Genomic DNA, 57671 nt, shown 5'->3' with positions numbered 1-57671 from the left:
GCAGCTCTTCCTCGAACGCGGCCGCGCGCGCCGCCATCCGGCCATCGGCCTGCACGGCGAACGAGCAGCCGTCGAACACCACCTCGTCCTGCCCGCCCACCAAATGGGAATAGATCAGGGGCACCCCGGCTTCCCTGGCGCGCTGCGCCAGCACCGTCTCGCGCTCGGCCTGTTTTCCGCTATGGAACGGCGAGGCGTTGATGACGGCCAGCAGCTGCGCGCCCGCGGCCGCCGCGGCCAGGGCCGGGCCCGGATGCCAGGCGTCCTCGCAGATCAGCAGACCCAGCTTGATGCCTTCAATCTCGATCACACAGGAGCCGTTGCCCGCTGCAAAATAGCGCTGCTCGTCGAACACCCCGAAATTGGGCAGCAGCTGCTTGGCGTAGCCCGCTGTCAGCCGGCCGTCCTTGAGCACGCTGGCCATGTTCAGCAGCAGACCGGTCGCCGCATCGCGCTGCGGGTGGCCTATCACCAGCGCCAGACCCGGCCATTGGACGCAGGCCTCCTGCAGCTGCTGCAGCGCCGCCTCGCAGGCCTCGAGAAAAGCGGGACGCAGATACAGGTCTTCGGCCGCATAACCACACAGCGACAGCTCGGGCGTGAGCAGCAGGCGGGCTCCGTTGGCATAAGCTTCGGCAGCGGCGGCAATGATTTTCTGGACATTGCCAGAGAGGTCACCCACGACAAAATTGCGTTGGGCACAGCAGATGGAAAGCGTCATGAAAAGCAAGCAAGGCGGTGAGGCCACCGGCCCCCGCATCGATCAGGGCATGGCCGAAAACACGATTATCACTCGCGTGCTCACCAGCGTGCAGCAGCTGGATGCACAAACCTGGAATGCGCTGCTGGCCTCGCAAACCACGCCCACACCCTTCATGCGCCACGAGTACCTGGCCGCCATGGAGCGCAGCGGCAGCGCCACGCCCGAAACCGGCTGGAACGCTCGCATCATCACCCTCTGGGATGGAAACGAGCTGCTGGCCGCCTGTGCGCTGTATCTCAAGACCCATTCATATGGCGAATATGTGTTCGATTGGGCCTGGGCCCGCGCCTATGAGCAGCATGGCCTGCCCTATTACCCCAAGGCCGTGCTGGCCGTGCCCTTCACCCCCGTGCCCGGCTCGCGCCTGCTGGCCCGCAGCCCCGCGCTGCGGGTGGCGCTGGTGCGGGCGGTGCAGGAATGGGCGGCCGTCATGCAGCTGTCGTCGCTGCATCTGCTGTTCGGCGACGCCGATGATCTGGCGGCCTGCGAGCAGGCAGGCTGGATGCAGCGCAGCGGCCTGCAGTTTCACTGGTCGAACCGCGCAGGCCCGGTCTGGCAGGACTTCGAGGGGTTTCTGGCCTCGCTGAACCAGGAAAAGCGCAAGAAGATACGCCAGGAGCGACGCAAGGTCCGTGAAGCCGGCGTGAGTTTCAGAACCCTGGCAGGCCCGGAGATCGGCGCGGCGGACTGGGCTTTCTTCTACCGCTGCTACGAGCGCACCTATCTGGAGCATGGCAATCCGCCCTATCTGGCGCCCGAGTTCTTCGCGGCCATGGCCCAAACCATGCCCGAGAACTGGGTCATGTTCATCGCCGAGCGCGACGGGCAGCCGATCGCCTGCAGTTTGATAGCAGTTAGCGCGGACCCAGCCAGGGTTTCAGCCCAAAACCTAGATGAAACCGTCACTGATCAAGCGCTGCCAGCTATCAAGAACATGGCTGCCTATGGCCGCTACTGGGGCGCACTGGAGCGCGTGGACTGCCTGCACTTCGAGGCCTGCTACTACCAGCCCATAGAGTGGTGCATTGCCCACGGCTTTGCCAGCTTCGAAGGTGGAGCCCAGGGCGAGCACAAGATGGCGCGTGCCCTGCTGCCCGTGGCCACGCCCAGCGCCCACTGGGTGGCCCATCCGGCGTTTGCCGATGCGATTGCGCGCTTCCTGGACCGGGAGGGAGCGGGCATGGCCGGCTATGTGCAGGAGCTGCAGGCGCACAGCCCGCTGCGGCGCGGCGCCCCACCCGCAGCATGAAGAAAGGCCGCTTCGCCGCGGCCTTTTCCAAAGCAGGGGAGGCTCAGAAACTCTCCCACTCCTCCTCGTTCACCGGCGCCTTGGCCGCACCATGGCCGGCCAAGGCCCGGGGCGCCGCGCTCTGGACCATGCTCCTGGGAGCGGCCTGAGCCGCCGGCGGGCGCCGCACGGTGGCCGCGCTCACGACCCTGGCCGCCGCCACTGGACGCTGCTCGTACAAGGCATTGGCGGGCAGCTGGAACGCCGCCACCGCAGCCACCAGATCCTGCGCCTGTTTGCGCAGCGCGCCGGCAGCGGCCGCACTTTCCTCGACCAGGGCCGCATTCTGCTGCGTGGTCTGGTCCATCTGGGTCACGGCCTCGCCCACCTGGGCCACGCCCTGGCTCTGCTCGTGGCTGGCGGCACTGATTTCGGCCATGATGTCCGTCACGCGGCGTATGGCGGCCACGATGTCGGCCATGGTCGCACCGGCCCGGTCCACCAGTTGCGTGCCCTGCTCCACGCGTTCCACGCTGGTGTTGATCAAGGCCTTGATCTCCTTGGCGGCCTCGGCGCTGCGCTGGGCCAGGGTCCGCACCTCGCCCGCCACCACGGCAAAGCCGCGGCCCTGCTCGCCGGCACGCGCGGCTTCCACGGCCGCGTTGAGCGCCAGGATATTGGTCTGGAAAGCGATGGAGTCGATGACGCCGATGATGTCGGCAATCTGGTGGCTGCTGTCGTTAATGCCCTTCATGGTCTCGACCACTTCGGCCACCACGGCGCCGCCCTGCTTGGCGACCTGCGAGGCCTTGGCCGCCATCTGGTCGGCGGCGCGGGCGTTGTCGGCATTCTGGCGCACGGTGGAGCCCAGTTGCTCCATGGAGGCCGCGGTCTCTTCGAGAGCGCTGGCCTGCTCCTCGGTCCGGCTCGAAAGGTCGGCATTGCCCGAGGCGATCTGGGCGCTGGCCGAAGCCACGCCCTCCGCATTCAGGCGCACCACGCGCACGGTCTGCACCAGGCTAGTCTGCATGCGCTCCAGCGCATTGAGCAGCTGACCCGTCTCGTCATGGCGCTCCACATGGATGAGGCCGCTGAGGTCACCGCCGGCCACGCGATCCGCAGCCTTGACCGCCTGCTCCAGCGGCGCGCGTATGGAGCGCACCAGCCAGATGCCCGCGACCACCGCCAGCAGCACGGCCGCCACCGCCGCGATCAGCAGCAGCGCGACCGAGCGCCCGTACACGGCCTCGGCCAGCCGGGCCTCATTCCTGGCCATGTCGCCGTTGTATTGGGTGAGCTTCTTCAGCGTGGCCGATGATTCGTTGTAGACCTTCAGGGACTCGGCGCCCAGCAGATCCCGGGCCTGCTCCTGATTGCCGTTGCGGGAGAGCGCGAACAGCTGCTGGTTCAAACCCACATAACGCTCACGCTCGGCGAGAAACTGGGTATACAGATCCCTCTCCTCTTTGGCGAAGATCAGGGGCTCATAGATTTTCTTGTCTTGCGCCAGACGATTTTGCAGGTCGGCAAACTGCTTTTCCACCTCAGCCATATAGGCCGGATCGCTGCTGTTGACATGGCGCAGTTCCAGCAGCCGTGCCCGCACCAGTTCGGTGTTCATCGCATTGATGATTTCCACGCTGGGCAGCGCATTATCGGTAATGGTCTCGGTACTGCCACGCATGGAGCGCAGCTGCGTCAGCGCCACCAGCACCACGGCCAGCAGCAGGAATACGAGAACGCCAAAAACACCCAGGATACGGGTGGATATTTTGATGCTTTTCATGGAAGCACCTCCCTCTTCTCTTATTGAATTTATTATGAGCGCCGGCAAAATTTAAAAGCGCTGCATAAAACCGATAGTTTTTTGAGAATACCCATTAACAAACGACATCTGGCGGCGTCAGAAAATAATCCTTCCAGTCGCCCATTATCATTTTCTTAGCACGCAATACTTACAGCATTCTTTTAACCACCTCGCGGCTCAATAGCGTCATGAAATTCAATATCAAATATCAAATATCAAATATCAAATTCATTAGACTTGGATTAAATCACTCCACAGAGCCCCGAAGTTACACAACCTTCTTGATGCAGGTCAAGAAAAATTGCATAGACAAATGAAAACAGGCTGCAATTGCAGCCTGGAGATGGGGAATCCCGAGAGGGTGGCGCCGCGCCGAGGGCTGCGCCCGATCCGGCTCTAGCTCAGAGCAAGACCTGGTCGCTGGCCTCGATCCGGGCCAAGCGGCCCGCGCCGGCCGGCCTAGCGGCCATGGCGGAGGCGGCAAAACCCTGATCCTGACCGGCCAGCTTGAACACAGCCACGGAATCCACGAGCGCCTGGGCCTGGCGCTGCAGTGAATCGGCGGCAGCCGCACTCTGCTCGACCAGGGCCGCGTTCTGCTGAGTGCTCTGCTCCATCTGAGCCACGGCCTCGCCCACCTGGGCCACGCCCTGGCTCTGCTCGTGGCTGGCGGCACTGATGCCGCCCATGAGGTCGGTGACGCGACCGATGGCGCCGACAATCTCGGCCATGGTCGCGCCGGCCTTGTCCACGAGTTGCGAGCCCTGCTCGACGCGCTCCACGCTGGCGGTAATCAGCTGCTTGATTTCCTTGGCAGCCTCGGCGCTGCGCTGAGCCAGGGTGCGCACCTCTCCCGCCACCACGGCAAAGCCGCGGCCCTGCTCGCCGGCACGCGCGGCTTCCACGGCCGCGTTGAGCGCCAGGATATTGGTCTGGAAAGCGATGGAGTCGATGACGCCGATGATGTCGGCAATCTGGCGGCTGCTGTCGTTGATGCCCTTCATGGTATCCACCACCTGAGCGACCACAGCGCCGCCGCGTCCCGCCACATCCGAGGCATTCCTCGCCATCTGATTGGCGGCCTGGGCGTTGTCGGCGTTCTGGCGCACGGTGGAGCCCAGCTGCTCCATGGAGGCCGCGGTCTCTTCAAGAGCGCTGGCCTGGCTTTCGGTGCGTACCGAAAGATCGGCGTTGCCCTGGGCAATCTCGCGCGAGGCCAGGGCCACGCCGTTGGCATTGCCGCGTACTTCCTGCACCACGGACGCGAGTTGGCGCCGCATATCCTCGAGCGCATTGAGCAGCAAACCCATTTCGTCGCGCCGCTGGTTGCTGATGACGGTGCCGAGTTGCCCCGCCGCCACACCCTGGGCAAACTGAACGGCCGTGGCGACCGGACCGGTGATGGCGCGCGTCATCGCGAAGCCGACCCCGGCCGCGATCACGATGACCAGGGCCAGCGTCGCCAGCAACCAGTAGCGGGCCAGCGCGAAACTGGCTTTTTCCGCTTCCTGCGCGCGGGCCGCCGCCTCAAGCTGCAGCGTCATGAACTTGCCCGTGCTCTCGGCCAGCTGGCTGAACGCGGCTTCCGACTCCCCCGCGAAGAACAGACCCAGCTCATCGGCCATGGCGGCCTGGTCGTCCACGGTGTTGTAGTTGCCGTCTCGGGCACGGGCCAGCAGCTGCTCATGCAGCTTGACGAACTGAGCCTTGAGGCTCTGATAGCTCGCATAGGACTGGCGCAGCGCATCGCCTTCGATCAGGCCTTCCAGCACCTTCTCCTGAGCCGCAATGGTCTTGAAACGCTGCTGGCTCTGCGTCTCGTAGCCTTCTATCTCCACCAGGGTGCGCGCGGTGGCAATCCCGGCTTCATGGCGGCGCAGGCGGTTGTACTCGGAGCGCATGGAGGCCGCGTTGTAGACACTGGGCAGGGCCACTTCGGACATCGTCATGCCCGCGGCATGAATCTGGGTCAGTTGCAGCCAGGCCACCAGGCCCAGCAAGGCAGAGAAAAACACCAGGGCCAGAAAGCCGATGCCCAGCTTGGTCCCGATGCGCCAGTCCGAAATCTTCCAACTCATGCGACTCTCCCCCATTTTTCTTGACGGCAAGTGCCTGTACAGGCCACAAAAAACGCACCGGGCATCGCTGCCGGGTGCGTTTTAAATTGTATCCATCCCGATGGCGCAGACTTGCCGCGCCCCAAGGTTAGAGTCTCGTGACTGCCGTGGCTCAGCCCTTGTAGTTGGCGATGCCGTCGGTGATTTCCTTGTGCGCCACGTCCAGGCCCTTCCAGCCCAGAACCTTGACCCACTTGCCCTTTTCCAGGTCCTTGTAGTGCTCGAAGAAGTGGGCGATCTGCTGCAGCGTCAGCTCATGGATGTCGCTGAGGTGGTTGATCTTGTCGTAGGAAGGCAGCAGCTTCTGGGTGGGCACGGCCAGCACCTTGCCGTCCACGCCGGATTCGTCTTCCATCTGCAGAATGCCGATGGCGCGGCAGGGCACAACCACGCCGCTGGGCAGGGGGAAGGGAGTCATCACCAGCACGTCCACGGGGTCGCCGTCGCCGGAAAGAGTCTGAGGCACATAGCCGTAGTTCACGGGGTAGTGCATGGCCGTACCCAGAAAGCGGTCCACGAACAGGCAGCCGGTTTCCTTGTCCACTTCGTACTTCACGGGAGCGGAGTTGGCCGAGATTTCGATGATGACGTTGAAGACTTCGGGCGCCTTGGAGCCGGGGGTCACGTTGTTCAGAGACATGATGGTCAAAGAGGTAAAACAAAAAAAGCCCCGCTAGGGGTCACCCCGCAATTCTAGGCGCATGACCCTAACGCTGGAATTACATGCTTGAAAGATGCGGCGCCCCGCCCCTCCTCAAAAGCCGGATCGGCCTCCAACCCTTTACCGGACTGCGCCTGCCGCTACCTTCTTCATAGTCCCTCAGGCCTTGAGCATTTCCCGCCGGCGCACGGGGCCGCTGCGCTGCTCCACGGCGGCCTGCACGTCCTTGCGCAGCCCCAGTGCAAAGCCCAGTTCGGCCGCCACGAACAGCGGGCCTATCAGCAGGCCCATCACATCGTCGAAGAACGCGGGTTTGCGCCCTTCGTAATAGTGGCCTATGAACTGGATCACCCAGCCTATGCCGAACAGACCCAGGCCCCAGGCCAGCCATAAACCCAGGGACTGCGCCGCCAGCGGTGCGGCCAGGACCAGCATGGCGGCCAGCAGCGCCGTCATGAACAGGCCGTAGCGCCCGTCCAGCCGCCAGTAATAGACGGCCGCGGCCAGGGCCGCCAGCAGTGCCAACGAAACCGGAAAGCCCGCGATCCGGCCCAGCTCCAGCCGCGCCAGCAGTATGACCACGGCCAACATGATCATGGGCACGCCGATGTAGTGGGTGAGGATGTTGCGCGGGTCGCGGTGGTAGTCGGCATAGTTCGACAACTGGTCGACTAGGGTTTTCATCGCTGTGTCTCCTTGTGGCTTGTCCGAGCATGTTGGCGCAGCCTCAACCTTGCCGTCTGTCATGCAACCGACACAAGAGTTTCCCGTTTTGCCGACCGCACCGGCCTCTGCGCGCAAGCGCAGCAATCTGTTCAAGGTGTCGACCGCCGAGCTCTGGGCCATAGTCCAGGCCGGACGCTGGTTTCGCGCACTGCCGCCCGCGCTGGCCGGGCAGCTGCAGGCGCTGGCCCGTCCGCGCTTTCTGGCCCCGGGCGAATGGCTGTTCCGCCGCGGCGATGCCCCCTGCGGCCTGTATGCGGTGGCGCGCGGCTCGCTCAGCATCTCCGGCACGGCCACGCTGCAGGAACATACGCGCACGGCCTTGCTGACGCTGGTGGAAGCCCCGATGTGGCTGGGCGAGATCGCGCTGTTCGACGGCCAGGCGCGCACCCATGATGCCTATGCCAACTCCGCCTGCGCGCTGCTGCAAATGCCCATCGCACCCCTGCACGACTGGCTGGAGGCCCATCCGCTGTACTGGAGGCATATGGCGCTGCTGCTGACGGACAAGCTGCGCGCCAGCCTGATCGCGCTCGAGGAGCAGACCGTGCTGCCCGCGCCGCAGCGTCTGATGCACCGGCTGGTGCAGATGGCCCTGGGCCATGAACAATGGGCCGACCGCCTGCGCACCCACCGGGAGCTGGCCGTGTCGCAGGAGCAGCTGGCGCGCATGCTGGGCCTGTCGCGCCAGACCACCAACCAGATACTGCAGGAGCTGCAGCAGGCCGGCTGGCTGCAGCTGCGGCGCGGCAAGCTGGAGGTGCTGGACCTGGCCGCACTCAGAAGCGCGGCGGCCACGGGCCAGATACGCGCGGCTGGCCAAAGCGCGGCGGGTTGATGCGCGGCGGCCAGAAACCACCTGTCCCGCTGGCGCTGGACAGGCCGGCGTCCTCTTTGATAATCAGCGGTTGCCGGGCTGTGCCCGGTCCGCACCAGAATCATGGCGGACATGGACCCCGCGCCCATCGCCCGCCGCACCACGGATACCTCATGCCCCTGCCTTCCAGCGCCAAACGCCAGCCGGTTCCCATTCATATGCGCGACGTCAAATACCGGGGCTATGCCCGCGACGACGGCATGTGGGATGTGGAAGCCGAGCTCATAGACCAGAAGACCTACGACATCGAGCTGCACGGCCAGCGCCAGGTTCCCGCGGGCAAGCCCATCCACCATATGTGGATCCGGCTGACGATAGACGCGGACATGGTGGTGCATGCGATAGACGCGGCCATGGACGACCACCCACTGGGCCATTGCCCCGAGGCCACGCGATCGATGCAGCAGATGGTCGGCAGCTGCATCGCGCGCGGCTGGCGCCGTGCCATCCAGGACAAGCTGGGCGGCGTCGTGGGCTGCACCCATCTGCGCGAGCTGCTGTTCAACATGGCCACGCCGGCCTTTCACACCGTGCTCAACCAGTTCCGCACCGATGGCTCGGGCCAGCCGCCGCGCCATCTGGGGCAATGCCTGGGCTGGGATTTCAACGGCCCCGGCGTGGCCGCGTTCTATCCCGAGTTCGCGGGCTGGCAACCTATCCAGCCGCAGGCCGCCAAGCCGGCCATCGACCCGGCCTGAAGCCCGACCGCCAAAGCGCCTGCAGCTATCAAAACCAGGATTCGAAACAAGCCCGTTCGCCGGCTGGACTTCGGGCTTGCGGCACAATCGAGGCCATGGCAGAACGTGTGATCCCCCTGGTCGATGAGCGTGCGGCATCTCGCCCCGCAATCGTCCCCAACACCTTGCAGACTCCCACCGGAAGACTGCAGGATCGATGGGGACGGCCTTTGCACGATTTGCGCATCAGCGTCACCGACCGCTGCAACTTCCGCTGCAATTACTGCATGCCCAAGGAAGTTTTCGACAAGAACTACCAGTACCTGCCCCATGGCTCGCTGCTGAGCTTCGAGGAAATCACGCGCCTGGCGCGGCTGTTCGTGGCCCATGGCGTGCGCAAGCTGCGCCTGACGGGCGGCGAGCCGCTGCTGCGCAAAAACCTCGAGACCCTGATCGCCCAGCTGGCCGAGCTGCACACGCCCGACGGCCAGCCGCTGGACCTGACGCTGACCACCAATGCCTCGCTGCTGGCGCGCAAGGCCCGCGCGCTCAAGGATGCGGGCCTGAACCGCGTCACCGTGAGCCTTGACGGCCTGGACGACACCGTGTTCCGCCGCATGAATGACGTGGACTTTCCCGTGGCCGACGTGCTGGCCGGCATAGAGGCCGCACAGGCCGTGGGCCTGTCGCACATCAAGGTGAACATGGTGGTCAAGCGCGGCACCAATGACGACCAGATCCTGCCCATGGCCCGCCACTTCCGCGGCACGGGCGTGACGCTGCGCTTCATCGAATACATGGATGTGGGCGCGACCAATGGCTGGCGCATGGACGAGGTCCTGCCCTCGGACGAGGTCATCGCGCGCCTGCGCGCCGAGCTGCCTCTGGTGCCCCTGGAAGCCAGCGTACGCGGCGAGACCGCCGTGCGCTGGGGTTATGCCGATGCGGCCGGCAGGCACGATCCGCAGCTCGGCGAGATCGGCGTCATCAGCAGCGTCACCCATGCTTTCTGCGGCGACTGCAACCGCGCGCGCCTGTCCACCGAAGGCCAGCTCTATCTGTGCCTGTTTGCCAGCCAGGGCTGGGACCTGCGCGGCCTGCTGCGCGGCGGCGCCAGCGATGCGGAGATTGCCGCCGCCATCGCTCCCATCTGGCAGCAGCGCGACGACCGCTACTCCCAGCTGCGCAGCGAGCTGCCGCCCGACGTGGCCCAGGCCACCGGCTCGCGCCGCATCGAGATGAGCTATATCGGCGGCTGAGCGCCCCATGCCTGTCCCGATCTCACCCCAGGACATCACCGGCTGCGTGCTGGCCGGCGGGCGCGGTGCGCGCATGGGCGGCGTGGACAAGGGCCTGCAGAACTTTCTTGGCCGGCCGCTGGCTCTGCATGCCCTGCAGAGGCTGGCGCCCCAGGTGGGACCGCTGCTGCTCAATGCCAACCGCAATGCCGAAGCCTATGCGGCATTGGGCCGGCCGCTGGACGCCCGGGTCTGCGCCGATGCCCTGCCCGACTACCCGGGCCCGCTGGCCGGCTTCATGGCGGGCCTCGCGCACTGCACCACTCCATGGCTGCTGTGCGTGCCCTGCGACACGCCGCTGTTCCCCGCCGACCTGGCCGAGCGCATGCTTGAGGCGCGCGGCGAGGCCGACATCGTCGTCGCCCATGGCTGGGATCTGGAGCATGGTGCGGGCGAGCTGCGCGCCCAGCCCGTGTTCTGCCTGCTCCGCGCCACGCTCAGGGACAGCCTGGAGCGCTTCATCATCGGCGGCGGCCGCAAGATCGACGCCTGGACCGGCCAGCACCGCTGCGCCCAGGCGGTGTTCCAGCTCCCGGGCGAGCGGCATGTATTTGCCAACGCCAACACCCTGGCCCAGCTGCATGATCTGGAGCAACTGGCTCCAGGCGCAAAGTCCTGAGAACTCGCTCCGGGACGCCGGCACGGCAGGCCAAAACGCGTAAAGTATTGTCACAACCCTATGGGCGCGCCATGCGGTTTTCTTTTTTGCTGTTATGACCGCGATTTTTCAACCTGCCGCCTCCGCCAATGCCCAGACCCTGACCACCACCCAGGTGCTGCAGCAGCTCGCTGCCTTGCTGCAGCCCATGGGCGCCGTGGCCGAGCTGGAGACCCTGGCCCTGCCCGAAGCGCTGGACCGCGTGCTGGCCGAGGACCTGATCTGCCCCGTCAACGTGCCGCCCCATGACAACAGCGCCATGGACGGCTATGCGTTCGCGGGCGCCGAACTCGCGCTGGCCCGGCCGGGCCAGCCGCTTTCGCTGCGCGTCAAGGGCACGGCTCTGGCCGGCGCGCCCTGGCCAGGCCGATTGGCTGCGGGGGAATGCCTGAAGATCATGACGGGAGCCGTCATGCCCGCCGGGCTGGATACGGTCGTGCCCCATGAGCAGGTCACGTCGGACGCCGACTCCATACAGCTGGATGCGGGCGCCCTGAGCCCGGGCGCCAACCGCCGCCTGCGCGGCGAGGACCTGCGCCAGGGCTCGGTCGCGCTGCAGGCCGGCCAGCGCCTCACGCCCGCGGCCCTGGGCCTGCTCGCCAGCCTGGGCCTGGGCCAGGTCACGGTGCGCCGCCGCCTGCGCGTGGCCTATTTCTCCACGGGCGACGAGCTGCTCAGCCCCGGCGCCGCGCCGCGCGAAGGTGCGATCTACGACAGCAACCGCTTCAGCCTCCAGGGCCTGCTGCGCCGCCTCGGCGCCCAGGTGCTGGATCTGGGCGCCGTGCCCGACGAGCCCCGGGTGCTGGAAGAGTGTTTGCGCGAAGCCGCCACGCTGGCCGATGTGGTGCTGACCAGCGGCGGCATCAGCGCTGGCGAGGCCGACCATACCCGCGCCATGCTGCAGCGCCTGGGCACGGTGCAGTTCTGGCGCGTGGCCATGCGCCCCGGCCGTCCGCTGGCCGTGGGCCTGCTGGCACCGGCCGCCATGGCGCTCCATCCCGTCGCCGAGAAATTTACCGAGAAGTCGGCCTCTAGCCCTGTCGTTGACAGCGACAGCGGCGCCCAGAACCAGAGCATTCAGCTGTCGACCCGACGGCCCGCAGTGCTGCTGGGCCTGCCCGGCAACCCCGTGGCGGCCATGGTCAGCTTTCTGATGTTTGTGCGCCCGGCACTGGCCCTGCTGGCCGGCGAGCGCGACACCCGGCCGCCCATGCTGCAGGCCGCCAGCAGCGAGCGCCTGCGCAAGCGCCCGGGCCGCACCGAATATCTGCGCGGCGTGCTCGAGCTCGACGCGCAGGGCCGGACCACGGTGCGTACCACGGGCCCGCAAGGCTCGGGCGTGCTCAGCTCCATGGTGGCGGCCAACTGCATCATCGTGCTCGACGACGAGCGCGGCGAGGTTCTGCCCGGCGACAGCGTAGGCGTGCTGCTGCTGCAAGGCCTGGGCTGAAGCCGGCAGCGCGGCCTTGCCCGCAAGTTCCAAGAATTTCCGAGGAAACACCATGACTTACCAAGCCACCCACTGGGCCACAGAACCCACACGGCAAGCCATTGACGCGCTCCAGGGCGCCAGCCTGCTCGAATTCGGCGCACCCTGGTGCGGCCACTGCCAGCGCGCCCAGCCGTTGATCCAGTCCGCGCTGGCCGCGTTTCCGGGCCTCTCGCATATCAAGGTCGAGGACGGCCCGGGCCGTCCCCTGGGCCGCAGCTACCGGGTCAAGCTCTGGCCCACGCTGATCTTTCTGCGCGACGGCCAGGAGGTCGCCCGCCTGGTGCGCCCCGAAAATGCGCAGCTGATCAGCGACGCCCTGGCCCGCATCACGCCCTGAAGCGCCGGGCTTCAGCCCCGGCCCAGGGCCAGCTCCACGCCCTTGTTGGCCAGCGCATCGGCGCGCTCGTTGCCGGGGTCGCCGGCATGGCCCTTGACCCAGCGCCAGTCTATGCGGTGGCCGCTGCCCTGGACCAGGGCATCCAGGCGCCGCCACAGCTCGGCATTCTTCACCGGCTCCTTGGAGGCCGTCACCCAGCCCTTGGCCTTCCAGCCGTGAATCCACTCGGTAATGCCTTTGCGCACATACTGGCTGTCCAGATACAGCACCACGTCGCAGGGACGCTTGAGGGCGGAGAGCGCCTCGATCACGGCCATCAGCTCCATGCGGTTGTTGGTGGTGCCGAGTTCGCCGCCGAACAGTTCTTTTTCTGCCGCCCCGGCCTGCAACACTGCGCCCCAGCCGCCAGGGCCGGGATTGCCCTTGCAGGCACCGTCGGTATAGATCACTACTTGATTCAATTCTTTTCCTTGTTGCGCCAGACCCGGTCCGGCGGCTGCCGGTTCGCCACCGGCACCTGCATGCCCGCTGGCGCGGCACGGCCGCGCCAGCTCGGGCCTATCAGCCGCATGCCCTGCACGCGCTTGACGGCCACCACACAGTAAGCCCCGCCCAGCACCGGCCAGCAGCGGTGGCCCAGGCTTTCCATGAACTTCCAGCGGTTCAGCCACTGCGCGCTTTGCGTGGCAGGACGATAACAGCCAAATTGCACGGCTTCGACCTCGAAGCTCAGCAAACGCAGCCAATCGCGCAAACGCCAGTAGTCCATGCCCAGATTCAGATCGGGCAGATAGCCGGCACTGCGCTCCAGGCGCCGCTGCATCCCCAGCAGGCTCATGGGATTGAGCCCGCAGACCACCAGCCGCCCCTCGGGCATCAGCACGCGCGCGGCTTCGCGCAGGGCCGCATGCGGGTCGCACGAGGCCTCCAGCGTATGCGGCATCAGCAGCAGGTCCAGGCTGGCCTCGGCAAACGGCAGAGCTGTGGCATCCGCCACCAGCGCCGCCGGCACCGGGGAGGCCGCGGACACCCCCAAGCCCCCGGCTTGCGCTACAGTGCCTGCTTTTGCATTCTGAACCGGTTCGTTGCCATCCAGCGCCAGCCAGCGATGAGGCATGCGATTGTTGCGCAGCCCCTGGAGCTCGGGCAGACCCAGCTGCAGCGCGTGATAGCCGAAAATATCGGCCACCGCCTCGTCACAGCGCTGCTGCTCCCATTCCAGGAGATAGTGCCCAAGGGCCGAATCCGTCCAGTGATGCATCTCTATAATTTTGCAGCCCATGAACCTGTTGCCCATACCCGCCTTTTCCGACAACTACATCTGGATGATCCACGATGCAGAGCAGGCCGTGGTCGTCGATCCGGGACAGGCCGAACCGGTGCTGGCGGTGCTGGCCCAGCAGGGCTTGAAACTCCAGGGCATTTTAGTCACCCATCACCATGCCGACCATGTAGGTGGTCTTGCGGCCCTGCGCCAGACCACGGGGGCGCCGGTCTACGGCCCCGCCTATGAGCCGCTGCCCGAGCCCGTCATTCGCGTCCGGGGCGGTGACACCGTGGAGCTGCTGGGCGGCCCCTGGCAGGTGATGGACGTGCCCGGCCACACCAGCGGCCATATCGCTTTTTTCAGCGTCCAGGCCCGGCCCCTGCTGTTCTGTGGCGATACGCTGTTTTCCGGCGGCTGCGGCCGCCTGTTCGAGGGCACGCCCGCGCAGATGCAGGCCTCGCTGGACGCCCTGGCCGCCCTGCCCGGCGAGACGCTGGTCTGCTGCGCCCATGAGTACACAATTTCCAACCTGCGCTTTGCGCAGGCCGTGGAACCAAACAATCCGGATCTGGCTCAGTATCTGGAACGCTGCCTCAGGCTGCGGGCCCAGGGGCTGCCCACGCTGCCCTCCACCCTGCAGACCGAACTGGCCATCAACCCCTTCATGCGCAGCCGCGCCGCCGACGTGATCGCGGCCGCCGTGCGGCATGATCCTCAGACCAGGCCCCAGGAGCCCGCCAGCGTGCTGGCCGCCCTGCGCCAATGGAAAAACGTTTTTTGATGAAACTGCTCTACACCCTGCTGCTGCCCTGCGTGCTGGTCCTGACCGGCTGCGCCACCACCGCCAGCATCGATCCCATGTATCCCGACGGCCCGCTCAAACCACTGGGCCGCGGCAAGGTGGGCAGCTCCGAAGTCGCTTCGCTCGAAACCACGGGCGACCTCTGGGTGCGCATACGCCAGGGCTTTGCCATGCCCGATCTGGACCAGGATCTGGTGCGCGACCGCGAGCAATGGTATGCGGCGCGCCCCGACTACCTGCAGCGCATGACGGAGCGCTCCAACAAATACCTGTTCCATGTCGTCGAGGAGCTGGAGCGCCGCGGCATGCCCACCGAGCTGGCCCTGCTGCCCTTCATCGAAAGCGCCTTCAACCCGCAGGCCGTCTCCAGCGCCAAGGCTGCCGGCATGTGGCAGTTCATGCCGGCCACGGGCACTTATTTCGACCTCAAGCAAAATGCCTTCCGCGACGACCGCCGCGACGTGCTGGCCTCCACGCGCGCGGCGCTGGACTATCTGCAAAAGCTCTACGACATGTTCGGCGACTGGCATCTGGCGCTGGCCGCCTATAACTGGGGCGAAGGCAGCGTGGGCCGTGCCATCAAACGCAATGAAAAGCTGGGCCTGCCCGCCGGCTATACCGATCTGCAGATGCCGGCCGAGACCCGCATGTACGTGCCCAAGCTGCAGGCCATCAAGAACATCGTCGCCAATCCGGAGAAGTTCAACGCCGAACTGCCCGTGATCGAGAACCACCCCTATTTCCAGGCCGTCACCCTGGCCCACGATATCGACGTGGAGCTGGTGGCCAAGCTTGCCGACGTCAGCGTCAAGGACTTCAAGGCCCTCAACCCCAGCTACCACAAGCCCGTGATCTTTGCCAAGGCCACGCCGCAGATTCTGCTGCCCTGGGACAATGCCAAGGTCTTCCGCCGCAACCTCCAGGCCTCCGCCGACGGCCAGTTCGCGAGCTGGACGGTGTGGACCGCGCCCACCACCATCACCGTGGCCGAGGCCGCGCAGCGCGTGGGCCTGGGCGAGGCCGATCTGCGCGCCGTCAACAATATTCCGCCGCGCATGCTGATCAAGGCCGGCTCGGCCCTGATCGTGCCGCGCGATCCCAGCATCAAGACCGATGTGCCCGGCCATGTGGCCGACAACGGCCAGATTTCCTTCGCCCCCGAAATCGTGACCGTGCGCACCACCATCCGCGCCCGCAAGCGCGATACGCTGGTGAGCGTGGCCAGCCGCTATGGGGTCAGCCTCTCCAATCTCGCCGACTGGAACGATCTCAAGTCCACAGCCTCGCTGCACGCGGGCCAATCCCTGATCGTCTATCTGCCGGCGCGCGCGGCGCGTGCAGCCCGCGCCGAGGCCCAGGAAAGCGCTCCGCGCGAAACCAGCCGCAGCAGCCGCGGCGCCAGCAAGCAGGCCGTCGGCAGCAAGTCCGCGGCGCCGACGACGCGCGGCGGCAAGAACGACCCCAAGCCGCGCGGCGGCACGCCGGCCAAGAAGCGCAAATAGGCCGCGCCACAAAAAGCCCGCCAGCTGCGGGCTTTTTTACGCCTGGACTCATCAAGTTGATAGCTGCAAGCGCTGGCCAGACAAGCGCCACCAGCCTATTCAGGCATGATCCCTAGCGCCGGTCCACCAGCGCATGGGCAATCGTGCCCAGATCCACATATTCAAGCTCGCTGCCTATGGGCACGCCGCGCGCCAGGCGGGTGACCAGCAGGCCGCGCGCCTTGAGCGCCTCGCTGACCGCATGGGCCGTGGCCTCGCCCTCGGCCGTGAAGCTGGTCGCCAGAATCACCTCCTGCACCACGCCGTCGCAGGCGCGCTCCAGCAGCTGCTTCATGCCGATTTCCTTGGGCCCCACGCCGTCCAACGGCGACAAACGCCCCATCAGCACGTAGTAATAGCCCTGGTAGGCACCGGTGCGCTCCATGGCGGCCAGATCGGCGGGCGCCTCCACCACGCAAAGCCGCGCGGCATCGCGCCCCGCGTCATCGCAGATGTTGCAGATGCGGCCTTCGGTAAAGGTATGGCAGCGCTCACAGTGGTGCACCGAATGCACGGCGGAATCCAGCGCCTTGGCCAGCTGCAGGGCACCCGCCTGATCCCGCTGCAGCAGATGGAACGCCATGCGCTGCGCCGACTTGATGCCCACGCCCGGCAAGCGGCGCAGCGCTTCGATCAAGGCATCCAGAGATTGCACATCAGACATGGCTGTCCTTTCACTCACCAGAAAAAAAGCGATCTGCAACTGTACAGATCGCCATTCATATTTGCTAAGCCTTGTCCAAAGGAACATGCCCTGGATCAGGCCTGCTCCCAATCAGAGGCAACAAGCAAGAGCCGCCTCGCAGCGATGTTGCCGTCCCCTCCCGCGAAGCGAGAGAGGGGGGAGGCCGCAAAGCCGCTCAGGGGGCGTTCCCTTAGAACGGGAATTTCATGCCACCGGGCAGGCCGGGCATACCCGCGGTGATCTTGCCCATCTTCTCGTTCGAGGTCTCTTCGGCCTTGCGCACGGCGGCGTTGAAGGCTGCGGCCACCAGGTCCTCGAGCATGTCCTTGTCTTCGGCCAGCAGGCTGGGATCGATAGTGATGCGCTTGACATCGTGCTTGCAGGTCATCACCACCTTGACCAGGCCTGCACCGGACTCGCCTTCGACTTCGATATTGCCCAGCTCATCCTGCGCCTTCTTGAGGTTGTCCTGCATGGCCTGGGCCTGCTTCATCAAACCGGCGAGTTGTCCTTTGTTGAACATATGAATTCCTTCTTGTGTTGAAACGCCTTATTCAGGCCGAATGGAGATGGGCTTGATGCTGCCGGGCACGATTTTCGCCGCGAAGTCGCGCATCAAGGTTTGCACCAGCGAATTGCTTTTGACAATGTCTTCGGCAATATTTTGGCGCGCATGGTTTTCTACCGCCAGGCGCCGCGCCGGGCTATCGCTGACCGCACCCTGCTCAACCTGCAATTGTCGCGCATGACCGGCCGCCTCCAGCGCAGCGCGCAAACGCTCGCGGGCACCGCTCTGGTTGAGCGAGCTGGACTCGACCCGCAAGGTCCACAGCTCACCCTCGCGCGCTATCAGCTGCGACTGCAGCGCCAGCTGGCGCGCCAGGGCCACCACGCCATCGTTTTGCAGCAGCTGCTGGACCACGCCCTGCCACAGGTCGCCCTCGGGCGTGCGCTCCACCGACGCAACTTCCAGGGCCGTGCTCACATAGACGGCGCCAGCTTCCTGGCCCGCGGGTTCTTCCTCCGGCTGCAGCGGCATGGGCTCGGCGGGCAGGCCGACATCCACCTCGGCGTCGTCGCTCCAGCGGCCTTCGTCGGTCCAGCCCTCGTCGGGCATGCCCACCCAGGCGCCTTCATCGGGGCCCGGCTCATCGGACGGCTCGGCCGCTTCCGGCGCCTGGTCCACGGACTCGTCAGCCTGCGCTTCCTCCGCTGTCACAGGGTCGGACTCGGGCTCGGACCGCAGAGCGACAGAGGCGGGGACAGAAGCCGCCACAGGCGACGCTGCTGCGGCTTGCTCAGCCTCCTGAACGGCTATCGCTGCCGCAGCTTCGGCCACCTGCAAAGCCTCGGCCGCCGCGACAGGCTCCGCGGGGGCAGCAGGCAGCGGCTCGGGCACGACTTTGGCGACCTGCACCGGCGGCTGGGCCATGGCAACGGGCTGCGCCGCCGGCGTGGCAGGCGCTATGGGCCGGCTAGGCCTGGAGGCTGGAGTTTTTTTTTCAGCCGCGCCGGCTTCGGCGTTTTCGGGCTTGAAGGCCAGCAGCCTCAGCAGCGCCATGGTCAGCGCCGCATATTCATCGGGCGCCAGTCCCAGCTCCGTGCGTCCATGCAGGCAGATGCTGTAGAGCAGCTGCGTCTCGTCGCACGGCATCAAAGCGGCCAGGCGATCCACTTCGGCGGCCTCGGGGTCGCTGGCATCCAGCGGCATCTCGGGCACGGCCTGCAGCACGGCCATGCGCTGCAGCACCGAACACATTTCCTCCAGCGTGGAAGCTGCCGACAGGCCGTTGTGGCGCAGCTGCTCGGAGGTCTCGACCACGATGCGTCCATCGCCCTGTGCCAGCGCCTCGATCAGGCGGAACACATGGCTGCGGTCCACGCTGCCCAGCATCTGGCGCACGCCCGCTTCCTGCAGCTGGCCGCTGCCGAAGGCAATGGCCTGATCGGTCAGGCTCAGCGCATCGCGCATGGAGCCGCGCGCCGCGCGTGCGAGCAGGCGCAGAGCCTGGGGCTCGGCGGGCACGGCTTCCTTGGCCAGCACCTGGGTCAGGTGCTCGAGCACGGTCTCCGGCGCCATGGGCCGCAGATTGAACTGCAGGCAGCGCGAGAGCACGGTCACCGGCACTTTCTGCGGATCGGTCGTGGCGAGCACGAACTTGAGGTACTCGGGCGGCTCCTCCAGCGTCTTGAGCATGGCGTTGAACGCCGTGTTGGTCAGCATATGGACTTCGTCGATCATGAAGACCTTGAAGCGTCCCTGCACCGGCTTGTACACGGCCTGCTCCAGCAGGCTTTGCACCTCATCCACACCGCGGTTGGAGGCCGCATCCAGCTCCGTGTAGTCGGGGAAGCGCCCGCTATCGATTTCAGTGCAGGCAGCGCAGACTCCGCAGGGGGTTGCCGTGATTCCGCCCTGGCCATCCGGGCCCTGGCAGTTGAGCGACTTGGCCAGGATGCGCGACACCGTGGTCTTGCCCACACCGCGCGTGCCCGTGAACAGATAGGCGTGGTGCAGGCGCTGCTGGGTCAGCGCATTGGTCAGGGCCTGGACCACGTGCTCCTGCCCCACCATTTCGGAGAAGGTATGGGGCCGGTATTTGCGAGCAAGCACTAAATAAGACATAGCCATCAATTCTACGGGGCCGGCGCATGCCAACAAGCCGGCTCCAACAATAACGATGGCCGTTGACTCATAGGGGCGTCTTTTTCCACCTATAATCGGCAGCGACGGGCCTCCTCGCATGGGGAAGCGGCCAACCGGGTCAGGTGGGGAACCAAGCAGCCCTAACTGTGAAACCAGTGCCGGGGGTAAGGCTCGTCACCTTTCGATTCAAGCCACGGCTTGCGCCTGTCGAAAGCTCTCTCCAAGTTGTTTGCGTCACTTCCCGGTGACACCCATGCCCGACGGGCAGCGAAAAAGCAGCAACAGCTCAACCCATCCCGAACCGGCGCCAGCCAGTTGCCTCGCCACACGGGCGTTTTGCGCTTCGCATGCCCAGAGCCGCCCGAGGACTTGCCGCGTCCGCAGGCTTTGGGCCGCGCGGCATTTGCGGTGACTGCGGCGGCCGCACTCCATGAGGCGCCGCCGCCCTTGCCTACTCCAGGCCACGCAGATAGGCCAGTACGCCCTGCGCCGCCTGCACGCCCGAGGACATGCAGGCGGTCAGCAGATAGCCACCCGTCGGCGCCTCCCAGTCCAGCATCTCGCCCGCGCAGAACACGCCGCTCAGGGCCTTGCACATGCCATGCCCATCCAGGGCCTCGAGGCGCACGCCACCCGCGGTGCTGATGGCCTCGTCCATGGGACGCGGGGCAATCACGGTCAAGGGCACGGCCTTGATCGTGGCGGCAAGGCGCTGTGCATCGGCCATGCCCTCCTTGCCCAGCACCTCATACAACAGCCCCGCCTTGATGCCATCCAGCCCCAGCCGGCTTTTGAGGTGGCTGCTGAGACTGCGCGAGCCGCGCGGCCGCATGACCTCCTGCCGCACACGCTCGGCATCGAGCTGCGGCAGCAGGTCCAGCTCGAAGCTGGCCCGGCCCTGGCTGGCGATGCAGTCGCGCAACATGGCGGAGACCGCATAGATCAGGCTGCCTTCGACACCGGCCTGGGTCGCGACGAACTCACCCTGACGCGCGAAGCTTGCGCCCTGCCCGTCCTCGAACCTGAGGGCCACCGACTTGAACGGCTGGCCCGCAAAGCGCTGGGCAAAGATCTCGCTCCAGCCCGGCGCACGGCCGTCGCTCCAGCCCACATCGAAGCCGCAGTTGGCCGCCTGCAGCGGAGCCAGTTCCACGCCCCGCGCCTGCAGCAGCGGCACCCAGGCGCCATCGGAGCCCAGCCTGGCCCAGCTGCCGCCCCCCGTCGCCAGCACCAGAGCCTTGGACTCCACCTTGAGCAAGGCCTGCTCATGCTGGAACACGGGCTTCTGGTCGGCCGCCCAGCCCAGCCAGCGATGGCGCATATGGAACACCACGCCCTGCGACCTGAGTCGGGCCAGCCAGGCCCGCAGCAGCGGCGCAGCCTTCATGTCGGCAGGAAACACCCGCCCCGAAGTGCCGACAAAGGTCTCGAAGCCCAGCCCCTTGACCCAGTCACGCAGCTGCTGCGCACCCCAGTGCTGCAGCCAGGGCTGAAGCTCGGCGCTGCGCGCGCCATAGCGGCCGACAAAGCTGGAAAAATCTTCGGAATGGGTGAGGTTCAGCCCCCCTTTGCCGGCCAGCAGGAATTTGCGCGCTGCCGAGGCCTTGGTCTCGAACACATGCACGCTCAGGCCGGCCTGCGCCAGCTGCTCGGCCACCATCAGGCCCGCAGGGCCAGCGCCCACCACGGCCACATCGCAGGCCAATACCGAATCGGCCGCCAAAGGCTCCGAAAAACTCATAGTTCTATATCCCGTTCAACACGCGGCCCGCCGAAACCTGTTCCCGGGGGCCGCCAAAGGCTGCGCAGAATACCACCGCCGCCATTTCGGCAATAAGGCAGGCACTATTGACGCCATAGCAGCAAACAACCGCCCACACAGCACGCCGGGAGATGAGTTTCTGTCACAATGAAATGACAAGGCGGATATTCCACCGCCCTTCTTTTTGATTTAAGAAAAATCCAGGACTACAAATGGCTAGCGAATTGATCAAGCACATCACTGATGCAAGCTTTGAATCTGACGTATTGCAACCCGGCACCACGGTTCTCGTGGATTACTGGGCTGAATGGTGCGGCCCCTGCAAGATGATTGCCCCCATCTTGGATGAAACTGCCGAAAGCTACAAAGGCAAGGTGCAGATCGCCAAGATGAACGTGGACGAAAACCGCGAGATCCCCGCCAAGTTCGGCATCCGCGGCATCCCCACGCTGATGCTGTTCAAGGACGGCCAGCTGGCCGCCACCAAGGTCGGCGCTCTGAACAAGACCCAGCTGTCGGCCTTCCTCGACCAGCACCTCTGATCCCCTTCATGGACGAGGCCTTGCGCAAGGCCTCGTCCATGCCGGCTCAAAGCCTTGTATTTTTCGCTGCCTGCGGGCAGCCAGCGCATGTCGCAGAAGCCCTGCGAAATTCCTTGCAAGCTGCGCCGCTTTTCCTGTCATAATGTGCAGATCGCCGGCCTCCGCATGGGACCGCGCTGAGTTTTCTCCAGGCAAGCCTGCCCACTTTCACAGTGTCTCGTTAGGCCCTACGCCTCCCCCTCTGATTATTCCTCACTCCACGCTTGGAGTCATTTCATGCACCTTAATGAACTCAAGGCACTGCACGTGTCTGAAGTCTTGAAGCAGGCCGAAGCGCTTGAGATCGAAAACGTCGGTCGCATGCGCAAGCAGGAACTGATGTTCGCCATCATCAAGAAGCGCGCCAAGGCCGGCGAACAAGTGTTTGCCGACGGCGTGCTCGAGATCCTGCCCGATGGTTTCGGCTTCCTGCGCAGCCCCGATACCAGCTACACGGCCAGCACGGACGACATCTATATCTCGCCCAGCCAGGTACGCCGCTTCAATCTGCATACCGGCGACATGATCGAAGGCGAAGTGCGCATCCCCAAGGATGGCGAGCGCTACTTCGCTCTGACCAAGCTCGACAAGGTCAATGGCGGCCCTCCCGAGCAGAACAAGCACAAGGTGCTGTTCGAAAACCTCACACCTCTGTTCCCCAAGGAGCAGATGAAGCTCGAGCGCGACATCAAGGGTGAAGAGAACATCACCGGCCGCATCATCGACATCATCGCTCCCATCGGCCGCGGCCAGCGCGCGCTGATCGTGGCACCGCCCAAGAGCGGCAAGACCATGATGATGCAGAGCATCGCCCACGCCATCACCGCCAACCACCCCGATGTGCACCTGATGGTGCTGCTGGTGGACGAACGTCCCGAAGAAGTGACGGAAATGCAGCGCTCGGTCAAGGGCGAAATCATTGCCTCCACCTTCGACGAGCCCGCCACCCGCCACGTGCATGTGGCCGAAATGGTGATCGAGCGCGCCAAGCGCCTGGTGGAACTGGGCAAGGATGTGGTCATCCTGCTGGACTCCATCACGCGTCTGGCCCGCGCCTACAACAACGTCGTGCCTTCGTCGGGCAAGGTGCTGTCGGGCGGTGTGGACTCCAACGCGCTGCAGCGCCCCAAGCGCTTCTTCGGCGCGGCCCGCAATGTGGAAGAAGGCGGCTCGCTGACCATCATCGCCACGGCTCTGGTGGATACCGGCAGCCGCATGGACGAAGTGATCTTTGAAGAATTCAAGGGCACGGGCAACAGCGAACTGCACCTGAACCGCCGCCTCTACGAAAAGCGCGTGTTCCCGGCCATCGAGCTCAACAAGAGCGGCACGCGCCGCGAAGAGCTGCTGCTGGCGCCCGAGATCCTGCAGAAGACCCGCATCCTGCGCCAGTTCATGTACAACATGGACGAGATCGAGTCCATGGAGCTCATGATCAAGAACATGAAGGCCACCAAGAACAATATCGAGTTCTTCGACATGATGCGCCGCGGCGGCTGATACGGCCCGCACGCACCAAACAAGGCCCCGCTTGCGGGGCTTTGCCGTCTCCGGGGCCAGGCCGGATTGATTGATATGGGTCAACCTGCGCCGCAGTTGCAGCAACCATACTGGTGCTTGCATTTGATACAAATCATGCGGATGCCGGGAGCTCAGGGCTTTCAGGCTTGCATGTTCTGCATTCATGGCCCAGCACTCTGCACCTCGCACACACCTTCATATTCCCGCGCTGCCGCGCCTGCTGACCTCCGCCCTGCTGCTGGCCGCGCTCGCGGCCTGCAGCCCTGGCCTGCCGATGCTGCAGCCGCAGGCCCAGATACTGCCCGGCCAATGGCCGGCGCAGTCAAGCGGCAAGCCGGCGCCCGTCGCATCGACACCGGCGGCAGCCATTGCCTGGCAGGATTTCTATCTCGACCCCACCCTGCAGGAGCTGATCCGCGCGGCACTGGGCCATAACCAGGACCAACGCCTGGCCCTGCTGCGCGTGCAGGAGGCTCAGGCCGCCTACAACATCCAGAACGCCAACCGCCTGCCGGCCATAGGCCTGGGCAGCAGCCACGGCAGGGCCCGCGTACCCGGCGATCTCAACGCGAGCGGCCGCTCCGTGATCGCCAGCGACCAGGAGCTCTTCATCGGGCTCAGCAGCTGGGAGCTCGATCTCTGGGGCCGCGTCAAAAGCCTCAGCGACGCGGCGCTGGGCAACTATCTGGCGCTGGACGCCACGCAGCACGCGGTGCAGGCCAGCCTCGTCAAGCAGGTCGCGCAAAGCTATCTGGCGCTGCGCAGCCTGGACGAACGCCTGGAGCTGACCGGGCGCACCATCGCCAGCCGCGAGGAGTCGCTGCGCATCTTCAAGCGCCGCGCCGAGGTGGGCTCCACCTCGCGCTATGCGCTGACCCAGGTGCAGACCCTGGTGCACCAGGCCAAGGCCATAGGGACCCAGCTCGTGCAGCAGCGTGCGCTGCAGGCCCATGCGCTGCAGCAGCTCACGGGCCTGGATGCGGAGCGCCTGCCGCGGGCCGCGGCCACGCCCCTGGTCCTGCAGCAGCTGCCCGAAGGCCTGCCCGCCGATCTGCTGACCCAGCGCCCCGACATCATCGCCGCCGAATATGCGCTGCAGGCCGCCAAGGCCAATGTGGCCGCCGCGCGCGCAGCCTTTCTGCCGCGCATTGCGCTGACCGGCAGCTGGGGCACGGCCAGCGCCGATCTCGACGGCCTGTTCAAAGGCGGCAGTCGTGCCTGGCAGTTCGTTCCTTCGATCTCGCTGCCGATCTTTGACGGCGGCCAGCGCCAGGCCCATCTGAATCTGCAGGCCGTGCGCCAGAACATGGCCGTGGTCCAGTATGAAAAAACCATAGAGACGGCAATGCGCGAGGTGCTGGACGCGCTGTCCAGCCGCGCCACGCTGCAAGACCAGGTTCAGGTGCTGTCCGAGCAGCGCGATGCGCTCAAGGAGCGCAGCCGCCTCGCCCGTCTGCGCTACGACCACGGCGCCTCGCCCTATCTCGACGTGCTGGATGCCGAGCGCGATCTGCTGAGCGCCGAGCAACAGCTGGTCCAGGGCCGCGAAGCCCTGGTCTCCAGCCAGATCGCGCTGTATGCGGCGCTGGGCGGCGGCTATGCGGGCCAGCCCGCCAACGCCGCTGCACCAACGGCACCAACGCCCCGCACCCCATCCTGAGGACAGCATCTCCATGCCCATGAACAAGAAACTGACTCTCGCCGCGCTGATCGTTGCCGCAGCCGCCCTCGGTGCCTATGGCTGGCAGCAATGGCGCATAGCCCAGGCCGCCGAAGGCATGGTCAGCGGCAACGGCCGCATCGAAGCCACCGAAATCGACGTGGCCACCAAATATGCGGGCCGCATCGCCGAGATCCTGGTGCAGGAAGGCGACTTCGTGAGCGCCGGCCAGCCGCTGGCGCGCATGCAGATCGACAGCCTGCAGGCCCAGCAGCAGGAGGCCGTGGCCAGCCGCGACCGCGCCAGCCATGCGGTGACCTCGGCACGCGCCGAGATCGCGCTGCGCGAAAGCCAGTACGCGGCCACCGTGGCCACCGTGGCCCAGCGCGAGGCCGAGCTGGATGCGGCGCAGCGCCGCGTCAAGCGCTCCGAGACCCTGGCCCGGGAAGGCGCATCCTCGGTGCAGGAGCTCGACGACGACAGCGCCCGCGTGCGCGGCGCGCAGGCCGCGCTCAAGGCCGCACAGGCTCAGGCCACGGCCGCCAAGGCCGCCATCGACGCCGCCAAGGCCCAGAGCGTGGGTGCGGAATCCGCGGTCACGGCCGCCGCGGCCACCGTCAAGCGCATCGATGCCGACGTCAAGGACAGCGAGCTCACCGCCCCGCGCGACGGCCGCGTGCAGTACCGCCTGGCCCAGCCCGGCGAAGTGATAGGCGCGGGCGGCAAGGTGCTGAACATGGTGGATGTCTCGGACGTCTACATCAGCTTTTTCCTGCCCGAAACTGTGGCCGGTCGCGTGGCCCTGGGCACCGAGGTGCGCATCGTGCTGGATGCGGCGCCGCAATACGTGATCCCGGCCAGGGTCTCCTTCGTGGCCAGCACCGCGCAGTTCACGCCCAAGACCGTGGAGACGGCCAGCGAAAGGCAGAAGCTCATGTTCCGCGTCAAGGCCCGCATCGCGCCCGAGCTGCTCAAGCAGCATCTGACCCAGGTCAAGACCGGACTGCCCGGCGTGGCCTGGATCAAGCTCGATGATGAACACGCGTGGCCGGCCAAGCTGCAGCTGCGCACCAGCAACACGCCCGCATCGTGAAGGCCGCCATCCCGCCGACCATGACGGAGCCCGTGGCCGCGCTGCGCGAGGTGCAGCTTGCCTACGGCAAGACCCAGGCCCTGCGCTCGCTGACCTTGGACATTCCCGCGGGCATCATGGTCGGCCTGATAGGCCCCGACGGCGTGGGCAAGTCCAGCCTGCTGTCGCTGATCGCCGGCGCGCGCGCCGTGCAGGGCGGCGAGGTACGGGTGCTGGGCGGCGACATGCGCAGCAAAAAGCACCGCGACGCGGTCTGCCCGCGCATCGCCTACATGCCCCAGGGCCTGGGCAAAAACCTCTACCCCACGCTGTCGGTGGAGGAAAACCTGCAGTTCTTCGGCCGCCTGTTCGGCCATGATGCAGCCGAGCGCCGCGCGCGCATCGACGACCTGACCCGGAGCACGGGCCTGCAGAAGTTTCTGCCCCGCCCCGCGGGCAAGCTCTCGGGCGGCATGAAGCAGAAGCTGGCCCTGTGCTGCGCCCTCATCCACGACCCGGACCTGCTGATTCTCGACGAGCCCACGACCGGCGTGGACCCGCTGGCACGCGCGCAGTTCTGGGATCTGATCAACCGCATACGCAGCCAGCGCCCGCAGATGAGCGTGATCGTGGCCACGGCCTATATGGACGAGGCCCAGCGCTTCGACTGGCTGGCCGCCATGGACGACGGCCGGATCCTGGCCACGGGCAGTCCCGCCGAGCTGCTGCAGCGCACCGGCATGCCGGCGCTGGAAGCGGCCTTCATCGCCCTGCTGCCCGAGGAAAAAAAGCGCGGCCACGCGGCGGTCGTGATTCCGCCGCTGCAGACCAGCGACGACGATATCGCGATCGAGGCGCGCGATCTCACCATGCGTTTTGGCGACTTCGTCGCCGTGGACCATGTGAACTTCCGCATCCGCCGCGGCGAGATCTTCGGCTTTCTGGGCTCCAACGGCTGCGGCAAATCGACCACCATGAAGATGCTGACCGGCCTGCTGCCGGCCAGCGAGGGCCAGGCCTGGCTGTTCGGCAAGAAGATCGACCCGCACGACGTGGCCACGCGCCGGCGCGTGGGCTATATGTCCCAGGCCTTCTCGCTCTATGGCGAGCTGACCGTGCTGCAGAACCTGGTGCTGCATGCCGAGCTGTTCCATGTGAGTCCCGAGCAGATTCCCGCGCGCGTCGAGGAGATGCTCGCGCGCTTCGGCCTTGCCGCGGTGCGCCACACCCTGCCCGCCAACATCCCGCTGGGCATGCGCCAGCGCCTGTCGCTGGCCGTGGCCATGGTGCACCAGCCCGAGCTGCTGATTCTGGACGAGCCCACCTCGGGCGTGGACCCGGTGGCGCGCGACCAGTTCTGGCGCTTGCTGATCGAGCTCTCGCGCCGCGACCGGGTGACGATCTTCATCTCCACCCACTTCATGAACGAGGCCGAGCGCTGCGACCGCATGTCCATGATGCACGCGGGCAAGGTGCTGGACAGCGACACACCGGCCGCCCTGACCGCCAAGCGCGGCACGGCCACGCTGGAGGAAGCCTTCATAGGCTATCTGGTCGAGGCCTCGGGCGAGGCGGCGCCCGTGTTCGAATCAAAAAAGGAAGCTGCTGCCGCCGATCCTGCCTCGATCTCAGCTTCGAAGACCTCCGACACTGAGAGTGCGCAAGTGCTGCCAGCTCCTGTTTCCAAAGCACACCCGGCCGGCTTCAGCCTGCAGCGGCTGTGGAGCTATCTGTGGCGCGAGGCGCTGGAGCTGCAGCGCGACCCGGTGCGCGCCACCCTGGCCCTGGTGGGCTCGCTGGTGCTGATGGTGGTCATAGGCTTCGGCATCAGCATGGACGTGGAGGATCTGCGCTTTGCGGTGCTGGACCGCGACCAGAGCAGCATCAGCCAGAACTATGTGAACAATCTCGCGGGCTCGCGCTACTTCATCGAGATGCCGCCGATCCAGGACTATGCGGATCTGGACCGGCGCATGAAGAGCGGCGAGCTGGCGCTGGCCATCGAGATTCCGCCCGGCTTCGGCCGCAGCGTGCTGCGCGGCTCGCACGCGGCCGTGGGCGCCTGGTTCGACGGCGCCATGCCCCAGCGCGGCGAAACCGTCAAAGGCTATGTCCAGGCCATGCACCAGCTCTGGCTGGTGCAGCAGGCGCGCGAGCGCCTGGGCGTGCAGCTTGTCAGCCAGGTCAGCCTGGAGACGCGCTTTCGCTACAACCCCGATGTGAAATCCCTGCCCGCCATGGTGCCCGCCGTGATCCCGCTGCTGCTGATGATGCTGCCCGCCATGCTCACGGCCCTGGCCGTGGTGCGCGAGAAGGAGCTGGGTTCGGTCGTGAACCTCTACGTCACCCCCGTCACGCGCACCGAGTTCCTGCTGGGCAAGCAGCTGCCCTATGTGCTGCTGGCCATGCTGAACTTCTTTCTGATGTGCGCCATGGCGGTGTTCGTGTTCGGCGTGCCCATGACGGGCAGCTTTGCGCTGCTCACTCTGGCCGCGCTGCTGTTCAGCGTCATTGCCACCGGCATGGGCCTGCTGGCCTCGGCCGTCACGCGCAGCCAGATCGCGGCCATGTTCTTCGCCATGCTGGGCACGCTGATTCCGGCCACGCAGTTCTCGGGACTGACCGACCCGGTCTCCTCGCTCGAAGGCGCGGGCCGCTGGATCGGCGAGATCTACCCGGCCACCTATATGTTTGCCATCAGCCGCGGCGTGTTCAACAAGGCCCTGGGTCTGCACGATCTGGCGGGCATGCTGCTGCCGCTGCTGATCGCCATTCCCGTGATCATGGGCGTGGCCATCTGGGCTCTGCCCAAGCAAGAGAAGTGATGAAGCACCCCCTGAGTCGCTGCGCGCCTTCCCCCTCTCTCGCTACGCGGGAGGGGGACGACACCTTCGCTGCGGGGCGGCCCTGGCTCGGTGTCCCTGCGTTGGGCCTGCGCTTATTCAGAGCATCTTCTGCTTCACGGCACACCTTGGATTTTTGCGATGTTGCATAGCCTGAAAAATATCTGGCGCCTGGGCGTCAAGGAACTCTGGAGCCTGTGGCGCGACCCGGTGATGCTGGTGCTCATCGTCTACACCTTCACGGCCTCGGTGTACACGGCGGCCACAGCCATGCCCGATACGCTGCACAAGGCGCCCATCGCCATCGTCGACGAAGACCACTCGCCCCTGTCCGCGCGCATCGCCTCGGCCTTCTACCCGCCGCAGTTCATGCCGCCGCAGATGGTGGACTTCGGCCAGGTCGATCCGGGGCTGGATGCGGGCAGCTTCACCTTCTCTCTGACGATCCCGCCCAACTTCCAGCGCGACGTGCTGGCCGGCAAGAAAGCCGCATTGCAGCTGAATGTGGACGCCACGCGCATGAGCCAGGCCTTCTCGGGCAGCGGCTATGTGCAGCAGATCGTGCTGGCCGAGGTCAACGAGTTCGTGCAACGTCACCGCGGCGCCAGCACCCTGCCCGTGGACCTGGAGCTGCGCGCGCGCTTCAATCCCGGGCTCGACAAGATCTGGTTCGGCGGGCTGATGCAGATCATCAACAACGTCACCATGCTCTCCATCATTCTCACGGGCGCGGCGCTGATCCGCGAACGCGAGCACGGCACGATCGAGCATCTGCTGGTCATGCCCGTCACGCCCACCGAGATCATGCTGGCCAAGGTCTGGTCCATGGGGGCCGTGGTGCTGCTGGCGGCCGGAGTGTCGCTGAATCTGGTGGTGCGCGGCGCGCTCAAAGTCCCTATCGAGGGCAGCCTGCTGCTGTTCATGGCGGGCTCGGCCCTGTGCCTGTTCGCGACCACGGCCATGGGCATCTTCCTGGCCACGGTGGCGCGCAGCATGCCGCAGTTCGGCCTGCTGATGGTGCTGACCCTGCTGCCGCTGCAGCTGCTGTCGGGCGGCATGACCCCGCGCGAATCCATGCCCAAGCTGGTGCAGGACGTGATGCTGTTCGCCCCCACCACCCATTTTGTGGAGCTGGGCCAGGCGATTCTGTACCGCGGCGCCGGCCTGGAAACCGTGTGGAAGCCGTTTGTGTGGCTCGCGGGGATAGGCTCCGTGCTGTTCTGGCTGTCGCTGATGCGCTTTCGCAAGACCTTGTCCAGCATGGCCTGATGCGGCGAACTGTCCCACGGATGTTCCCTGGCCCCTAACCAGAAGGTCCTGCAATGCCATTCACCGCGCAAGAGCGCCAATCTCTGCTCGCCGTCAAAGGCATCGGTCCCACGGTGCTGAAGCGGCTGGAGTCCCTGGGCTACGGCTCCTTCAACCATCTGCGCCAGGCCAATGCCCTGGACATCGTCGCCAAGGCCGCCGCCCTCACCGGCTCCAGCTGCTGGAAAAACAGCCCGCAGGCGCGTGCTGCCGTCCAGGCCGCTATCGATGCCGCAAGAGCGCAGCCTGGGCTGAAGGACGACGCACCCAACGCCTAGAACGACAGGGGCGGCTTGCGCCGCAGAGACTATGAGCCCGCGAGAATCCGCTGCGCATCGCGGGCCGCCACCCACTCCTCGTTGGTGGGCTCCACGCCCACCAGCACGCGGCTGTCGGCATCGGAGATGAGGGGCGCATGGGCCGCATTCGCCGCATCGTTCAGGCTAACGCCCAGCCAGCCCAGATCGGCGCAGACGCGGGCGCGGATCTCGGCGCTGTGCTCGCCTATGCCGGCCGTGAACACCAGCAGATCCAGGCCGCCCAGCGCGGCCGCCAGCGAGCCAATCTCGCGCACGATGCGGTGCACGAACAGATCCAGCGCCATGCGTGCGCGCTCGCCCACCTCGCCCGCATCCCGCACATGCTGGGCGATCACGCGCGGCTCGGACGAAATGCCCGACACGCCCAGCAGGCCCGACTCGTGGTAGAGCAGATGGCCGACCTGCTCCAGCGTCAGCTTCTCGATCTCCATCAGATAGATCACCGCGCCGGGGTCGAGTGCACCGCTGCGCGTGCCCATCATCAGGCCGTCGAGCGCCGAGAAGCCCATGGTGGTCGCCACGCTTTGCAGCTCGCGCATGCCGCAGAGGCTGGCGCCGCTGCCCAGATGGGCCGCGATGGTGCGGCCGCGCGCCCTGTCGCCATGGCGCTCGGCCAGCGCGGTCGCCATGTACGCGTATGACAGGCCGTGGAAGCCATAGCGCCGCACGCCGCGCTGCCACCACTCGTAGGGCAGCGGCAGCATCTGCTCCACCCTGGGCAGGGTGTGGTGAAAGCCGGTGTCGAAGCAGGCGATCTGCGGAATCTCGGGCCGCTCGCGCAGCAGTATCTCCATGGCCTCAAGCGCGAACGGCTGGTGCAGCGGCGCCAGCGGCACATAGCCGCGCAGATCGGCCAGCACGCCCGCATCGATGCGCAGGGATTCGAAATACCGGCTGCCGCCATGCACCACACGGTGTGCAATCGCCGCCACGGCCCGGCCCTCAAGCCGCGCCAGCAGGCGCTCGCGGATGATGCGCAGCGCATCGCGGTAAGGATGCTCTACCCCCAGTTCGATGGCAAAGGGCTGGACCCCGGTTTCGCCGAAATCGGGACCGGGCCCGCCTATGCCCTGGACCTTGCCATTCCACAAGGGCTGGCGCGGCAGCTCCTGGCCCGAGGCCGCGAAGACGGCGAACTTGATGCTCGAGGAGCCGCAGTTCAGAACGATGATGAGGGCCTGACTCATGCGGGCACCTCGGCCGGCATGCGGCCGGCAACGAGGCGGTGGCGGCCATGAAACGAAAACTGCATCTGCCTTCCTTTCAGAGTCGGATTCTGCGCCGGCGCCTATTCATCAAGCGCCAGCAGCCATGGTTTTCATGGCGGCGTCTGCCGGTAGCGATGCGCGAGCAGCAGCGCGATCGCACAGGAGGCGATCCGCGATTCGCGCGAATCGGCACGGCTGGTCAGCACGATGGGCACCTTGGCGCCGAGCACGATGCCCGCGCTGCTGGCGCCGCCCAGATACATGAGCTGCTTGGCCAGCATATTGCCGCTTTCCAGATCGGGCACCAGCAGGATATCGGCCTGACCGGCCACGGCCGAGGCAATGCCCTTGGTTCTGGCCGCGTCCGCGGAGACGGCGTTGTCGAAGGCCAGCGGCCCGTCGAGCAGGCCGCCCGTGATCTGGCCGCGGTCGGCCATCTTGCACAGCGCGGCGGCGTCCAGCGTCGCGGGCATGGCGGGGTTGACCGTCTCGACGGCGGCGAGGATCGCGACCTTGGGCCGGACCACACCGATGACCTGGGCCAGCTCGATCGCATTGCGCACGATATCGGCCTTCTGCAGCAGATCGGGCGCGAGATTGATGGCTGCGTCGGTGACGATGAAGGGCCGCGGATAGGCGGGCGTCTGCAGCACAAAGCAATGGCTTACGCGCCGCTTGGTGCGCAGCCCGGCGCTGGCCGAGACCACGGCGGCCATCAACTCGTCGGTGTGCAGGCTGCCCTTCATCAGCGCCTCGACCTCGCCACTGGCCGCGAGCCTGGCGCCCTGCTCGGCGGCCGCATGGCTGTGGGCCACGTCTTCGATGCGCAGGCCGTCCAGCGCCAGCCCCTGCTCGGCCGCAAGAGCTTCAAGCCTGGCGCGCGGCGCGATCAGCACCGGCTCGATCAGGCCCAGCCGCTGTGCCTCCAGCGCGGCGGACAGGCTGCTGGCATCGCAGGGGTGGACCACGCCCACGCGCATCGGCGGCAAGAGCGCAACGACGTCCAGCAGCCGCGCCAGGCCGTGGTGGCTGGCCACATCCAGCGGCTCCTGCGGTGCCAAGGCCGGTATCTGTGCCGGCGGCGCAAGTCCAGGCTGGTCCGGGTCGCGGCGGCACAGCAGCGTGAGCGTGCCCGAGGCCGCATCGCGCGCGGCCACGGTCACGCGCAGACTCTGGCCGATGGCAAGGCCATGCAGCATATCGATGGTGGATTCGGTCATCGCTCTCCTTTCCTGCCGCGCGGGGCGGCTTTGGGCCGCGCGGCCGGAGCCGGCGGCTGCTGTGCCGCCGCGGCCTGCTCGAACAGCAGCTGCACCCGCTGCAAGGCGGTGGCCACGGCATCGTCGTCGCCCTGCCCGGCGTCTATGGCCGCCATCTGCGCGATCGCCGCGGCGGCCTCGCGTATGGTGTCGGCGGGCGTGTCCCGCAGCAGGCGGGGGATGGCGTCGATGGCGGCACTTCCGCAGTGCATCAGCACCAGGGCCTGCTCGCGGATGGCGGCGCGCAGCTCGGCCTGGCTCCAGCGGCCCGGCGCGCTTTGCTCCAGCAGCTGTGCGGCCAGGTGGTAGTAGCGCTCGTCCACGCTGCGGCGCTGGGCCAGCACGCTGAGCAGGCCGCGCAGCGTGGCCTCGAGCACGCCGCCGCGCTCCACGCTTTGCTCTATCTGCTGCAGCCGCTCGCGCAGCAGGGCCAGGTGCTCTGGCGTGGCACCCGGATGCGGGCGCACGGGGCCGGCCTCGCCACTGGCAGGGCCGGCCAGGGCCTGCATGAACGGCGCGCCGTAAAGCATGTCGAACCACAGCGCATAGAGCTTGTCGCGCCGGTCGCGAAAATGGTCCAGCGAACTCTCCATGGCGGCCGAGAACTGCTGCTGCAGCTGCAGCAACGGGTTGTCACCATCCACGGGCCAACGCTGCTGGCGCACGGATTCGGCACAGGCGCGCACCAGGGGCGCCAGCGGATGCAGACTGCTCCAGGCCTCGAACTGCAGCCGCATCGGGTGCAGGGCCTGCAGCCAGTATGCCGATTGCGCCGTGCTCAGCGCGCGCACCCAGGGCTGCCAGGTGCTGCGGTACAGGGCCAGATTGTTCTCGGAGACGCGTGCCGCGGCATCGAAGCGGCGCTCGGACTGCGCATCGGGCTTGACGATGGCGCGTATCTCGTCGAGGCCGCTGGCACGCACGCTCAGCAGATAGGGGTCGTCCAGCAGCTGCTGCTCCTGAGGCGTGGCGTCGTCCACGCTGGCGCGGTAAATGCCCGCGGGCAGCAGATTGATCTGCTCTATAGCACTGGCGAACTTGTGGTGCTGCTTGCTGCCGACGGCACCCGAGACAAAGATGCCCAGATGGCCGATGCTGTCGTGGGTGCTGAAGATGATGGTCTGGTCGTGGCCGCGCACATCGTCGTCGCTGGCGTAGAGGTCGGTGATCCAGCCCAGGGCCTGGGCCGGCGGCGTGATGTTGTCGCCATACGAGCAGAACACCAGAATCGGCGAGCGGATGTTGCGCAGGTCTATACGCACGCCATCCGAGGTCAGCAGCTGTGCGGTCGACAGCCTGTTGCCTATGAACAGCTGATCGACGATGTACTGCATCTCCACGTCGTTGAGGAAGACATAGCCGCCCCAGTATTTCTCGAAGTCGATGTAGCGCTCGGCCTCGGTGTCGGCATTCGCATAGACCTTGTATGGCTTGCTCCACAGGGTGTTGGCCGGATCGAGCTGCTCGAAGTTCTGCACCAGGTTGGCGCCGTCGAAGCGGCCATGACCCAGATCGCTGGCCAGCGCCGTCAGCCAGCTGCCGCCCAGCAGGCCGCCCGTGTAGCGCATGGGGTTGTCGCCGGCCCAGTACGACAGCGGCGCTCCGGCGACGATGATGGGGCCGAACAGCTCGGGCCAGACCGCAGCCGTCATCAAGATCTGCCAGCCCGCCTGGCAATTGCCGATGACGGCGGGCCGGCCCTCGCTGTCGGGATGCAGCTCGGCCACGAGGCGCAGAAAGGCGGCCTCGGCACGCATCACGTCCTCCACGGTCTGGCCGGGCACGGGATCGGGCAGAAAGCCCACGAAGTAGCACGGATGGCCGGCCGCGAGCGCCGCGCCGATCTCGCTTTGCGGCTTGAAGCCGCCTATGCCCGGCCCGTGGCCGGCGCGCGGATCGACCACCACAAACGGGCGCTTGGCGGGGTCGCTGGGTTGGTCCTCGGGCGGCTGAATGCGCACCAGGCCGTAGTTGACGGGCCGGGGCAGCTCCAGTCCCGACATGACGAGGGCCGACGCGAAGTGCAGCACGTTCGGCGTCTTCGATGCGCGCTGCGCAAGGTACTGGTCGCCCACCTGGCGCTCTATATCGGCGAACAGCACGGTGCGCTGGACCGCATCGGTCGCATAGGCGCTGGCCGCGCGCCACCAGGCCAGCGGGTCGGCAGGCCAGGCGGTCGCGGCACCGGCTTGGCTGGGTTTGCTCATGGCATGCTCCAAAGGTCAAGCTCTCCCCTGCCGGGGAGCTTCAAAAACAATAGCTGCCGGCGCTTTCTGCAACAGCAAAAAGCGCTTGCATGCATCGGGTTTTGGCGCTCGCCGCGGCGACAACGGCCGCCCCGATCCAGGCGCGGCAGTCATCCCGGGCCTGCAGCGCCGGTCACCGGGCGCTGCGCTGGCCTCTTATTTCTCGGCGGCTTTCCTGGCTCCGGCCGGGGCCGGCTCCTGGGTGGCGGGTGTCCAAGCGGCCAGCCATTGCTTGAAGATGTCTTGCAGCGGCAGCGCGGGCAGATTGGGCGCGGCATCGGCGCGCAGCGCATCGGCCACGGCTTTCTGCCAGGCATCCAGCGCCTGCTGCAGGCCGCTGGCAAAGACCTCCTGATTCTTGATGGCGATGTCGCTGACGCTCTTGGCGTCGCTCATGCGGTTTTCGAAGCGGCGCCAGAAGGCCTCGGCCGGCAGGCTGGCCAGGGACTGCCAGTCCTCGGCACGCAGCAGGCCCTCCAGCGCCGCGCCCGTTTCGCTGACGCCCTCGGCGCTGGCCTGCTGCACGGCAGCCAGCCAGCGATGACCGTTCTCGCGCATCAGCTGGGCGATGCGCAATTGCAGCTCGGCGTTGGCCTTGAACAGATTCAGAGGAGTAGCTTGGATGCTCATTTCGGTCTCCGTGCGGTGATGGAGCCTCGCAGCGAGGCCGGCGGGCCGCCCGATTTATCACCATGGCCGGGCAGCCATTGGGAATTCAATGCTCGTGTACATACCGGCCAGGGGCGTCCTCCAGCGGCTTGCCGCGCTTGCCGCCCATGCGCGGCGGCGCCACAGCGGCGCCGGAGCGGGCCTTGAGCCACGCCAGCCACGCGGGCCACCACGAGCCATCGTGCCACGCGGCCTTCTCCAGCCACTGCTGCACCCCGATGTCCGGGCCATGCGCGGCACGCGTGAGCAGCTGGTAGCTGCGGCGCGGGTGGCCGGGTTCGCTGAGAATGCCGGCGTTGTGGCCGCCGCTGGTCAGCAGAAAGCTGATCTCAGCCGGGGTCTGGTGGTGCAGCTTGAACACGGACTGCCAGGGCGCAATATGGTCGCTGACGGTGCCCAGGCAGAAAATGGGCACACGCAGATTGCCCAGCAATACCGCCCGGCCGTCGACCGGATAGCGGTTCTCGCTCAGATCGTTGTTCAGGAACAGGCGGCGCAGGTATTGCGCATGCATCCTGGCGGGCATGCGCGTGGCGTCGGCGTTCCAGGCCATCAGATCGTTCACCGGGGCGCGCTCGCCCAGCAGGTATTGATTGACCAGGCGCGACCACAGCAGGTCGTAGGAGCGCAGCATCTGGAACGCACCCGCCATCTGGTCGGCACGCAGATAGCCTGTTTGCGCCATCTGCGCTTCGAGCAGGCCGATCTGCGACTGGTCGATGAAGAGGGCCAGCTCGCCCGGCTCGGTGAAATCGGTCTGTGCGGCGAACAGCGACACCGACGCCAGGCGTTCATCGCCGTCGCGCGCCATGGCTGCGGCCGCGATGGCCAGCAGCGTGCCACCCAGGCAATAGCCGGTGGCATGCACTCTCCGCCCCGGCACGATGGAAACCACCGCATCGAGCGCGGCGCGCCAGCCCAGGTCGATGTACTCGTCCATGCCCAGGTCGCGGTCGGCGGCATCGGGGTTCTTCCAGGAGATGCAGAACACCGTGTGGCCCTGATCGACGAGATATTTGATCAGCGAGTTGTGCGGCGACAGATCGAGGATGTAGTACTTCATGATCCACGCGGGCACGATCAGGATGGGCTCGGGGTGGACCTTGCCGGTGGTTGGCGCGTACTGGATCAGCTCCATCAGCCGGTTGCGCAGCACCACCTTGCCGGGCGTGGCGGCCACATCGCGGCCGGGCTGGAATGGCTCCGCGCCCGGAGGCGGCCTGTGCGCGAGCAACGCCTGCACATCGTCCATCAGATACTGGAAACCCCGCAGCAGATTCAGCCCCCCTTCCCTGGCGGTGCGCTCCAGCACCACCGGGTTGGTGGCCAGAAAGTTGCCGGGCGCAAGCAGCTCCAGCCACTGCTTGGCCCAGAAGGCGGCCAGCCGCTCGTGGTGCTTCTCTACGCCGGGCACGCCCTGGGTGGCCGCCTGCCACCAGTGTTGCTGAACTAGAAATGCCTGACTCATGAGGTTGAACGGCCATTGCCGCCAGGCCGGGTCCTTGAAACGGCGGTCCGCTATCCCGTGGGTCTGGGAGCCCGACGGCTGCAGCGCCGCATGGTAGAGCTGGGCCCATTCCTCCAGCGCCAGCCGTGCGAGGTCGGAGCGCATGCCGGGGCTGATCGCGAGATTGCACACCCAGTCCGTCCAGGCCAGCAGCTGCGAATGCGGCGAGACCGACATCCACCGCCGGGCCCACGCGGCACGCACAGCCTGGTCAAGCTGCTGGCTGCTGCTGGACGGAACTTCGGCCTTGTGCTCAACCATGGTTGCCTCTTTTGCTGCATGGCAATAACGCAACATCTTAGGGGGCATACGTGTTTACACATATTCAATCCCCACAAAACTTGCGCTGTATCAAGTTGCACCCGGGTCATGGCCGCGCAGCCGCGAACAACGCCACTGGCCACAGCGACAGGCCATGGCCGAAGCAGCCCATTGCGCGCCCCGGTGCCGGCAGGCACTGCAGCGTTTTCCGAATGTGTGCAATAATCGAGAGCTTTTTGCGGAAAGTACACCGGGCTGGCCGGTGCGGCTCCCGCAGTTGACCAAAGGAAGATCATGAAAGCAGGCATTCACCCCGACTACCGCGAAGTTCTGTTCGTGGACCTGTCCAACGGCTTCAAGTTCGTGACACGTTCTTGCGTGAACACCAAGGAAACCGAAACCTTCGAAGGCAAGGAATATCCCCTGTTCAAGCTGGATACCTCCTCTGAATCGCACCCCTTCTACACCGGCACGCAAAAGTCGGTAGACAACATGGGTGGCCGCGTGGAGAAGTTCCGCAACCGCTTCGGCAAGAAGTAATTCCTGCTTCTTCGCTGGCAAAGGCAGCCCGGGCAACCGTGCTGCCTTTTCTTTTGCCGCTCCACGGGAGATGGCCGATTTCCGGCCCCGCGCTGCGACATGCGCAATGCTCCTATCATGGGAGCACCATGCGCTGGTATCCCCGGCGCTACCGCTTGATCAGACCGCGCATCTGCGGTCTGCCGCCACAGGATTGATTGTGTGAACCAGCCCACACCTGCCATCGTTGCCCAAAGCGCCGTGCGCCGCCTGCCGCGCTGGGCGCTGCTGTTGCTGTGCCTGGCCTATGTGCTGCCCGGCTTTGTCCTGCGCGGCCCCTGGCGCTCCAACGACATGGAGGCCTTTGGCTATATGCGCGAGCTGGCCCAGGGTCACACCTCCTGGCTGGCCCCGCAGCTTTCGGGGCTTGCACCCAGCATGGACGGCCTGCTGCCCTATTGGCTGGGCGCCTTATCGCTGCAGGGCCTGGGATGGCTGCTGGGCCCCGAGATGGCCGCGCGCCTGCCATTTATCGCGCTGCTGGTGCTGACGCTGGCCGCCACTTGGTGGGGCGCCTATTACCTGGCCCGCACCCCGGGCGCGCAGCCCGTGGCTTTTGCCTTCGGCGGCGAGGCGCAGCCTGGCGACTACGCGCGCGCCATGGCCGATGGTGCGCTGCTGGCCCTGGTCGCCTGCCTGGGACTGGCCCAGCTGTCCCACGAAACCACCAGCTATGTCACGCAGCTGGGCTGCACCGCACTGCTGTTCTTTGCGGCGGCGGCCATGGCCTATCACCCCAGAAAATCCGCAGCAGCGCTGATGCTGGGCATGCTGGGCCTGAGCCTGAGCGGTGCCCCGACCATGACCGTGCTGTTCGGCCTGGGCGGCAGTCTGATCGCCTTCACCCAGCAATGCTGGGGAGATGCACCGGGCCGCGCCCACCGCCAGGCGCGCCTCTGGGCCGGTACCTGGCTGGCGGCCACGGTGGTGGCCGCCGCACTGACCACCGCACTGCAGCAATGGGTCTGGCATCTGGTCGATGCTGCCGGCAACTGGGGCGATCTGCTGCAGCTGCTGCTGTGGTTTTGCTGGCCCGCCTGGCCGCTGGCCTTGTGGACGCTATGGGTATGGCGCCGCCAGATTGCGCAGCCCGCCCGCAACCCCCACCTGGGCATTGCGCTGCTGTTCGCGCTGGTGCCGGTTGTGGCCTGCCTGAGCAGCCTGCCCGCCGACCGCGCGCTGCTGCTGGGCCTGCCGGCCGTCGCCACGCTGGCCGCTTTCGCGCTGCCCACCTTCCGCCGCAGCATCAGCGCGCTGATCGACTGGTTCACGCTGCTGTTCTTCACGGCCTCGGCCATCGCCATCTGGGTGGTGTGGCTGGCTTTTCAGACCGGTTTCCCGTCGAGGATCGCCGCCAATATCGCGCGGCTTGCGCCCCAGTTCGAAGCCAGCATCTCCTGGCCCGTTGTCATCGTGGCTCTGGCCGCCACGGCCGGCTGGTTTGTGCTGGTGGTCTGGCGCACCTCGCGCAACCGCGCCGCCATCTGGAAGAGCCTGGTACTGCCTGCCGGCGGCGCCACGCTGAGCTGGCTGCTGCTGTCCACCCTGTGGATGGCGCCCCTGGACCATGCGCGCAGCTATGAGTTCCAGATGCACCAGCTGGCCGCCCAGCTGCAGCAGAACCGGGTCGGCAGCTGCCTGCTGACCTATGGCCTGGGACGTTCCCAAATCGCGGCCGTGCGCTACTACACCTCCGTGGACACGGCCCTGCTGCGCCATAGCGCGCCGGGCCAGTGTGACTGGGCCCTGGTGGACGCCGACCGCTGGGCCGGCGACCACAACCGCAAGCTGCGCCTGGGCTGGACCGAGGTTTCGCACATCACCCGCCTGACGGGCCAGAAAGAGGTTCTGATCCTGCTCAAGCACGCCGCCCAATGAAGGGTGAGCTGCAGCATATCGGCCGCCATGCGGTGACGGTGCTGGCAGGCCAGCTGGCCGTGATGGCCTTCGGCACCACCGACACCATCGTGGCCGGCCGCTACTCCGACGATGCGGTGGCCGCGCTGTCGGTAGGCTCCGCGATTTTCGTGAGCGTCTATGCCTCGCTCATGGGCATTTTCCAGGCTCTGCTGCCCCTGTGGGCCGAGCAGCGTGGCGCGGGCCAGCCGCTGGCCATAGGCCGCTCGCTGCGCCAGTCCATGTATCTATGCCTGCTGGCCTGCATGCTGGGCATGGCCGTGCTGCTCATGCCCGACGCCCTGCTGCGCTGGACCGATGTGCCCGAAGCGCTGCAGCATGAGGTCAAGCGCTATCTGGCCGTGCTGGCCTGGGGTCTGCCGCCTGCCCTGCTGTTTCGCATCTACAGCGCCCTGAATCAGGCACTGGGCCACCCCAAGCTGGTGACCTGGCTGCAGCTTTGCTCCCTGCTGATCAAGGTGCCGCTGTCCATCTGGCTCACTTTCGGCGGACTGGGCCTGAGCCCCATGGGCGCCGCGGGCTGCGCTCTGGCCACCCTGGTGGTCAACTACACCGTGTTCGGCGTGGCTTTGTGGCTGGTGCGCAGCCAGGATCTGTATGCGCCGCTGGCGCTTTGGGACCGGCTGGAGGCTCCGGACTGGAAGCTGCTTGGGCATTTCTGCCGCCTGGGCGTGCCCGCGGGGCTGGCCATTCTGGTGGAGGTGACCTCGTTCACCCTCATGGCCCTGTATGTGTCGCGCCAGGGCTCGCTGGCATCGGCCAGCCATCAGATCGCCGCCAATCTCGCCGCCATAGGCTATATGGTTCCCCTGTCCCTCGCGATTGCGACCAGCGCGCGCGTCAGCTACTGGCGCGGCGCCGGCGACGAGGCCCGGGCGCAGGCCCTGATCCGCAGGTGTTTCCGCCTGGCTCTGCTGGTCGGATTTGCGGTTTCAGCTGTTTTTTTCCTGGCGCGCCGGCCTATCGCCGACATCTACACGGACTCACCCAGCGTGCTTCCCCTGGCCTCCTGGCTGCTGATCTGCGTCGCCGCCTACCATCTGGCCGACGCGGTGCAGACCTACTGTATTTTCGTGCTGCGCTGCTACCGCGTGACCGTGGCCCCGCTGATCCTCTACTGCGTGCTGCTATGGGGCGGCGGCCTGGGCCTGGGCTACTGGCTGGCCTATGCATGGCAGGCGCCCCCGGCCTGGCGCGGCTGGCAGGCCACACCCATGCCATTCTGGGTCTGCAGCGCCGCGGCCCTGTTCGTGACGGCTGCCGCGTTCAGCGGCATTCTGTTCCGGGCGATACGCAGTCCCCAGCAGTGATGCGGCGGCTCAGGCCTGCTGCGATGCGGCCGGCCTTGCCACGGCTTCCCCGCTCTGACCCGGGCGCACCCGGCTTGCGGGAAAGGTGACCGCGAATTCCGAGCCCTTGCCGAGTTCGCTGTCGATGCTGAGCTTGGCGCCATGGCGCTGCAGCACATGCTTGACGATGGCCAGACCCAGTCCTGTCCCCCCCGTGTCGCGCGAGCGGCTGCGGTCCACGCGATAAAAACGCTCCGTCAGACGCGACACGTATTTGGGATCGATGCCCGGCCCCGAGTCCCTGACGGAAAACCGTGCCGAACCATCCTCCAGCTTTTGCCAGCTCACGTCGATCTGACCGCCGGCGGGCGTGTAGCGCATGGCATTGGCCAGCAGATTGGAAAACGCGCTATGCAGCTCGGCACTCGCACCGGCGATCTCGCCGGCCTCAGCCAGCACCTGCGCATCCGGGAAGTTCAGCACATGCGGCCTGGCCTGCTTGCGCGTGAGCGCCGTGGACAGGCCGCGCGCCTCGTTCTCGCAGCGCTTGAGCAGCTGCGACACCAACATCCAGTCGTTGTTGCTGGGCAAGGGGCTGCCTTCCAGGCGCGACAGCGTCAGCAGGTCCTCGACCAGATGCTGCATGCGTTCGGCCTGCTGAGCCATGAGGTCCAGGTAGCGCCGGCGCTCATCCGCTTCCAGCGGCAGGTTCTGCAGGGTCTCCACAAAGCCCGCGAGCACGGTCAGGGGCGTGCGGATTTCATGCGAGACATTGGCCACGAAGTCGCGGCGCATGGCCTCGGCCTGCTCCAGGGCCGTGACATCGCGCGCCAGCAGCAGCTTGCGCCCTTCACCATAGCCGTAGAGCTGCACCGAGAGCTTGACCGGGCGCGAAGGCGTGCTCTCCCGGCCCTGCATGACCAGATCGTGGGTGAAATCCTGGGTCGCGAAATAGGCGCTGAACTGCGGGTCGCGCACCAGATTGCCTATGCTCTGCATCACGTCGCGGGTGGCATCGAAGCCGAACTGGCGTGCCGCGATCTGGTTGCACCACTCTATATGCCCTTCGGCATCGAGCAGCACCACGCCGTTGGGACTGGCCTGCAGCGCGGACAGGATGTCGTTGAGCCGCTGGTCGCCCTGCTGCACCTGCTGCACGCTCTGACGAATCCAGCGCCGCATGCGCACGCTGGCCTCGCCCCAGATGCCGCTGAGATTGGGCACGGCGCCAAGCTCGGACTGGCGCAGCCAGTTCAGCAGGCGCGCGCCATTCCAGCTGTCCACCAGCCACCAGATCCAGCCGCCCAGCAGCGCCCCGACAAGCGCTGCCAGGCACTGGGCCGTAACACTGGCCTCGGGGTGAAGCCCATAGGACCACACCAGCCACAGCAGCAGCGCAGCAGCGATCTGAGAGGCCAACAAACGAAATCCGCGCCACCCCATATTTGCTTTCTGTTGTGTTTTTTACGGTGGCCCGGCCTTGGGCGGCCGGGCCGCGGTTGGCAAAAGGGTTGTTTCAGGCCAGCGCCTGGGCGCTGAAGCGGTAGCCCGCACCGCGCACGGTCTCGATCAGGGTACCGGCCACACCCAGCGATTCGCGCAGCCGCTTGACGTGCACGTCCACGGTGCGCTCCTCGATGAACACATGGTCGCCCCAGACCTTGTCCAGCAGCTGCGCGCGGCTGTGCACGCGCTCCGGGTGCTTCATCAGGTAGTTGAGCAGCTTGAATTCCGTGGGGCCAATCTTGAGCAGATCGCCCTGCCAGCTCACGCGGTGGGCTGCAGCGTCCAGCACCAGCTCGCCGATGCTGACCTTGTCCTGCACCTGCTCGGGCGCACGGCGGCGCAGCACGGCGCGGATGCGGGCCAGCAGTTCCTGCGTGGAAAACGGCTTGGTGATGTAGTCGTCCGCACCGGCATCCAGGCCCGCCACCTTGTCGGGCTCGTCGCCGCGCGCGGTGAGCATGAGAATCGGCACGCTACGGGTGCGGCCTTCGGCGCGCCATTTGCGCGCCAGCGACAGGCCGCTGGCCCCGGGCAGCATCCAGTCCAGCAAAATCACGTCGGGCAGCACGGCATCGAGCTCGCGCTGCGCCGAAACACCGTCTTCCGCCCACACGGGCTGGAAACCGTTATGCCGCAAATTGACCGCGATCAACTCTGCAATCGCCGGCTCGTCCTCCACGATGAGGACCATGGGCATCTTCTTCATCCCTGGCTTGCCTCCCGCTTACAGCACCGCAGATTCGATGGCCGCCATGGTCTGGTGGCGCACGTCCTTGCCTTCGACAAGGTAGATGATGAGTTCGGCCACATTCTTGGAATGGTCGCCGATGCGCTCTATCGCCTTGGCCAGGAACAGCAGGTCCAGGCTGGCCGAGATGGTGCGCGGATCTTCCATCATGTAGGTGATGAGCTTGCGCACAAAGCCGTCGAATTCGTCATCGATCAGGTCGTCTTCCTTGAGAATGGCGACCGCGGCCTTGGTATCCAGGCGCGCAAAAGCGTCCAGCGTCTTGCGCAGCAGCTCGGAAGCCATCTCGGCGGCCACGCGCAGCTCGCCGCTGGGCAGCGAGCGGGCCGCGCCGCTTTCGATGATGGCCTTGACCATGCGCGCCATCTTGCAGGCCTCGTCGCCCATGCGCTCCAGATTGGCCGTGGCCTTGGAGAAGGCGATCAGCAGGCGCAGATCGCGCGCCGTGGGCTGGCGGCGGGCGATGATGGAGGACAGCTCCTGATCGATCTCCACCTCCATGGCATTGACGCGGTCTTCCGTGGTCACTACCTGATCCACGGCGTCGATGCTGAAGCTGGTCAGCGCATAGACGGCATTGCGGATCTGCGACTCGACCAGGCCGCCAAGCTCCATGACGCGGGCGGAGACGCGGTTGAGTTCGCTGTCGAACTGAGTGGACAAATGTTTTTCTGTCATTTCTGAGTCCTTAACCAAAACGGCCGGTGATGTAGTCTTCGGTTTCCTTGCGCTCGGGCTTGAAGAACATTTTCTCAGTCTCGCCGAACTCCACCAGATCCCCCAGATACATATAGGCCGTGTAGTCGCTGCAGCGCGCGGCCTGCTGCATGTTGTGGGTCACGATGACCACGGTGTAGTCGTCCTTGAGTTCGGCAATCAGCTCTTCGATCTTGGCCGTGGAAATCGGGTCCAGCGCCGAGCAGGGTTCGTCCAGCAGCAGCACCTCGGGCTTGATGGCGATGCCGCGCGCAATGCACAGGCGCTGCTGCTGGCCGCCGGACAGGCCGGAGCCGCTTTGCTGCAGCTTGTCCTTGACCTCGTTCCACAGCGCGGCCTTGCGCAGCGCCCATTCCACGCGATCGTCCATGTCGGAAGCGTTGAGGTTCTCGAACAGCTTCACGCCGAAAGCGATGTTGTCGTAGATGGACATGGGAAAAGGCGTGGGCTTCTGGAACACCATGCCGACCTTGGCGCGGATCAGCGCAACGTCCTGCTTGGAGGTCAGCAGGTTTTCGCCGTCCAGCAGAATCTGGCCCTCGGCGCGCTGCTCGGGATAGAGTTCGAACATGCGGTTGAAGGTGCGCAGCAGCGTGGACTTGCCGCAGCCCGAGGGGCCGATGAAGGCCGTAACCTTTTTCTCCGGAATGTCCAGATTGATGTTCTTGAGCGCGTGGAACTTGCCGTAGTAGAAGTTCAGGTCGCGCACGGCCAGCTTGGAGTTGGCAGGAACAGTGGTTGCAGTCATGGTCTTGAACTCTCGAATTACTTTTGGCGGGTGATGAAACGCGCCAGGATGTTCAGCCCCAGCACGGCCACGGTGATCAGAAACACACCGGCCCAGGCCAGTTGCTGCCAGTTCTCGTACGGGCTCATCGCAAACTTGAAGATGGTGACCGGCAAGCTGGCCATGGGCTTGCTCAGGTCGGCATTCCAGAACTGGTTGTTCAGCGCGGTGAACAGCAGCGGCGCCGTCTCGCCCGCGATACGCGCCACGGCCAGCAGCACGCCGGTGATCACGCCGGCGCGGGCCGCGCGCAGCGTCACCATGGTGATGACCTTCCACTTGGGCGTGCCCAGCGCATAGGCGGCTTCGCGCAGGCTGGCGGGCACCAGCAGCAGCATGTTCTCGGTGGTGCGGATGACCACGGGAATCACGATCAGCGCCAGCGCCACCACGCCGGCCATGGCGGAGAAGCTCTTGAAGCGCACCACCACCACGGTATAGACGAACAGGCCGATGACGATGGAGGGCGCGGACAGCAGGATGTCGTTGACAAAGCGCGTGGTGGCGGCCAGCCAGCCTTTTTTGTCGTACTCGGCCAGATAGACGCCGGCCATGACGCCTATGGGCGTGCCCACGAAGGTGGCCAGGGCCACCATCATCAGCGAGCCCCAGATGGCATTGGCGATGCCGCCCTCCTCATTGGGCGGCGGCGTCATCTGCGTGAACAGCGCCAGGTTCAGGCCGCCCACGCCCTGGCGAATGGTCTCCCACAGAATCCAGATCAGCCAGAAGACGCCGAACAGCATGGCGGCCATGGACAGGGTCAGCGCCAGCTGGTTGAGGCGCTTGCGCCGGTCGTACTTGGCCTGGCGCACGGCGGCCAGATTGGCGGCATCGATCATTTTTGCGGAGGTCGAACTCATGAACGCGCTCCCTCATTCTTTTGCAAACGATTGAGCAGCAGCTTGGACAGCGCCAGCACCACAAAGGTGATGAAGAACAGCACCAGACCCAGATAGATCAGCGATGCCTGGTGCAGGCCCTCGCCGGCTTCCGCAAACTCATTGGCCAGCGCCGAGGTGATGCTGTTCGCGGCCTCGAACACGGACAGCGAATTGAGCTGATTCATATTGCCGATCACAAAGGTCACGGCCATGGTCTCGCCCAGGGCACGGCCCAGGCCCAGCATGACGCCGCCGAGCACACCGGTCTTGGTATAGGGCAGCACCACTTTCCAGACCACTTCCCAGGTGGTGGAGCCCAGGCCGTAGGCCGACTCCTTGAGCAGCGCGGGCGTGACTTCGAACACATCGCGCATCACCGAGGCGATGAAGGGGATGATCATGATGGCCAGGATGATGCCGGCCGACAGAATGCCTATGCCCACGGGCGGGCCGGACACGAATGCGCCCAGATAAGGCACGCCCGACAGCAGCTTCTGCAGCGGCTGCTGCACATAGGTGGCCAGCACGGGGCCGAACACCATCAGGCCCCACATGCCGTAGACGATGGAAGGAACCGCCGCCAGCAGTTCCACGGCCGTACCCAGCGGGCGCTTGAGCCAGGTCGGCGAGAGTTCGGTCAGGAACAGCGCGATGCCGAAGCTCACGGGCACGGCGATGAGCAGCGCAATGGCGGAGGTGGCCAGCGTGCCGTAGATCATGACCAGGCCGCCGTAGCGATTCTGTACCGGGTCCCAGACACTGCTGGTCAGAAAGCCCAGGCCGTATTCATGGATCGCGGGCCAGGCGCCAAACAGCAGGGAAATCATGATGGCCAGCAGCAGCACCAGGGTCAGGACTGCGGCCAGGCGGGCCAGAGCGCCAAACAAACGATCCGCCATGCGGCCTGAGATCATCGGCGCGCGTGGCGGAGAGGGGGTGCGTTGCTGAGCTGATTCCGGCTTGGACATGGCAGCCAGTGAGCTTGAGGGCGACGTAGTGGACACGTGAAGCGCCTTTATTCGCAAAGGGTTGAAAGAGGCAGCGCAGGCGCCGACCGGTACGGCGCCGCGCTACTCACTGTTTACTGGACCAGGGTCTTGCCGGAAGTATCCTTGATATGGCTCCAGGACTTGTAGATCGTGTTCTTCACGGAATCGGGCATGGGCACATAGTCCAGATCGGCGGCGGTCTTGTCGCCGTTCTTGTAGGCCCACTCGAAGAACTTCAGCGAGGTGGCGGCCTGAACCGGCTTGTCCTGGGACTTGTGCATCAGGATGAAGGTCGCTGAGGTGATGGGCCAGGCATTCTTGCCGGGCTGGTTGGTCAGGATCTGGTAGAAGCTCTTGGCCCAGTCGGCGCCGGCTGCTGCAGCCTTGAAGGTCTCGTCATCGGGAGAGACGAAGCTGCCGTCCTTGTTCTGCAGCTGGGTATAGGTCAGCTTGTTCTGCTTGACATAGGCGTATTCCACATAGCCGATGGAGTTGGGCAGACGGCCCACGAAAGCGGCCACGCCTTCGTTGCCCTTGCCGCCGGCACCCGTGGGCCAGTTCACAGCCGTGCCTTCACCGACCTTATCCTTCCACTCGGTGTTGACCTTGGACAGGTAGTTGGTGAAACCGAAGGTGGTGCCCGAGCCGTCGGCACGGCGCACGGGAGCGATGGCGGCATCGGGCAGGGCCACGCCGGGGTTCAGAGCCACGATGGCGGGATCGTTCCACTTGGCGATCTTGCCCAGGTAGATGTCGCCCAGCACCTGGCCGCTGAGCTTGAGCTGGCCGGGAGCGATGCCCTTGATGTTGACTACGGGCACGATGCCGCCGATCACGGTGGGGAACTGCACCAGGCCCTTCTTGGCCAGTTCGTCATCCTTCAGAGGCGCATCCGAGGCACCGAAGTCCACGGTCTTGGCGTCGATCTGCTTGATGCCGGCGCTGGAGCCCACGGACTGGTAGTTGATCTTGACGCCGGTGGCCTTGTGGTAGTCGGCAGCCCACTTGGAATACAAAGGAGCCGGGAAGCTCGCGCCAGCGCCTGTAGCCTCCTGGTCCGCCAGGGCCTGGCCCAGGCCCCCTGCAGACAAGGCACCAGCCACCAGAACGTGAATCAAGGACAACTTCATGAAACGACCTCTTAGGGTTGAAAGATTCGATGGCTGGACTGTAAAAACCATTTATGACAGCGTCGTGACATAAACATTTCAGTCATTCGGGATTGAAATACGCAGCCGGTTTGGCGTCATACTGCGGACACATCGGGTCTCCAGACTGATTTGCCCAGCGAAACTTGGCCCCGCCGCCGGATGCGGGGAAAATACCTGAGCAGGCCGAGGTTGCACCCCAGGCCCTCACATCTGTAACTGCAGACGTGCTGCATATTGCGATGCCTGCAGCGCAGCCATGAGGCTTCGCACCTTTTTGCAAAACACCGCACTGCTTTTTTCATGGCCCCCGAATCTTTGCTCGCCGCCGTCGACCTTGGCTCCAACAGCTTCCGTCTGGAAATCGGGCGCGTAGGCTCACACCAGCGCATAGAGCGCGTGGAATACCTCAAGGACACCGTACGTCAGGGCAATGGCCTCAACAACCGGCACGAGCTGTCCAGGGATGCCATGCAGCGCGGCTGGGAATGCCTGGCCCGCTTTGGCGAACGCCTGACGGGCTTTGCCCATGACCATGTGCGCGCCGTGGCCACCCAGACCCTGCGTGAGGCCCGCAATGCCGACGAATTTGTCAGCCGCGGCAGCGAGCTGCTGGGTTTCCCCATCGAGATCATCTCCGGCGAAGAGGAGGCGCGCCTCATCTACCGCGGCGTCTCCAGCTCCCTGCCGCCCAGCCAGCAGCGCCGCCTAGTCATAGACATTGGCGGGCGCTCCACGGAAATCATCATCGGCCAGCACAGCCAGGCCCTGCAGGTCGCATCGTTCACGCTGGGCAGCGTCTCCTGGAGCAGTCGCTTCTTCGCCCACGGCGTGCTGAACAAGTCCAGCTTTGCCGCGGCCATCGCCGCCGCCAAGCAGACCCTGTCCCAGGCCCAGTTCGCCTACCCGGGCACGGCCTGGGATTGCGCCTATGCCTCCTCGGGCACCGCCAACGCCGTGGGCGATGCGCTGACTGCCCAGGGCCTGGACGGCAGGGTCATCACGCTGGCCAAGCTGCGCCATCTCTATGAACAGCTGCTGAGCGTGGGTCATATCGACAAGCTGCGCATGCCCGGCCTCAAGGAAGACCGCCGCCCCGTGGTGGCGGGCGGCATCAGCGTGATGCTGGCCGTCGTGGAGCTGCTGGACATCACCGAGCTGGAAGTCGCTCAGGGCGCACTGCGCCAGGGCGCGCTGCACGACCTGCTGGACCATGAGCCGCCGGCCGACAAGGAGGCCGCGGAAATCCACGCCCTGCAGCAGGACTTCGGCGTGGACATAGAGCATGCCAGGCGCGTGGGCCGCGTTGCCACCGAGCTCTGGCAGCAGATTCGCTCCGAAGCCAGCTCGCCCGCAACCACCCAGGCCCTGGGCATTGCCGCGCAGCTGCACGAGGTGGGCATGCGCGTGGCACTGAACAACTACCACCGCCATGGCGCCTATATCACCGAGCATTGCGGCCTGGCCACCTGGGAGCCCGCGCTGCGCCAGCGCATCACCCAACTGGTGCTGGGCCACGAAGGCAAGCTGCGCAAGCTCGAAGAAGCCATCGACGACCCCGAGCTAGCCCTACCCCTGATGGCGCTGCGCCTGGCCGTGCAGCTATGCCACACGCGCCGCGACCCGGAGATGCAAGGCATTCATTTCAAGCGCTCGGGCATGGAATGCAGGCTTGTCACCCCGACGGGCTGGATGCTGGCCTACCCGCAATCGGCCCGGCTGCTGGAGGAGGAATCCATGGCCTGGAGCAAGACCCCCTGGAGCCTCAGACTACAGCTGCGCTAAGCCACAGTGCCGAAAACAGACGAAAAAAGGGACCGCAAGCGGTCCCTTTTACATTCACAAGCGTTCACGGCCACCACTCATAAAACATGAGCAGGCTGCGCCTGCCAGATCTCAAATTTCAAGGGTTTCCTCAGAAATTTGATGATTATTCAGCGCTGTGCACTCCTCAAGCAGTAGCGGTCATTGCACGGCCGCATAGCGCTCCATCAGCGCCAGCTGCACGCCCCGGCCGTCCTGAGGGTGGGCCGGCTTCTGGTAGAGGCCCGTGGCCTCCAGCGTCCAGGCGTCGCGGTCGTCGCCCAGATAGCCCACCAGGCATTCGTCGATCACGCGCTGGCGCAGCTTCTTGTCCAGCACGGGCCAGGCCAGCTCCACGCGGCGCATCATATTGCGACTCATCCAGTCCGCGCTGGACAGCAGCAGCTCCTCCTCCTTGCCCCAGGCAAAGTAGAACACGCGCGAATGCTCGAGAAAGCGGCCGATGATGGAGCGCACCCGGATATTGTCGGTAAAGCCCGGGCGCTGCGCCGGCAGCATGCAGGCGCCGCGCACGATGAGGTCGATCTGTGCGCCCTTGCGTCCCGCGTCCACCAGGGCGCGCATCAGCGGCTCGTCGGTCAGCGCATTCATCTTGATCACCATGCGCGCGCGCTCGCCCCTGGCCGCAGCAGCGCCCACCGCGGCGATCAGCTCCAGCATGCGGCTCTGCAGATGGAACGGCGCCATGACCAGCTTCTGCAGCCTGGGCATGGTGTTGTGACTGGAGAGGTGGCGGAACACCGCATCCATGTCCGCCGTGATGTCGTCATCGCAGGTCAGATGGCTGATGTCGGTGTACAGGCGCGCGCTGCGCACGTTGTAGTTGCCGGTGGACAGATGCGCATAACGCTTGAGCTGGTTGTTGCGCTTCTCGCGCCTGGTGATCAGCAGCATCTTGGCATGGGTCTTGAGACCGACCACGCCATACACCACCTGCACGCCCAGCGACTCCAGCTTCTCGGCCCAGTTGATATTGGCTTCCTCGTCGAAGCGAGCCTTGAGCTCCAGCACGGCCAGCACCTCCTTGCCGCGGCTCACGGCCTCGGCCAGCAGGCTCATGATCTCGGAGTCCGACCCGGTGCGGTAAATGGTCTGCTTGATGGCCAGCACCTGCGGGTCGTTCACGGCCTCGCGCAGCAGCTCCAGCACCCCGTCAAAGCTCTCGAAAGGCTGATGGATGATGATGTCGCCCTTGCGCATCTGCGCCATCACGGAGCGGCCCGGCACCAGCTGCGTGGGCCAGACGGGCTTCCAGGTGGGGAACAGCAGCGCCGGATCGTCCACCAGATCCACGAGCTGCATCTGGCGCACCAGGTTCACCGGACCTTTGACGCGGAACAGGGACTCGGCCGGCAGGCCGTATTGCTCCAGCAGCAGATTCGAGAGCATGGGCGAGCAAGAGGAGGAAACCTCCAGCCGCACCGCCTGGCCATAGTGGCGGTGATGCAGGCCTTGGCGCAAGGCCATGCGCAGATCGACGAGATCGTCCTCGTCCACGGCCAGATCCGAGTTGCGGGTGACGCGGAACTGGGAAAATTCGGCCACTTCCCGCTCCGGGAACAGCTCCGCCAGATGAGCTCGCACCACGCTGGAGATGCTGACGAACAGGCGCTGCTTGCCCGAGATTTTTTCGGGCAGGCGAATCAGCCGCGGCAGGGCGCGCGGCACCTTGACAATGGCCACCTCGTTGGCGCGGCCGAAGGCATCGACGCCGTTGAGGCGCACGATGAAGTTCAGGGCCTTGTTGGCCACCTGCGGGAAGGGGTGCGAAGGATCCAGGCCCACGGGCATGAGCAGCGGCTGCACCTCGCGCAGAAAATATTCACGCACCCATTTGCGCTGCGCGGCGCTGCGCTCGCCATGCGAGATCAGGCGGATCGAGTGCTTTGCAAACGCGGGAATGATGGACTGGTTGTAGAGCTGATACTGCTGGGCCACCAGGCCATGCGCCTTGGTCATCAGCGATGCAAAGCTGCTGCGCGTGTACAGCCCGCTTTCATCCCCGGCCTTGGCGGCGGAGACATGGGGCGCGCTGCGCACCTCGAACCACTCGTCCAGATTGGAGGAGACGATGCACAGATAGCGCAGGCGCTCGAGCAGCGGCACATCTTCACGCTCCGCCCAGTTCAGCACCCGTTCGTTGAAGGCCAGAATGCTGTGATCGCGATCGAGAAACTCCAGCTGCGGCTCGGCGGGCGGCGGCACGACCGCCTCGGGCTTGGCCGCGGTGCTGCGGCGACGCGGGGTTTTCAGAGCCGGCCTGGCAGTCCCAGCGACGGCCGCAGTCGTCTGCACCTGATGGATGCCCGGCCTGGCTTGCACAGAGCCCCCCTTCACAGTCACTTTGACATCGGCACCCGGATCATGGGCCAGCCCCAGGGATGCCGGCCCCGCGTCGCGAGGCGTCATGGCGGATGCAGCGCTTGCAGTGTTCATCGGGGCTGTGGCCTCCCCTGCCTGAGAAACGTCGGATGAAGAAACAGTACCGGAAACGGTTTGAGACATGTCAACAAAGGCCTGCAGAGCCTTGGAACGCCCTAAGGGCTTTGTGCCACAGTCTGCCCACCGTTTATGACTGTTTCATGACTTTTTAATGACAACCCGCAGCGTTTGTGACTATCTCTTACATACTCAACCCGCTCTCACAACCTGAGCAAGACGTTCAGCACAGTTGCTGGCTTGGCCCGCATCCCTGGCCTCAACCATGACGCGCAGCAAAGGCTCGGTGCCGCTGGCACGTATCAGTACGCGCCCACTGTCACCGAGCATTTTCTCGACCTCGGCCTGCTCCTTGGGCAGCTGTATATTGCTCTTCCAGTCCTGCCCCGGCTGCAAACGCACATTGATCATGACCTGGGGAAACAGCTGCACATCTTCCAGCCATTGAGCCACGGTTTTGCCGGAATGTACACAGGCCTGCAACACCTGCAAGGCACTCACCAGGCCGTCGCCGGTGGTGTGCTTGTCCAGCGCCAGCAGATGCCCCGAGCTTTCCCCGCCCAGCTGCCAGCCATTGGCGTTCAGGGCCTCCAGCACATAGCGGTCCCCGACCTTGGCACGCACAAAACCTACGCCCTGGGCCTTGAGCGCCTGCTCCACGGCCATATTGGTCATCAAGGTGCCGGCCACGCCGGGCACGGCCTCGCCACGTACCAGGCGGTCGGCGGCCATCAGATACAGCAGCTCATCGCCGTTGAACAAACGCCCCTGGGTATCGACCAGCTGCAGCCGGTCCGCATCGCCATCGAGAGCCACGCCGAAGTCGGCATCATGGGCACGCACGGCCTGCACCAGCGCCTGGGGATGGGTAGCGCCCACTCCCTCGTTGATGTTCAGGCCATCGGGCGCACAGCCGATGGCCACGACATTGGCGCCCAGCTCATGAAAGACCTTGGGCGCAATCTGATAGGCGGCGCCATGGGCCGCATCCACCACGATCTTGAGCCCGCGCAGCGAGAGCTTGTGATCGAAAGTGCTTTTGCAGAACTCGATATAGCGGCCCGCGGCATCCCCCAGACGGCTGGCCTTGCCCAGGCTCGCCGAGTCCACCCAGACCGGATCTTCCTGGAGGGCGGCTTCCACATCCTCTTCCCAGGAGTCCGGCAGCTTGGTGCCCTGGGCACTGAAGAACTTGATGCCGTTGTCGTAGAAGGGATTGTGGCTGGCGCTGATGACCACGCCCAGGCTGGCGCGCTGGGCGCGCGTCAGATAGGCGACGCCGGGGGTGGGCAAAGGGCCCAGCAGCATCACATCGACGCCCGCCGAGTTGAAACCCGACTCCAGCGCGCTCTCCAGCATATAGCCCGAAATACGGGTGTCCTTGCCAATCAGCACCAGAGGACGCTCTTGGGTGCGACGCAGCACGCGTCCGACCGCATGCGCCAGACGTAGCGCGAAATCCGGCGTGATGGGGGATTTTCCGACCGTGCCACGAATACCGTCGGTGCCGAAATATTGACGTGCCATAGTTCCTCGTTTCCTTTTTCTTGCTTGCAACGCCTCTCGCGTCGACGCAGGTTTCAAGCTAGCGCATCCTGCATGGCCTGCCAGACGGACAGGGCCTCTACCGTCTCCTTCACATCGTGCACCCGCACAATGCGCGCTCCGCGCTCCACAGCCAGCAATGCTGCCGCCACACTCGGAATCAGGCGCTGCTCGACCGGCAGGCCCGAAACCGTTCCCAACGATCCCTTGCGCGACCAGCCCGCCAGAAGCGGAAAGTCTAGTTCCAGCAAAGCCTGCTGATGTGCAAGCAAGGCAAAATTTTGTGCCACGCTTTTGCCAAAGCCTATGCCGTAATCCCAGACGATGCGCTCGCGCGCGACCCCGGCTTCCAGCAAAGGCTTGGTGACCCGGGACAGGAACTCCCTGACCTCCGCCACGGCATCACCCGACATGTGATTCAGATGCATGTTCTGAGGGGTCTGATGCATGTGCATCAGGCACACACCGCAGCTGGAGTGAGCCGCCACCGCCTGTTGCGCCCCAGGCTGACGCAGAGCCCAGACGTCATTGATGATGTCCGCACCCAGATCAAGCGCGGCCCGCATGACCTCGGGCTTGTAGGTGTCGACGGATATCGGCACCTGCAGCTTGACGGCCTCGGCCAGCATCGGCAGGACTCGGTCCAACTCCTCCTCCAGGGACACGGCTGGCGAACCCGGACGTGTGGACTCGCCCCCGATGTCCAGAATATGCGCGCCCTGCCGCAAGAGCAACTCGGCATGCTTCATGGCCAGGGAAACGCTTGCATGCCGGCCGCCGTCGGAGAAGGAGTCCGGGGTGACATTCACGATCCCCATGACCAGAGGCCTAGCGAGCTGCAACAGAAAACGCGAGGTTTGCCACTGTGGTGACATCTGAACTCCAATGTGTGAGGTGAGGCAAAAACAAAAGGCCCCGAAGGACCTTTTGTGGAGGGCTTATCTCTTAAGCCGTGGTGGGCGACGGCTCGGCATTGGATGCCGGTGTTCCACCCGACGAGTTGCCGCCGTCCGATGAGGGCGGGTTGCGCGGCGTCCAGTCCTTGGGAGGACGCGGCTGCTTGCCGGCCATGATGTCGTCAAGCTGCTCGGCATCGATGGTTTCCCATTCGAGCATGGCCTTGGCCATGGCATGCATCTTGTCGGCGTTGTCCTCGATCAGCTTGCGCGCCAGATGGTATTGCTCATCGATGATGCGGCGCACTTCGGAATCGACCTTCTGCATGGTCTCTTCGCTGATGTTGTTGGTCTTGCTCATGGAGCGACCCAGGAAAGGCTCGCCTTCCTGCTCCGCGTAAACCATGGGGCCCAGCGCATCGGTCATGCCGTAGCGAGTGACCATGTCGCGGGCGATGGCGGTCGCACGCTCGAAGTCATTCGAAGCACCAGTGGTCATCTGGTTCATGAAGACTTCCTCGGCAATACGGCCGCCAAACAGCATCGCGATCTGGTTGAGCATGTATTCCTTGTCATAGGAATAGCGGTCCTTCTCGGGCAGGCTCATGGTCACCCCCAGCGCACGGCCGCGCGGGATGATGGTGACCTTGTGCACAGGATCGCACTTGGGCAGCAGCTTGCCGATCAGCGCATGGCCAGCCTCGTGGTAGGCGGTGTTGCGGCGCTCTTCCTCGGGCATGACCATGGTCTTGCGCTCGGGGCCCATGATGATCTTGTCCTTGGCCTTCTCGAAGTCCTGCATCTCCACGGTGCGCGCATTGCGGCGCGCAGCCATCAGAGCGGCTTCATTGCAGAGATTGGCCAGATCGGCGCCCGACATGCCGGGCGTGCCGCGCGCGATGATGGCGGGATTCACGTCCTGGCCGACCGGAATCTTGCGCATATGCACGTTCAGGATCTGCTCGCGGCCGCGGATGTCGGGCAGGGTCACATACACCTGACGGTCGAAGCGGCCAGGGCGCAGCAGGGCCGCATCCAGAATGTCGGGACGGTTGGTGGCAGCCACGACGATCACGCCGAGGTTGGTCTCGAAGCCGTCCATCTCCACCAGCATCTGGTTCAGGGTCTGCTCGCGCTCGTCATTGCCGCCGCCCAGGCCCGCACCACGCTGACGGCCCACGGCATCGATTTCATCGATGAAGATGATGCAGGGGGCATTCTTCTTAGCGTTCTCGAACATGTCGCGTACGCGGGCTGCACCCACGCCGACGAACATCTCCACGAAGTCGGAGCCCGAGATACTGAAGAACGGCACCTTGGCTTCGCCCGCAATGGACTTGGCCAGCAGCGTCTTGCCGGTGCCCGGAGGGCCGACCAGCAGCAGGCCGCGCGGAATGCGGCCGCCGAGCTTCTGGAATTTATTGGGATCCTTGAGGAAGTCGACGACCTCCTTGACCTCTTCCTTGGCCTCGTCGCAACCGGCCACGTCAGCAAAAGTAACAGTGTTGTTGTTCTCGTCCAGCATGCGCGCCTTGGACTTGCCGAAGCTGAAAGCTCCGCCCTTGCCTCCGCCCTGCATCTGCCGCATGAAATAGACCCAGACTCCGATCAGCAGCAGCATTGGCCCCCAGCTCACTAGCAAAGTCATGAGCAGCGAGCCTTCTTCGCGCGGCTTGACGTCGAACTTGACGTTGTAGTTGATCAGGTCGCCCACCAGACCGCGGTCCAGATAGGTCGCAGTCGTGCGGACCTTGCGGTCGTCGGTGGTTGTGGCAAGGATCTCGGTGCCACCAGCACCGTCCTGGATGGTTGCGCTCTTGATGCGATTGCTGCGCACCTGCTCCAGGAACTCCGAGTAGCCAACATGGGTGGCACCGCCGGCACCGCGGGTGTCAAACTGTTTGAACACCGTAAACAGCACCATGGCGATGACCAGCCAGACGGCGATTTTTGAAAACCACTGATTGTTCAAGCGGGGCTCCAAAGGAATATTCAGACGTAAGGCCCGGAGGGTCTCCGAACCTAGTTGAGGTTCATTTTAGGTGTTTCAAGCATTCAAGCCGTCTATTTCCCCCTATAGCGGCCATAGAAGGAATGCGGGTTTGCCGAAGAACAGCGCTAAACCCATGTTTTTCCTAATATTTCCACCATAGACTGCAGGAGTTTGCTGCAGCGCTCCATGGGGTCAATGCAGCGCCGATGCCGCATTGTTTCTCATGCAGGGTGCTTGAGCCCCATGCCGACCAGGAAGGTCTCTGCCGACCTGTCGCGCGAGGCCTTGGGCTTGACGGGTTTGACCACCTTGAAAGTCTGCTTGAAAAGGTCCACCAGTTCGTTGTAGCCACTGCCGTGGAACAGCTTGACCACCAAAGCACCTTCGGGCTTCATGTTGTGCACGGCAAAGTCCACCGCCATCTCGATGAGTACGGCGACGCGCGCGGCATCGGTTGAGGCATGGCCGGAGAGGTTAGGCGCCATGTCGGAGACCACCACATCGGCCTTGCCCCCGCCCATGGCCTCCTCGAGCTGAGCCAGCACCGACTCTTCACGGAAGTCGCCCTGGATGTAATGCACGCCCTCGATGGGCTCCATAGGCAGCAGATCCA

General features: G+C 65.5%; 48 protein-coding genes and 1 other RNA gene (2 of these 49 cut by a window edge). 21 read left to right on the top strand and 28 right to left on the bottom strand.

Annotation, left to right across the window (positions count from 1 at the left end; all coding sequences use genetic code 11):
- Positions 1 to 721 carry the start of an NAD+ synthase gene (locus AB6724_RS10530; RefSeq protein WP_369338468.1) on the bottom strand. It extends 926 nt beyond the left edge of the window, so only the first 721 of its 1647 coding nucleotides appear in the window; it begins with the start codon at positions 719 to 721; its stop codon lies off the left edge, out of view.
- Between AB6724_RS10530 and AB6724_RS10525 the strand changes: the two genes are divergently transcribed.
- Positions 720 to 2012, top strand: a complete 1293-nt coding sequence (locus tag AB6724_RS10525) for a GNAT family N-acetyltransferase (RefSeq protein ID WP_439329853.1) — start codon at positions 720 to 722, stop codon at positions 2010 to 2012. The genes AB6724_RS10530 and AB6724_RS10525 overlap by 2 nt on opposite strands.
- Before the next feature lie 43 nt (positions 2013 to 2055).
- On the opposite strand, the gene AB6724_RS10520 is transcribed toward AB6724_RS10525, so the two are convergent.
- From AB6724_RS10520 to AB6724_RS10505, 4 genes are all read right to left on the bottom strand, one after another.
- Entirely contained in the window at positions 2056 to 3777 is a 1722-nt protein-coding gene (locus AB6724_RS10520) for a methyl-accepting chemotaxis protein (protein WP_369338467.1), read from the bottom strand.
- A gap of 422 nt (positions 3778 to 4199) precedes the next feature.
- Complete coding sequence (locus AB6724_RS10515) at positions 4200 to 5876, bottom strand: methyl-accepting chemotaxis protein (RefSeq protein WP_369338466.1); 1677 nt, start codon at positions 5874 to 5876, stop codon at positions 4200 to 4202.
- Positions 5877 to 6027: 151 nt separating this feature from the next.
- On the bottom strand, positions 6028 to 6555 hold the full coding sequence (gene ppa / locus AB6724_RS10510) for an inorganic diphosphatase (protein ID WP_369338465.1): 528 nt from the start codon (positions 6553 to 6555) through the stop codon (positions 6028 to 6030).
- A 180-nt stretch (positions 6556 to 6735) separates the two neighbouring features.
- Entirely contained in the window at positions 6736 to 7260 is a 525-nt protein-coding gene (locus tag AB6724_RS10505; RefSeq protein WP_369338464.1) for an Mpo1 family 2-hydroxy fatty acid dioxygenase, read from the bottom strand.
- A 61-nt stretch (positions 7261 to 7321) separates the two neighbouring features.
- Between AB6724_RS10505 and AB6724_RS10500 the strand changes: the two genes are divergently transcribed.
- The 6 genes from AB6724_RS10500 to AB6724_RS10475 all read left to right on the top strand — a co-directional run bounded on the left by AB6724_RS10500 (position 7322) and on the right by AB6724_RS10475 (position 12638).
- On the top strand, positions 7322 to 8137 hold the full coding sequence (locus tag AB6724_RS10500) for a Crp/Fnr family transcriptional regulator (protein ID WP_369338463.1): 816 nt from the start codon (positions 7322 to 7324) through the stop codon (positions 8135 to 8137).
- A 152-nt stretch (positions 8138 to 8289) separates the two neighbouring features.
- Positions 8290 to 8874, top strand: coding sequence for a DUF2889 domain-containing protein (locus tag AB6724_RS10495; RefSeq protein WP_369338462.1), 585 nt, complete (start codon positions 8290 to 8292; stop codon positions 8872 to 8874).
- Positions 8875 to 8969: 95 nt separating this feature from the next.
- Entirely contained in the window at positions 8970 to 10112 is a 1143-nt protein-coding gene (moaA, locus tag AB6724_RS10490; RefSeq protein WP_369338461.1) for a GTP 3',8-cyclase MoaA, read from the top strand.
- Positions 10113 to 10119: 7 nt separating this feature from the next.
- A complete protein-coding gene (gene mobA, locus AB6724_RS10485; RefSeq protein WP_369338460.1) occupies positions 10120 to 10770 on the top strand; it encodes a molybdenum cofactor guanylyltransferase MobA in 651 nt (216 codons plus the stop codon).
- A gap of 94 nt (positions 10771 to 10864) precedes the next feature.
- Positions 10865 to 12259, top strand: a complete 1395-nt coding sequence (gene moeA / locus AB6724_RS10480) for a molybdopterin molybdotransferase MoeA (protein ID WP_369338459.1) — start codon at positions 10865 to 10867, stop codon at positions 12257 to 12259.
- 52 nt (positions 12260 to 12311) lie between these two features.
- On the top strand, positions 12312 to 12638 hold the full coding sequence (locus AB6724_RS10475; RefSeq protein WP_369338458.1) for a thioredoxin family protein: 327 nt from the start codon (positions 12312 to 12314) through the stop codon (positions 12636 to 12638).
- Between the two features lie 11 nt (positions 12639 to 12649).
- Here AB6724_RS10475 and rnhA read toward each other — a convergent pair whose 3' ends face one another.
- Both rnhA and AB6724_RS10465 read right to left on the bottom strand, forming a co-directional pair.
- Positions 12650 to 13099, bottom strand: a complete 450-nt coding sequence (gene rnhA / locus AB6724_RS10470) for a ribonuclease HI (protein ID WP_369338457.1) — start codon at positions 13097 to 13099, stop codon at positions 12650 to 12652.
- The gene (locus tag AB6724_RS10465) at positions 13096 to 13899 is read right to left on the bottom strand and encodes a class I SAM-dependent methyltransferase (protein WP_369338456.1); all 804 of its coding nucleotides are present in this window, start codon (positions 13897 to 13899) and stop codon (positions 13096 to 13098) included. The genes rnhA and AB6724_RS10465 overlap by 4 nt, the downstream gene beginning before the upstream one ends.
- Positions 13900 to 13918: 19 nt before the next feature.
- Here AB6724_RS10465 and gloB point away from each other — a divergent pair, with 19 nt between their 5' ends.
- Both gloB and AB6724_RS10455 read left to right on the top strand, forming a co-directional pair.
- Positions 13919 to 14686 (top strand): hydroxyacylglutathione hydrolase, encoded by a 768-nt coding sequence (gloB, locus tag AB6724_RS10460; protein WP_369338455.1) that lies wholly within the window; start codon positions 13919 to 13921, stop codon positions 14684 to 14686.
- Positions 14686 to 16209 (top strand): transglycosylase SLT domain-containing protein, encoded by a 1524-nt coding sequence (locus AB6724_RS10455; protein ID WP_369338454.1) that lies wholly within the window; start codon positions 14686 to 14688, stop codon positions 16207 to 16209. The genes gloB and AB6724_RS10455 overlap by 1 nt, the downstream gene beginning before the upstream one ends.
- Before the next feature lie 112 nt (positions 16210 to 16321).
- Here AB6724_RS10455 and recR read toward each other — a convergent pair whose 3' ends face one another.
- The 3 genes from recR to dnaX all read right to left on the bottom strand — a co-directional run bounded on the left by recR (position 16322) and on the right by dnaX (position 19559).
- The gene (gene recR / locus AB6724_RS10450; RefSeq protein WP_369338453.1) at positions 16322 to 16912 is read right to left on the bottom strand and encodes a recombination mediator RecR; all 591 of its coding nucleotides are present in this window, start codon (positions 16910 to 16912) and stop codon (positions 16322 to 16324) included.
- A 211-nt stretch (positions 16913 to 17123) separates the two neighbouring features.
- Positions 17124 to 17456: a YbaB/EbfC family nucleoid-associated protein gene (locus tag AB6724_RS10445; RefSeq protein WP_003056681.1), complete on the bottom strand. Its 333-nt coding sequence runs from the start codon at positions 17454 to 17456 to the stop codon at positions 17124 to 17126.
- A 27-nt stretch (positions 17457 to 17483) separates the two neighbouring features.
- A complete protein-coding gene (gene dnaX / locus AB6724_RS10440; RefSeq protein ID WP_369338452.1) occupies positions 17484 to 19559 on the bottom strand; it encodes a DNA polymerase III subunit gamma/tau in 2076 nt (691 codons plus the stop codon).
- 103 nt (positions 19560 to 19662) lie between these two features.
- On the opposite strand from dnaX, the gene ffs reads away from it, so the two are divergent.
- Positions 19663 to 19759: signal recognition particle sRNA small type (ffs, locus tag AB6724_RS10435), an RNA gene on the top strand.
- A gap of 272 nt (positions 19760 to 20031) precedes the next feature.
- On the opposite strand, the gene AB6724_RS10430 is transcribed toward ffs, so the two are convergent.
- Positions 20032 to 21321 carry a TIGR03862 family flavoprotein gene (locus AB6724_RS10430; protein WP_369338451.1) on the bottom strand — a complete coding sequence of 430 codons (1290 nt, stop codon included), beginning with the start codon at positions 21319 to 21321 and terminating at the stop codon, positions 20032 to 20034.
- A gap of 233 nt (positions 21322 to 21554) precedes the next feature.
- Between AB6724_RS10430 and trxA the strand changes: the two genes are divergently transcribed.
- The 7 genes from trxA to AB6724_RS10395 all read left to right on the top strand — a co-directional run bounded on the left by trxA (position 21555) and on the right by AB6724_RS10395 (position 30605).
- Positions 21555 to 21884 carry a thioredoxin TrxA gene (gene trxA, locus AB6724_RS10425; RefSeq protein ID WP_369338450.1) on the top strand — a complete coding sequence of 110 codons (330 nt, stop codon included), beginning with the start codon at positions 21555 to 21557 and terminating at the stop codon, positions 21882 to 21884.
- Between the two features lie 276 nt (positions 21885 to 22160).
- The gene (gene rho / locus AB6724_RS10420) at positions 22161 to 23423 is read left to right on the top strand and encodes a transcription termination factor Rho (RefSeq protein WP_369338449.1); all 1263 of its coding nucleotides are present in this window, start codon (positions 22161 to 22163) and stop codon (positions 23421 to 23423) included.
- 184 nt (positions 23424 to 23607) lie between these two features.
- Positions 23608 to 25104 (top strand): efflux transporter outer membrane subunit, encoded by a 1497-nt coding sequence (locus tag AB6724_RS10415; protein ID WP_369338448.1) that lies wholly within the window; start codon positions 23608 to 23610, stop codon positions 25102 to 25104.
- A 13-nt stretch (positions 25105 to 25117) separates the two neighbouring features.
- Complete coding sequence (locus AB6724_RS10410) at positions 25118 to 26197, top strand: HlyD family secretion protein (RefSeq protein WP_369338447.1); 1080 nt, start codon at positions 25118 to 25120, stop codon at positions 26195 to 26197.
- Positions 26198 to 26217: 20 nt separating this feature from the next.
- Positions 26218 to 29001: a ribosome-associated ATPase/putative transporter RbbA gene (gene rbbA, locus AB6724_RS10405; protein ID WP_369338494.1), complete on the top strand. Its 2784-nt coding sequence runs from the start codon at positions 26218 to 26220 to the stop codon at positions 28999 to 29001.
- Between the two features lie 159 nt (positions 29002 to 29160).
- Entirely contained in the window at positions 29161 to 30288 is a 1128-nt protein-coding gene (locus AB6724_RS10400; protein WP_369338446.1) for an ABC transporter permease, read from the top strand.
- Positions 30289 to 30341: 53 nt separating this feature from the next.
- On the top strand, positions 30342 to 30605 hold the full coding sequence (locus AB6724_RS10395; protein ID WP_369338445.1) for a helix-hairpin-helix domain-containing protein: 264 nt from the start codon (positions 30342 to 30344) through the stop codon (positions 30603 to 30605).
- 29 nt (positions 30606 to 30634) lie between these two features.
- Here AB6724_RS10395 and AB6724_RS10390 read toward each other — a convergent pair whose 3' ends face one another.
- The 5 genes from AB6724_RS10390 to AB6724_RS10370 form a co-directional block, all read right to left on the bottom strand.
- Complete coding sequence (locus tag AB6724_RS10390; protein WP_369338444.1) at positions 30635 to 31834, bottom strand: acetate/propionate family kinase; 1200 nt, start codon at positions 31832 to 31834, stop codon at positions 30635 to 30637.
- A 131-nt stretch (positions 31835 to 31965) separates the two neighbouring features.
- Positions 31966 to 33075: a bifunctional enoyl-CoA hydratase/phosphate acetyltransferase gene (locus AB6724_RS10385; RefSeq protein ID WP_369338443.1), complete on the bottom strand. Its 1110-nt coding sequence runs from the start codon at positions 33073 to 33075 to the stop codon at positions 31966 to 31968.
- Positions 33072 to 35321: a DUF3141 domain-containing protein gene (locus tag AB6724_RS10380; RefSeq protein WP_369338442.1), complete on the bottom strand. Its 2250-nt coding sequence runs from the start codon at positions 35319 to 35321 to the stop codon at positions 33072 to 33074. Before AB6724_RS10380 ends, AB6724_RS10385 begins: the two co-directional genes overlap by 4 nt.
- A gap of 195 nt (positions 35322 to 35516) precedes the next feature.
- Entirely contained in the window at positions 35517 to 35990 is a 474-nt protein-coding gene (locus AB6724_RS10375) for a phasin family protein (RefSeq protein ID WP_369338441.1), read from the bottom strand.
- Between the two features lie 85 nt (positions 35991 to 36075).
- On the bottom strand, positions 36076 to 37797 hold the full coding sequence (locus tag AB6724_RS10370; RefSeq protein ID WP_369338440.1) for a PHA/PHB synthase family protein: 1722 nt from the start codon (positions 37795 to 37797) through the stop codon (positions 36076 to 36078).
- A gap of 294 nt (positions 37798 to 38091) precedes the next feature.
- Between AB6724_RS10370 and AB6724_RS10365 the strand changes: the two genes are divergently transcribed.
- From AB6724_RS10365 to AB6724_RS10355, 3 genes are all read left to right on the top strand, one after another.
- Positions 38092 to 38337 carry a type B 50S ribosomal protein L31 gene (locus AB6724_RS10365; protein WP_369338439.1) on the top strand — a complete coding sequence of 82 codons (246 nt, stop codon included), beginning with the start codon at positions 38092 to 38094 and terminating at the stop codon, positions 38335 to 38337.
- A 201-nt stretch (positions 38338 to 38538) separates the two neighbouring features.
- Positions 38539 to 40254, top strand: coding sequence for a hypothetical protein (locus AB6724_RS10360; RefSeq protein ID WP_369338438.1), 1716 nt, complete (start codon positions 38539 to 38541; stop codon positions 40252 to 40254).
- Complete coding sequence (locus tag AB6724_RS10355) at positions 40251 to 41603, top strand: MATE family efflux transporter (protein WP_369338437.1); 1353 nt, start codon at positions 40251 to 40253, stop codon at positions 41601 to 41603. The genes AB6724_RS10360 and AB6724_RS10355 overlap by 4 nt, the downstream gene beginning before the upstream one ends.
- Before the next feature lie 9 nt (positions 41604 to 41612).
- Here the strand turns inward: AB6724_RS10355 and phoR are convergent, their stop codons facing one another.
- The 7 genes from phoR to pstS form a co-directional block, all read right to left on the bottom strand.
- On the bottom strand, positions 41613 to 43004 hold the full coding sequence (gene phoR / locus AB6724_RS10350; RefSeq protein WP_369338436.1) for a phosphate regulon sensor histidine kinase PhoR: 1392 nt from the start codon (positions 43002 to 43004) through the stop codon (positions 41613 to 41615).
- 94 nt (positions 43005 to 43098) lie between these two features.
- Complete coding sequence (gene phoB, locus AB6724_RS10345; RefSeq protein ID WP_369338435.1) at positions 43099 to 43794, bottom strand: phosphate regulon transcriptional regulator PhoB; 696 nt, start codon at positions 43792 to 43794, stop codon at positions 43099 to 43101.
- Positions 43795 to 43812: 18 nt separating this feature from the next.
- Positions 43813 to 44514, bottom strand: coding sequence for a phosphate signaling complex protein PhoU (gene phoU / locus AB6724_RS10340; protein WP_369338434.1), 702 nt, complete (start codon positions 44512 to 44514; stop codon positions 43813 to 43815).
- A gap of 10 nt (positions 44515 to 44524) precedes the next feature.
- Positions 44525 to 45301: a phosphate ABC transporter ATP-binding protein PstB gene (pstB, locus tag AB6724_RS10335; protein WP_369338433.1), complete on the bottom strand. Its 777-nt coding sequence runs from the start codon at positions 45299 to 45301 to the stop codon at positions 44525 to 44527.
- Positions 45302 to 45318: 17 nt separating this feature from the next.
- Positions 45319 to 46203 carry a phosphate ABC transporter permease PstA gene (gene pstA / locus AB6724_RS10330; protein ID WP_369338432.1) on the bottom strand — a complete coding sequence of 295 codons (885 nt, stop codon included), beginning with the start codon at positions 46201 to 46203 and terminating at the stop codon, positions 45319 to 45321.
- On the bottom strand, positions 46200 to 47138 hold the full coding sequence (pstC, locus tag AB6724_RS10325; RefSeq protein ID WP_369338431.1) for a phosphate ABC transporter permease PstC: 939 nt from the start codon (positions 47136 to 47138) through the stop codon (positions 46200 to 46202). Before pstC ends, pstA begins: the two co-directional genes overlap by 4 nt.
- 167 nt (positions 47139 to 47305) lie before the next feature.
- Complete coding sequence (gene pstS, locus AB6724_RS10320) at positions 47306 to 48343, bottom strand: phosphate ABC transporter substrate-binding protein PstS (RefSeq protein ID WP_369338430.1); 1038 nt, start codon at positions 48341 to 48343, stop codon at positions 47306 to 47308.
- Positions 48344 to 48664: 321 nt separating this feature from the next.
- Here pstS and AB6724_RS10315 point away from each other — a divergent pair, with 321 nt between their 5' ends.
- Complete coding sequence (locus tag AB6724_RS10315) at positions 48665 to 50146, top strand: Ppx/GppA phosphatase family protein (protein ID WP_369338429.1); 1482 nt, start codon at positions 48665 to 48667, stop codon at positions 50144 to 50146.
- Positions 50147 to 50326: 180 nt separating this feature from the next.
- On the opposite strand, the gene ppk1 is transcribed toward AB6724_RS10315, so the two are convergent.
- The 5 genes from ppk1 to AB6724_RS10290 form a co-directional block, all read right to left on the bottom strand.
- On the bottom strand, positions 50327 to 52390 hold the full coding sequence (gene ppk1 / locus AB6724_RS10310; RefSeq protein WP_369338493.1) for a polyphosphate kinase 1: 2064 nt from the start codon (positions 52388 to 52390) through the stop codon (positions 50327 to 50329).
- Between the two features lie 426 nt (positions 52391 to 52816).
- Positions 52817 to 54151 (bottom strand): phosphoglucosamine mutase, encoded by a 1335-nt coding sequence (gene glmM, locus AB6724_RS10305; RefSeq protein WP_369338428.1) that lies wholly within the window; start codon positions 54149 to 54151, stop codon positions 52817 to 52819.
- Between the two features lie 53 nt (positions 54152 to 54204).
- The gene (gene folP / locus AB6724_RS10300) at positions 54205 to 55044 is read right to left on the bottom strand and encodes a dihydropteroate synthase (protein WP_369338427.1); all 840 of its coding nucleotides are present in this window, start codon (positions 55042 to 55044) and stop codon (positions 54205 to 54207) included.
- Between the two features lie 70 nt (positions 55045 to 55114).
- Complete coding sequence (ftsH, locus tag AB6724_RS10295) at positions 55115 to 57037, bottom strand: ATP-dependent zinc metalloprotease FtsH (protein ID WP_369338426.1); 1923 nt, start codon at positions 57035 to 57037, stop codon at positions 55115 to 55117.
- Between the two features lie 242 nt (positions 57038 to 57279).
- Positions 57280 to 57671, bottom strand: the 3' portion of a protein-coding gene (locus AB6724_RS10290) for an RlmE family RNA methyltransferase (protein WP_369338425.1). 271 nt of this gene lie beyond the right edge of the window; the window shows 392 of its 663 coding nt (coding positions 272-663); the start codon falls outside the window, past its right edge; it ends in the stop codon at positions 57280 to 57282.

The sequence above is a fragment of the Comamonas guangdongensis genome, assembly GCF_041079535.1.
GTDB classification, from domain to species: Bacteria; Pseudomonadota; Gammaproteobacteria; order Burkholderiales; family Burkholderiaceae_C; genus Comamonas; species Comamonas guangdongensis.
Note: the sequence above shows the minus strand (reverse complement) of the source record. Positions and strands in the feature narration are given on the sequence as shown.

Bases quoted from the DNA above. Each gene is read 5' to 3' on its own strand.
- AB6724_RS10525 (WP_439329853.1), top strand. From the start codon at position 720: ATGAAAAGCAAGCAAGGCGGTGAGGCCACCGGCCCCCGCATCGATCAG.
- AB6724_RS10520 (WP_369338467.1), bottom strand. From the start codon at position 3,777: ATGAAAAGCATCAAAATATCCACCCGTATCCTGGGTGTTTTTGGCGTT.
- AB6724_RS10515 (WP_369338466.1), bottom strand. From the start codon at position 5,876: ATGAGTTGGAAGATTTCGGACTGGCGCATCGGGACCAAGCTGGGCATC.
- ppa (WP_369338465.1), bottom strand. From the start codon at position 6,555: ATGTCTCTGAACAACGTGACCCCCGGCTCCAAGGCGCCCGAAGTCTTC.
- AB6724_RS10505 (WP_369338464.1), bottom strand. From the start codon at position 7,260: ATGAAAACCCTAGTCGACCAGTTGTCGAACTATGCCGACTACCACCGC.
- AB6724_RS10500 (WP_369338463.1), top strand. From the start codon at position 7,322: ATGCAACCGACACAAGAGTTTCCCGTTTTGCCGACCGCACCGGCCTCT.
- AB6724_RS10495 (WP_369338462.1), top strand. From the start codon at position 8,290: ATGCCCCTGCCTTCCAGCGCCAAACGCCAGCCGGTTCCCATTCATATG.
- moaA (WP_369338461.1), top strand. From the start codon at position 8,970: ATGGCAGAACGTGTGATCCCCCTGGTCGATGAGCGTGCGGCATCTCGC.
- mobA (WP_369338460.1), top strand. From the start codon at position 10,120: ATGCCTGTCCCGATCTCACCCCAGGACATCACCGGCTGCGTGCTGGCC.
- moeA (WP_369338459.1), top strand. From the start codon at position 10,865: ATGACCGCGATTTTTCAACCTGCCGCCTCCGCCAATGCCCAGACCCTG.
- AB6724_RS10475 (WP_369338458.1), top strand. From the start codon at position 12,312: ATGACTTACCAAGCCACCCACTGGGCCACAGAACCCACACGGCAAGCC.
- AB6724_RS10465 (WP_369338456.1), bottom strand. From the start codon at position 13,899: ATGCATCACTGGACGGATTCGGCCCTTGGGCACTATCTCCTGGAATGG.
- gloB (WP_369338455.1), top strand. From the start codon at position 13,919: ATGAACCTGTTGCCCATACCCGCCTTTTCCGACAACTACATCTGGATG.
- AB6724_RS10455 (WP_369338454.1), top strand. From the start codon at position 14,686: ATGAAACTGCTCTACACCCTGCTGCTGCCCTGCGTGCTGGTCCTGACC.
- recR (WP_369338453.1), bottom strand. From the start codon at position 16,912: ATGTCTGATGTGCAATCTCTGGATGCCTTGATCGAAGCGCTGCGCCGC.
- AB6724_RS10445 (WP_003056681.1), bottom strand. From the start codon at position 17,456: ATGTTCAACAAAGGACAACTCGCCGGTTTGATGAAGCAGGCCCAGGCC.
- dnaX (WP_369338452.1), bottom strand. From the start codon at position 19,559: ATGTCTTATTTAGTGCTTGCTCGCAAATACCGGCCCCATACCTTCTCC.
- AB6724_RS10430 (WP_369338451.1), bottom strand. From the start codon at position 21,321: ATGAGTTTTTCGGAGCCTTTGGCGGCCGATTCGGTATTGGCCTGCGAT.
- trxA (WP_369338450.1), top strand. From the start codon at position 21,555: ATGGCTAGCGAATTGATCAAGCACATCACTGATGCAAGCTTTGAATCT.
- rho (WP_369338449.1), top strand. From the start codon at position 22,161: ATGCACCTTAATGAACTCAAGGCACTGCACGTGTCTGAAGTCTTGAAG.
- AB6724_RS10415 (WP_369338448.1), top strand. From the start codon at position 23,608: ATGGCCCAGCACTCTGCACCTCGCACACACCTTCATATTCCCGCGCTG.
- AB6724_RS10410 (WP_369338447.1), top strand. From the start codon at position 25,118: ATGCCCATGAACAAGAAACTGACTCTCGCCGCGCTGATCGTTGCCGCA.
- rbbA (WP_369338494.1), top strand. From the start codon at position 26,218: ATGACGGAGCCCGTGGCCGCGCTGCGCGAGGTGCAGCTTGCCTACGGC.
- AB6724_RS10400 (WP_369338446.1), top strand. From the start codon at position 29,161: ATGTTGCATAGCCTGAAAAATATCTGGCGCCTGGGCGTCAAGGAACTC.
- AB6724_RS10395 (WP_369338445.1), top strand. From the start codon at position 30,342: ATGCCATTCACCGCGCAAGAGCGCCAATCTCTGCTCGCCGTCAAAGGC.
- AB6724_RS10390 (WP_369338444.1), bottom strand. From the start codon at position 31,834: ATGAGTCAGGCCCTCATCATCGTTCTGAACTGCGGCTCCTCGAGCATC.
- AB6724_RS10385 (WP_369338443.1), bottom strand. From the start codon at position 33,075: ATGACCGAATCCACCATCGATATGCTGCATGGCCTTGCCATCGGCCAG.
- AB6724_RS10380 (WP_369338442.1), bottom strand. From the start codon at position 35,321: ATGAGCAAACCCAGCCAAGCCGGTGCCGCGACCGCCTGGCCTGCCGAC.
- AB6724_RS10375 (WP_369338441.1), bottom strand. From the start codon at position 35,990: ATGAGCATCCAAGCTACTCCTCTGAATCTGTTCAAGGCCAACGCCGAG.
- AB6724_RS10370 (WP_369338440.1), bottom strand. From the start codon at position 37,797: ATGGTTGAGCACAAGGCCGAAGTTCCGTCCAGCAGCAGCCAGCAGCTT.
- AB6724_RS10365 (WP_369338439.1), top strand. From the start codon at position 38,092: ATGAAAGCAGGCATTCACCCCGACTACCGCGAAGTTCTGTTCGTGGAC.
- AB6724_RS10355 (WP_369338437.1), top strand. From the start codon at position 40,251: ATGAAGGGTGAGCTGCAGCATATCGGCCGCCATGCGGTGACGGTGCTG.
- phoB (WP_369338435.1), bottom strand. From the start codon at position 43,794: ATGAAGAAGATGCCCATGGTCCTCATCGTGGAGGACGAGCCGGCGATT.
- phoU (WP_369338434.1), bottom strand. From the start codon at position 44,514: ATGACAGAAAAACATTTGTCCACTCAGTTCGACAGCGAACTCAACCGC.
- pstB (WP_369338433.1), bottom strand. From the start codon at position 45,301: ATGACTGCAACCACTGTTCCTGCCAACTCCAAGCTGGCCGTGCGCGAC.
- pstA (WP_369338432.1), bottom strand. From the start codon at position 46,203: ATGAGTTCGACCTCCGCAAAAATGATCGATGCCGCCAATCTGGCCGCC.
- pstC (WP_369338431.1), bottom strand. From the start codon at position 47,138: ATGATCTCAGGCCGCATGGCGGATCGTTTGTTTGGCGCTCTGGCCCGC.
- pstS (WP_369338430.1), bottom strand. From the start codon at position 48,343: ATGAAGTTGTCCTTGATTCACGTTCTGGTGGCTGGTGCCTTGTCTGCA.
- AB6724_RS10315 (WP_369338429.1), top strand. From the start codon at position 48,665: ATGGCCCCCGAATCTTTGCTCGCCGCCGTCGACCTTGGCTCCAACAGC.
- glmM (WP_369338428.1), bottom strand. From the start codon at position 54,151: ATGGCACGTCAATATTTCGGCACCGACGGTATTCGTGGCACGGTCGGA.
- folP (WP_369338427.1), bottom strand. From the start codon at position 55,044: ATGTCACCACAGTGGCAAACCTCGCGTTTTCTGTTGCAGCTCGCTAGG.